The organism is Bradyrhizobium agreste (genome assembly GCF_016031625.1).
GTDB classification, from domain to species: Bacteria; Pseudomonadota; Alphaproteobacteria; order Rhizobiales; family Xanthobacteraceae; genus Bradyrhizobium; species Bradyrhizobium agreste.
In genome coordinates this window covers 173014-230684 of record NZ_JACCHP010000008.1, presented here as the reverse complement: position 1 = coordinate 230684, position 57671 = coordinate 173014, and the positions used below count along the sequence as shown (strand labels likewise).

Below are 57671 nucleotides of genomic sequence, written 5' to 3'. Positions count from 1 at the left end.
CCGCGTCTTGAAACGTTCCTCAAACGCCTTGTTCAAGGTTGCGGGCATGATCGCGCCTGCCGAGATGCAAAGGCGCACGGCTCCCAAGCGCTCGATGCCGGCCTCCTGCGCGCGGAGCAAAAGGTAATGGAACATTGTTGGCACCCCGGGCATGACCGAATATCTGCCGGTCTGGAGCAGTTCGAGAGCCTGCTGTGGTGAGAAGCGCTCCATGATGTGCTCACTGGCACCGACTGCAAGCACCCCGAGCACCGAGAGGTTCAGACCATAGGAATGAAAGAGTGGAAGCGGCGAAAGGATCACATCCTCGCTCGTCAATTCGGCAATCGGCGCCCAGCACGCTGCCGAAATCCACAGCATACCGCGGATCGACAGCAGCACGCCCTTTGCCCGTCCCGTCGTACCTGACGTGTAGATGATGAAGGAAGATCGATCGATGTCCGCCGGATCGAGCGAGGCCGCCTCATGTGCCTTGGCAAGATCCTCCAATGACACTTCGGCTCCATCGGCGTCAGGCCCAGCGAAGATCACCGTCGGTGAGATACTCGCGTCCCGACAAATCTTTTCCAGCAGATCCTTTCGCGCACCCGCAGTGATAACAAAACCGCAACCGGCGTCGGTCAGACGATAGCTGACCTCCCCCTCCGCTGCATCAAAGCTAATCGGCACCACGACGGCGCCGGCCCGCAATGCAGCGAAGCAGGCTTCGATCCAGTTCACCCCATTCGGCAAGTACACCGCGAGCCTGTCGCCCTCCTTCAACCCGGCCTTCGTCAGGTTCGCCGCGATGGAGGCGGTGCGGTCGGCGAGTTGCGCATAGGTAATTGACCGCGCCGAATCCCAATACGCTACCTGATCCGGTCGGCTCTTCGCCTGCCGCTCGAGGAGCGTCGCGATAGGTGCAATCAGATCGACGTTGAGCATCGCCGGCTCCCTCAGATCATCGAATATCCGCCGTTCACGCTGATTACCTGGCCGGTAATCCAGGCGCCGGCGTCCGAGGCGAGCAAACTTACGAGGGGAGCCACATCCGAGGGCAGACCCAGGCGACGAATAGCGTAGGCCTTGACCAGTTTGTCGCGATTGACTTCGACCCAAGCCTTGTCGTGCGCGGTCTCGATCAGACCAAGCGAGATCGAGTTCGCGGTAACGCCCGAACGGCCCCACTCGCGAGCCAGTGACTTCATGAGCGCGATGGTTCCAGCGCGCGCGGCTGCGGCGATCGCGAGCCCGGATTCCCCGACGCGCGAGGAGTCGCCCATAATCGAGATGATGCGCCCATGGCCCGACGCCTCGAGGAGTGGCCCTGCGCTATGTGAGCAGTTCAATGCACCGTAAAGACAGGTGTCGACCTGCTTCTTCCAGTCCTCCGGCGTGCTCTCACTGAACTTCTTTCGAAATACCAGGCCCGCGTTGTTGACGAGAATATCAAGGCCGCCGCACTCGTTCTTGATGTCGGCGATCATCTTCTTGACGGCATCCGCATCGGCGATGTCGGCCTGATAGGCTTTCGCTTTTCCGCCAGCCTTTTGAATCTCGGCGACAACGCCTTCTGCGTCCGCCTTCGAATTGTGGTAGTTCACGGCGACGGATGCGCCACGTTCCGCCAGCATCTTGCAGATCGCAGCGCCGACGTCGCGACCGCCTCCCGTGACCAGCGCGATACGTCCCTTAAGATCCGTCATGATTTTTCCTTTGCTCTGTGCTTGGCATTCTGGATAAGTCTGAAGATGCGTTCGGGCGTCATCGGCAGGACCGAGACGTCGATATCAAGGGGCGACAGCGCGTCGGCAATAGCGTTGGCGATCGCCGCCGGCGCTCCGATCGTGCCGCCTTCGCCCATACCGCGGAACCCACCCGATACCGCTGACTCGCTTTCGACATGGACGACCTCCATGATTGGCACCTCCGGTGCCGACGGAATTACGTAGTCGACAAGGCTTGCGCTGAGAAGTTGGCCATCGTCATCGTAGATCAGCTCCTCGAACAGCGCGGCACCGATTCCTTGGGCTACGCCGCCGTGGACCTGACCGTCCACAATCATGGGATTGATGATGCGGCCACAATCTTCGGCGACGACAAACTTGTGGATCTTTACGAAGCAGGTCGCCGGATCGACTTCGACCGCAGCAATGTGAGTTGCCGCGGCAGTCGTGCCGTTGATCGGATCGTAAGTGTAGCTCGCAGTTAGCTCTTCGCGCGCGTCGACCGGCAAGGTTTTCATGTCAGAATAGACGGCCTTGGCAATCTGCTTAAAAGACACTGTGCGGTCAGTGCCGAGTACAGCTACCTTTCCTTGGGAGACTTCGAGGTCATCCGCATTAGCTTCGAGAAGATGCGATGCAACCCGCTTGATCTTGCCCTTCAGGATCTCTGAGGCATGCTTGGCGGCACCACCGCCGAGCACCGCGCTGCGGCTGGCGTAGGTCCCGGTTGACATCGGGACCTCATCGCTATCGCCTTGGATGACGCGAATGTCCTCGAAGCACGCGCCGAGGTCGTCGGCGATGATCTGTGCCAAAGTCGTCTCGAGTCCCTGGCCATGGGAGGCAACGCCAAACGCTGCGGTGATGCCGCCTGTCGAGTCGATTGTGATCTTCGCGGTTTCTGATCCCGTATTGATCGGCATTCCTGGCGCCACCGCGATGCGTGAGCCGATGCCGGTCAGTTCGGCGTACGAAGCGATCCCGATCCCGAAAAGTCGCCCGCGTTTGCGGACCTCGGACTGCTGCTTTCGAAGCTGATCGTAGCCCGCAGCTTCCGCAGCAGCCTCCAGGCAATCGATAAAGCCAGTCCTATCCCAAATAATGCCGGACGCGATACGATATGGGAATTCCTCGGCACGGACCAGGTTGCGGCGCCTGATCTCGAGCGGATCGATCTTAAGGGCCCTGGCGCCCATGTCCATCAGACGCTCGCAGACGAAGGTCGAAATCGGGCGGCCAACGCCTCGGTAAGGTCCGGTCGGCGGCTTGCAAGTTGCGACGCCGCGAACCGCACCACGATACGATCGTATCTTGTATGGGCCGGGCAAGAAGCTGACGACCTGTACTGGCTCCAGCCCGCAGGTCCACGGATAAATGGAGAAGGCGCCGACGTCGCCAATCACGTCTGCTTGCAGCGAGGTAGCTATGCCGTGCTCGTCGAAGCCCATCTCGGCGTCAACAATCTCTGCAAACGCCTGGCTGCTGCTGCTGACGTCCTCGAGCCGGTCTGCCGTCCATTTGATTGATCGACGCAGCTTGCGTGCGGCGATGCAGATCAAGAGCTCCTCTGGATACAGTGATCCCTTCGAACCGAAGCTGCCACCGACATCGGGGGCGACCACCCTCAAGCGATGTCCTGGAAGCGATAGCGATTCCGAGATGGCATCACGTACTATTCCCGGAATGTTCGAGGAGGTGTAAAGCGTGAGCGCGTCTCTCCGCTTGTCGTACTCCGCAGAATAGCTGCGCGGCTCCATCGCAAGTGCCGCCTTGCGGGTCATTTCAAACCGCCCGCCTACCCTCACGGCAGCGGCAGCTAAATCCGCCGCAACGTTTCCCTGCTTGAACTCTCGAGCGACCAGGACGTTAGTCCCTGCTTCTTCGTGTAGCAGAGCTGCATCCTCTGTGACCGCCGCCTCTGCGTGCGCGACCGGCTGCAGTCGTTCGTAGTCGACCTCGATCAGTTCGAGCGCATCCTCGGCCAGGTAGCGCGAGGTGGCGATGACGGCAGCGATGGCCTCTCCAACATGACGGACTTTTCCGGACGCCAGCGGCAGAATCGGGGTCGCGTAGTAATTCGCCATTCGAGAGAACGGGATAACTGGCTTGAAGTCGCCGGCAATTCCCTCCGCCGTCAGGACCGCCACGACTCCAGGCGCTTCCAGAGCGGCAGATGTGTCGACCCGCGCAATTCTGGCGTGTGACTGCGCGCTGCGCAGGAAGGCCATATGCAACGCCTGATCCGGCTTTCGATCGGCCGTGTATTCACCGAAACCCGTCAGGAGGCGGGGATCCTCAGTGCGCTTCATCGCCGCACCGACGTTTTTCGGGCGCAGCACGTCGGATAAGTCGGTGCGATGATCTTTATTCATAGCCGTCGCCACCTTTACGCAAGCCCTGCCATTGCGCATCGTCGTGTCCGCAGATCACGGTAGCACCGGACTTCTCGATGCGGCGAACCTCCGCAAACGTATTCAGTTGCTGTTCGACGTTCCAAGTGTTGCGAGGAACCGCGTCAGCATCGAGGTTCCGGCGCAGGCTGACGGCGTCCGACGCAAGCAGAAACTGCCCGTCCCGATCTAGACTGACGAGCGCGCCCATGGTCCCGGGTGTGTGGCCCGGCAGCGGAAGCAGCACCAAGCTGGCGTCGCCGAAGAGATCTCTCTCTCCGTTTACGGGCTCGATCGCGGCTCCGTAATCCCAGTCGGCTTTAAGGTATCCTGCAGTGTCTGCGCCGGGCTCCTTGGCTGCTTCGATCTCCTTGGCATGGACTAAAATCGTCGCCTTGCGGAAGAACTGATTGCAGCCGCAATGGTCGGGATGAAAATGCGAGTTGACGACGATGTCGATGTCATCCGGCCCGAGGCCGGTGCAAGCCAGGTTCGGTAGGAGTGTCTCGTCCGTCCGCATCATCGGCTTCATGACTTTTGCGAGCGGGCCCCAACGTCCTTCCGCATCGGCGACTACCGATGGATGGCATCCGGTGTCGAACAGTACGTTGCCCTGTTTATGCCGGATCAGCGCACTGCTGACCGGAAGATCAATTGTCTCTTCGCGATCTGCGCCGGCCACGTAGATGCTCTTCTTCATCCGAAGGCGCCCGGCGGCGAGAAAATTCAACTTCATGATTCTTTTCCTGTGCGCATCGCGGCGGCGCTACGGATCGCGGCCACAATGTTCTGGTACCCCGTACAGCGGCAAAGATTTCCGGAAAGCCCCTCCCGGATTTCCTCGTCGGTCGCGAGGGGATATTTTCGAAGCAGGTCCTCTCCTGTCATCAGCATGCCGGGCGTGCAGTAGCCGCACTGAAGCCCGTGATGCTCGCGGAATTGCGATTGAAGGACGTTGAGCTCTTCGGGTGACCCCAGTCCTTCGACGGTCAGGATATCGGCGCCATCGGTCTGGACTGCCAGCATGAGGCAAGAGCGTGCGCTGTCGCCGTTTACAAGCACAGTACAGGCGCCGCAAACTCCATGCTCGCAGCCGACATGCGTTCCGGTGAGCCCTAGCCGATCGCGCAGGAAATCGGACAACAGCATGCGCGGCTCGACGTCTGGGACGTCGTAGCGCTTTCCGTTCACTTTCACTGAGATCTTTGTCATGCGGTTTGGTCCGTCGATGCGAGAGCCGTGCGCAATGCGCGCCTCGACAGATGTTTCAAGAGATGCATGCGGTACTCACCCGATGCATGAAGATCGTCGTTCGGCGAAACCTTTGAGGCTATAATCTCGGAACAAAGTTCCGGAGCCTGCTCGTCCAACGGTAATGCAACGAGCTCCCGCTCGGCCTGCTTCAAGCGCACCGGAGTGTCGGCCACCCCCATTACCGCGATGCGCGCACCCTCAAGTCCGCCCCCCGTGCGGCGAACGGAGAGAGCGATGCTCGCCAGCGCGAAGTCGCCAAAGCGGCGGGCGATCTCTTCGAATGCCCACCCGCCGTGGTCGAGGACCGGAAACTCTACTTCCACAACAATCTCGTCGGGTTTCAGACAACTCGTCAGAGCATCGACAAAGAACTCCTCCGCGGCGACCATCCTGAGCCCGTGCGGTCCGCGGATTAATACCGTCGCATCATAGAATACCGCTAGCATCGGCAGCTCGGCGGCGGGATCCGCATGGGATAGGCTGCCGCCGATGGTGCCGCGATTGCGGATAGCCAGGTGAGCCACATGCCGCATCGCGGCCGACATGACGGGAAGCTTCGAAGCGATGAGTGGCGAAAGTTCGATGTCACGATGACGGGTCAGCGCTCCGATCGCGATGCGGTCTCCCCGGTCCTTGATATAGGAAAGCCCTTCGATGCGGTTGAGGTCGATCAGAACCGAAGGTCGTGCCATCCGGAAGTTGAGGAGCGGCAATAAGCTCTGCCCCCCAGCGAGCAGCTTTCCATCTCCGTTCGAGGCAACTAAAGCCTCGATCACCGCCTCCACGGTCGATGGAGAGACATAGTCAAACTTGGTCGGCTTCATCGGCCCTCTCCAAATCCCAATCCTTCTTCATCCGACCTATTCTCCTCGAAACCGCGGCGGCCTCTTCTGCGCGAAGGCCTCACGGCCTTCCTTGAAGTCAATGCTGTCAGAAGCTTCGTCCACGAGCCGCTGTGCTGTTGCGAGGTCCAGTGCGCCGTTACCCATGGTGAGACCATTCAGCATGAATTTTGCGCCAGCAATCGACAGGGGCGCATTGACGGCGAGGAGTTGCAGGAACTCTTCCGCGGCCCCGACGACGTCGTCGTGAAGCTCGTCGATCAGGCCCATCCGCATGGCTTGTTCAGCTCGGAATCGGTCTGCTGAATAAAGTATCCTCTTGGCGTTCGACAGACCGGTGAGTGCAAGCAGGCGCTGCACACTGTTGACACCGTAAACGATTGAGAGCCTGGCCGACGGAATACCAATTGTTGTATTGCGATCGGCGAAACGGAAATCGCAGGCGAGCGCAAGGTGGCAGCCACCTCCGAGGCAGTAGCCAGTGATCGCGGCGACGACAGGCTTTCCCAGCGCGGCAATCGCGCCCGAGCAGGAATCGACCGCAACTTCGTACGCGGCGGCCTGATGGCGGTCTTCTCTGATACGATCGAATTCGGAGATGTCGGCGCCGACAGAAAAGTCCCAGTCCGAGCCGCGCAAAATGACGCCGCGGACGTCACGATCGGTGGCGTAGTCCGAGAAGATATCAGCAAGCTCGCGCCACATCGCGAGCGTTACGGCGTTCCTTACCGTTGGACGATTCAGAACGACGTGCGCAATTCCGTCTCGCCGTTCGACCCGAATTTCCTCCACAAATGCCTCTCTGGCTGGGACGGGCTTGAGCATATCGACAGAGGTCGGGCTCGCCTGTCACTTGCATAACTAGACTTATTGTTTCGAACGAGTCAACCCCTCTCTTGCAGCTTGATTTGATCTGCGGAACTATCGATCCACGCCCCCGCGAGTTACCAGCTCAGCGTCAGTCAACGGTTCGGCCATCGGACTATCTGGCGGCGTCCGCTCCAGGCCACGCAGCAGAATCGTCCGCGAACAAATGCTAGCTGGGATGAACCCCACTAGCCCTCTTTTGATCACGCCGGATCACGCACAAGAACGCTGAAACGCTGGGAAAATTGCGTATTTTTGGCATTGCGTAGTGGGGGCGGTATTGGCAAATTGGGGGCGGTTTAAGAGGTAGAAAACGGCTTGCCGCTCCCGGCAAATGATTCCCCGTTTCTCCCCGACCGATCCCGGTTGCGGAACAAGAAGCGCCATGCCAAGCCTGACCGACACCGCGATTCGACATGCTTTGAAGCGCGTCGAACTCAGCCAGAAGGGCCGCGGCACCGGCCGTCCGTCCTCGTCCTCAAACCGATGCCGAAGCGCGTGACCGCTGACTGGATGGCGCTGGCGGATGCTCGGGGAAGGTCTGACGCTCGGGGCGCTTACGTGTAAATCCGCGCACGGTCGTCATCATGGCCACGGCCCGTTCGGCCGCAAGCTCGTCCTCGGTGGCGTTTGCTTCCAGCTTTTAGCGCCTCTTGGGCGCAACCATCGTTCGAACTCTAGAGAAGTCTCGAAATTAGGCTCGCCGGATCGGCGATGAAGCTGCTCGAGGCGGGTCGGGCCACCGTGTGCACGTCCCGGCCCCGCCAAGAAGGCTGAATAGCGGTTTACAAACCTTCTCTTTTAGAGCCCGTTGGAGTTCAAAGCGAGATTAGATTGTAAACCGCAACTATTGATTTCATTCACGGAAATGCCAAGAGCACTTTTCTTTCAATTACGGGGTCCTGGGTTTGAGCCCCGGCGCGCTCACCATAAAATCAATCACTTAGCGCCATCCCGAACGTCATTTCCGACATTCGGTCACACGCTCATTCCGACAAATTGCCCGCTTTCCTTCTGCCGTCTCGGCGCTTAGGTTCGCCGCGCTAATTCACTTTAGGGGTGGTAGGCAATGGCGAGCAACTGGACCGATATCAAAATCGTTGAATTGGACGAAGCGGCAACAGGGCCATCGGGCCAAGGAGCACTGGTTCGGATCGTGCTCAAGTTGTCGCAGAGCGCTCCGTCCGAGTGGGCGGAGTATTTCAACAATGCCTGGAGCCAACACATTTACATGATGAAGCGGCGTGCGTCCGTGTCGGGTCGCACCTTGGAGATCGTATGCATGCCGAACGAACTCGAGGAGGACCACCTCCCTGAGCTCAAGAAGATTATCGCTGAGACAAACCAAGCCTACGGTGCATACGCGAACGAGCAGACCCGAAGACGACAGGAGCAAGAAGAAATCGCGCAACGGCAGAAAGACGAGCTTGCACAGCTCAAGGGGCGCTTAAAGCTCGACTGAGGCGCGAACTGTGCCAGCACCAGAGCTTAGGATATAATGACCCTCCCGCTTCCGTTGCGAACAATCTGAAGAAGCTCACCCGTCGGCCTATCTGCCATATTCGTTAGGATGATTTGGCTGTCGGAGCGAGCGTTGCGAACAATCTGGACCAATTGATCGGTCGGGCGAGTACTTCCGTTCATGATCAGGCTTCCGCCATTGCGCACTATGGCTAACAGGTCATCAGTAGCTTTGCGGTGCATGTGAATTCCCCTGAAAACGCAAGTGCGTTATCCCCTGGTAAGCCTAGCGAAGAAGCTCTTTCACAAATGTCTCTGAGAATTTCTCACTGGTGCGATATCCAATATCAGAACGCTGGAGACCAATTTTCTTCACGAGCGCATTAATGACGGCTTCTAGAGCTGCGATGCGATCTTCGGCGACGCCCAACGCCCTAGCGGCGGCAGTAAGATCGCTCTTGGTATTTGCGTCCTGCGTCTTGTTAGCAATTCGCTACTCAAGGCAGCTTTTAGCGCAACTCAACGTAGATTGGTAATGGAGTATCTCTGGCACGGGAATATTCCTTTTTGACCGACTCGGGTTTCCGGCGCACATTACCTATCTTTTGTCTATGCTGAAACGTAAACCTCTTGAAATCCCGCCGAAGTCGCCCGTCAGTTCGGGTGACGAAACCCCTTACCTCACCTGATCAAACTTAACGACCACCTCCGCCAAAGCGCAGACGAAGTGGATTGACCAAGCCATTGCGCTTTTGCGGTCCTGCTCACCCGATCGCTAGCGGCTTCACACTGTGTCCGATCGGCGCGATCGTCAGTTATGACGCACCGCAAAAAATCACGTTGGGCGAAATGCGATCGATGGCGTGCGCGGCGTGTTGGTCTATTGCGCGTGACCTGCCACTGAGTATTTCCTCCTGTCAATCGGCCCTTTAATTGCGGGTTGTTGTCAAGCTGCCATTCTTTCTCTCCAGGGGCACGCCGGTAGCGATTGCTCCGTCGGAGCTGGTCGGGGTTGTGGAGACGGAGCGATCGCGGATTGCGAGACGATCTCCTAGCGGCATCCGGTAGTCGATGTCGTTGCCGGCTTCAGCGTTATTGGGTTGATGTCGTAGCTGGGGTCATGGTCCTTTCCGAGGTCGCGAGCGCCTCATGATGATGTCCGGATCGGGCGCCTCAACGTTTGCAGCGGAGTGCGGACGAACCGCCACCAGCCGATTGACCGAGGTCACCACGACCACCGTCCCAGCGGGACATCGCCAGTCCGGTCGGACCGGACCAGGAACTTGCAAAATAAGATTAGGCCTCCTTCGCTTGCCCCCAGTCGAACGATGTGCCGTCGACCCAGATGCAGTGCAGGATTACGGCGATCTTCCGGGCAATGGCTACCTTTGCCTTCCTCATGCCAATCCGCTTTGCGAGCTTCATGCCCCAAGCCTTGAGGCAAGACCATTTCTTGGTTCGGTACAGCAGAACGGTTGCGGCCTCGAACAGGTAAGTCCGGAGAAGCCGATCGCCCCATCGGGATATCTTGCCGTTGGCGTCAGTTTCACCAGATTGGTTACGTCGAGACGACGCCAACACCCGGGACCGTCATCAGACGGCGCGTCGTCTCGTCCTGTTTTGCCAACCGGGCGCGCTTGGCTGGGTCAAGTACCGCAAGAACTACTGCCCATGCCGATCATTGCCGAGCCCCCCGGTACCGATCTCACCCGCCCCCCGCCAAGGGCTGTCTTTGGTCCGTCTGCGGCCATTTTGGTGAAGCGGACCAAGGCCGTGATGCTAGCGGCCCCGGTCCCGACGGCCGGGGAAAACCGTCTGCCACAGGGTTGAAGACATCGCCATCTGGGCAATTCCGTGCGTGGCGCTGTAACCGGCGACGGTGGCGGGCGCGACATAGAGGAGGATGATCAGGAGTCTAAGCCAAGGCCATGGCACGAAGGCGAGCGCGAGTCGCCCCAATGCAAATGGTTGCACCGCCTGCCACGAGCCCTGCCGCGGTGCCGCCGAGTACTCCGGCGCCGGTGTGGAAGGCCCAGATGCCGATCGTCAGGCCAACGAAGAGGGGCAGTGCGAGGACAGCGAGCGTGAACAGCAGCCAGCAGAAAAAGCCGACGCCAACAACAACAAGCAGTGGTCCAAAGATGATCATGGTGGTGGTCTCCGTGAGATAAAGGTCTGACGGTCGCGCCTTCCATCACCACCACGGCGCAACCGACAGCATAGCCATAAATCGCAGCAACGTGGAGCAGAAATCCGAAGGAACCTCCGCTCACCGGCCAGCGATCTGAAGCGTGCCTTCCTCATTGGAAAGGGATCGAATTCGTGGATGGCATCGGCTGGATCGCCGTCGTGTTCGGTGGCCGGCATGACGCCGTATCCGACCATGCCGGTGAAGACAACCACGTAGACCATGAGGGTAGTGGCGAGGTTCCATGCGTTGGCGAAGGCAAGGCTTTGAGACATCGGTCCGGCTCCTGTCTGAGGCGGGACCATCCCCGCGCGACAGGCGCCCGATGAATCCGCGCGTGGGCCGCAATCACCGCGCAGCGAAGACGAAGCGGCGGCACGCTTCAGCGTAAGCCGACCCCTTGTGGGTTGATGGCGTCAGGCCTGCGGCCGGATCAAGAAGCAGCGTCGAGGTAGCGGGAGGTTTCCGCCGAACAGGAGTCCGGTTGCCAGGGCTGCGGGGCTCTCGGCTGGAACGTCGTTGCGATGCTCGACGGACTTTCATCACCATCATCCGGGTTGGCCGAGCAACGACACGTGGTTCCGCTTGAACTGATCATGGCACCTCGCCGTCGCGATTTAGGTGCCCGACAACGAATCACAAGCGATTCATCTGGTTCAAGATTTTTCGATCGGACCATCACGGTCGAATCGAGCATTTGTGGGTAATTGAAAGTCACCGGACGCGTACGCGCGCCGCGGCGCTCTCCGAGGAGGTCTCGCTGGAGATGGCGGCGCACTGGGCAGCCGACAGGGCAAACTACCTTGGATCGGTGATACGGCGGTTATCGTCGATGCCGTCCGCGTAGGCGTGTCGGTCGCGCAACTCGTCTACTTGAAGAAGCCCGCGATGGCGGAAGCCGCCGAGCGGTTGCGGGACGACAAGCGGTGGCTTCCGAACGTGCTGCGCTTGCCGCAGCTGGCGAGCGAGAAGAACTCTCCGCCGACATTCGTGCCGAACGCGATCTACTTGGCCTTCAGACGATGAGGGCGCCGATGGCAGCCTCTTCAATATGGCGGGATCTTAGCCCGCTAGCTTTGCGCCCCCCGTCAACTGCCAGCGCTGGTGATTGATCGAGATGAGAGATAGGAGACAATCGGATAACGAATGCTGGGCTGATCAAGCTCAGGTAAAAGAATCTCGCAGCGACCAAAGTCGGCTCTCGCAATGGACATAATGAGCTGACGTCAGCGGCAGAAAGACAGCATGCTCAGGTCGGATCCAGCAGAGTAACGCCCTGCGGCTTCTCGAGCCGTGGCCGATCAGAGAAGCACGCATCTACGGCGACGCTGGGTCATGCCGCTGCCGTTCACCGCAGCGGAGTTCTCCTTTGGATGGGATTAGCCGCGCGCAGCAGGAAATGAAGATGCCAGCAAACGAGAGAGGCTTTGGGAGATCGGTGATCCTGATCGACAATTTCGACTCCTTTACATTCAACATTGCTCAAATGGTCGGCGAGGTGAATGGCAGGGAAGTCATTGTCTTGGATAACACAGTGCCATGGAGCGAAATCCGCAAAATACCTCATGACCGGATCATTCTCTCACCCGGCCCAGGAAGTCCTCAAAATTCCGAGGATGTCGGCTCGACGATGGATGTTTTGGCCGGGAGCGCCGTTCCGGTCTTGGGCGTGTGCTTGGGACATCAATGCATTGCCTATTTTCATGGTGCATCCGTTGCCCGCGCACCAGAGCCGCTCCATGGCCGGATCCGCAGCATCACAACCTCCGGGACGGGCCTATTCGAAGGGCTGCCGCGCTCTTTCAATGTGACCAGATACCATTCTCTGGCAGTGACAAGTGATCTTCCGGAATGCCTTGAATGTACTGCTATGTGTGAGGATGGCGTCATTATGGGGCTACGCCATCGGCAAGCGCCTCACTACGGTGTGCAGTTTCACCCGGAATCCATCTGCTCCCAATATGGACGAGAACTTTTTGCCAACTTCCTCTCTGATCTGTGCGCCTCGTCCGCGGCCCCATCCCCGCTCAGAGCAATGGCGGGGGCCTGAAATGGAGGACGTCCCGCGCGCCAGCAATCTTCTCTCTAAGACGGTGACGTATAGGGCGAGAAGTTCAACGACCTCATGCACGGCAAGCGCTGAGGATGTTTTCGTGCGTCTCTTTGGTGGTGCGCAGCCTGCTTTCTGGCTGGACAGCAGCATGCTGGTGCCCGGCGTGTCGCGGTGGTCCTTCATGGGAGGGCTTGGCGGGCCGGGCAGCTATCTGGCATGCTACGATGCATCTCGCCAGGAAATTGGGATCACTCGCGACGGCGAGGCATCACCAATGATCATCTGCAAATCGATTTTCGAATTTCTCGCCGTTAGACGTGCCGCGCACAAGCTGAAAGATCAGGCTGATGTGCGAGGCATTCCCTTCAAAGGTGGCCACGTGGGCTATTTCGGCTATGAACTGAAATCGCTCACCTGCGGCGTCAGCTCACGACAATCGAAATATCCGGATGCAGTCTTCATCTTCTGCACAAGATTCCTCGCCTTTGATCATGAGAATGGCCGTATCCACATCGTTGCGCTCTATCCCGACACCGAGACCGCATTGTCCGATGATGCTGCCCTTTGGGTCAGCAAGACCGAGCGGGAGATCCAAGGCATTGAACCTGCCGCTAGCGTCTGCCCGTCCTCCCTCCACGCAAATCGGGGTCCAATTCAGTTCAAGCTTCGTCAGGGACGCGTCCGATACTTGGAAAACATCGAAACATGCCTTTCCAAAATCCGAGCCGGCGAGACCTACGAGATCTGTTTGACCAACGAGATCACCGTCAAAACAGGGATCGACCCGCTCAACCTTTATCGGATCCTAAGGAGGAGAAATCCGGCCCCATACTCCGCTTTCCTCAGACTTGGAGATATTTGCGTTGCCAGCTCTTCCCCGGAAAGATTCCTGCGGATCGATCGCAACCTCGTTGTCGAGACCAAGCCTATCAAGGGCACCGCGCCTCGACACGAAGTCCCGGACGAAGATGAGCGGATCGCTGAAGAATTGCGCTTGGACGAGAAGAGCCGGGCCGAAAATCTCATGATCGTGGACCTCATGAGGAACGATCTTGGTCGCGTCTGCCGCATCGGAAGTATTCATGTGCCAAGCCTCATGCACATCGAAAGCTACAAGACCGTGCACCAACTGGTCAGCACCATCCGTGGCGAATTGTCGTCACCCGACGATGTCATCCGCTGTATTTCTGCGAGCTTTCCGGGCGGGTCGATGACGGGCGCACCTAAGATCCGTACCCTTAAGATTATCGATGAACTGGAGGAGGCGCCGAGAGGAATCTATTCGGGCGCGATCGGCTATCTGTCTGTGTGCGGCGAGCTAGACCTGAATATCGTCATTCGGACGATCATCTGCCGGGGGGGCCACCTGAGCATCGGCTGCGGCGGGGCCATCGTTGCGTTGTCCGACCCCGAGGCCGAGTTCGAAGAGATTCTCCTCAAGGCACGTCAGCCGATCCGTGCGATTGTCGAGGCCGTGACAGGCGACCCGGATCATAGCGTCGAGATCCATGGAGCGGATCACGGTGCTGGCGAGGAGGTTGTACCCGATTCCGCGCATCGTGTCCGCCTCGCGACATTCCAGGACCGGAACACGATCGCACAATGTGTCAATAAGCTTCTCACGGAGCTCCGAGGACCGGGACCGCAATTCGATCCGCAAGCGGCAGTCAGCGTCGCTGGGCAAATGGCGACGGATTCACGGCTTGGGTTCGCCTTGATCATGGAGAATGTGCTGAGAGGCGAAACGATCGGAATTGCGGTCGTCTCCCAGGTCACCGCGATCAGGGCTTCAGGCCACTATGGAATCCTGCAGGAGCTCTGGGTTGATTCGCGCTATCGCTCGGCTCAAAATGGCAGACGGCTTCTGGCTGCGGTGGACCGCGAGGCGCGGGCGCGGGGATGGCCCATGATCGAGGTGTCTCTTCCCTCGGCCGACCGTCCCGGCCCCGAGAGGCTGGTCGCATTTTATGAAAGCATGGGCTTCACATCGGCTGGAGAGCGGCGACGAAGGAGGCTTCCGTGACCTGGCTAACGGTTCACGTGACACCAGCCTCATCCAGCCTTGGGGGCCTTATTGCTAATGCGGCGGGAACTATCAAACCCTCAAGAGAAGTCGAGGATCGTCTCAACGAGATTCGGACCGGATTGGAGAGCTCACCTGGCGTGCAGTTTATCTCGCTCTCTGAAAACGCCCCAGACAAGGTGTTGTCAGTCCTCAGAACCCTTCATGATCCGGACTACCTTGATGCACTCCGGCTAGGGCCACATCCACAAGAGCCGGAAATCACCGAGCTTGCCAGAAGATATGCCGCGCCCGGTGTGCCGCAGAACACATCCGTCGACACAGGAAGCTATCAGCGTGCGCTTTTGTCCGCCGCTACAGCCTTCGCAGCCGCGACCACAATTGCCTCAAAGCGAAGCCCAGTAAGTTACGCACTATGTCGGCCGCCCGGTCACCATGCTGGGCATAGCTTCATGGGTGGGTATTGTTTCCTGAATAACGTCGGCGTCGCGGCGCTGCGCCTGCGCGAATCGTGCCTCCGGAAGCTGGCGATCCTTGACCCCGATTTCCACGCGGCCAATGGAACTAGCGATGTGCTGAGCGCACATCCAGATATCGCCTTCGCCAGCCTGCAGGCCCGGATCGCGCAACTTCGACCAGCACTCGACAGTCACAAGTATGTGGAATTTCCGGCCGCCCCTAGTCCGGCAGATTACATGTCGGCGCTTTTTGGGATTCTGCAATCCGATTGGGCCACCAGGCTGGATGTACTCGTTGTCAGTATGGGCTTCGATATCGTCGTCGGAGATCCGCATGGCGGTTGGACGCTTCCGCCGGAAATCTACCGAGAAATCGGTCTGGCCTTGGCTGCTACTGGCCAAGCCGATCTGCATCATACAGGAGGGCGGCTACCCCTCGACACGTTGTCGGCCTGCGCAAAGCATCTAGCCGCGGGCCTGCGACTTGGAATGGGAATAGACAGGAGTCATACATGACGGTCACCTCGAGCCCCAACGCCGGTCTTCTGCCATTTCGGGACCTTATCAACAAGCTGGACCACCAACTGGTTGAGATAATTAGCCAAAGACTCTCCGTCTGCGCTGAGGTCGCACGCTACAAGAAGGAACGTGGAATCGCCATGATGCCAGGTTGCGGGCGTTCCCGCCACAAGCTGGATCGCTGATGCTATCGGCTGGCGCTTCTCATTCGGTTTCGTCGTCATTGCTGGACTTCTCGCATTGATAATCTTCGCCCCAATGATGTCTGGAATACCTGACAAGGCGCCGGAGCGCGAAAACGGCCCTGTCTCAAAACGCTTCTCCAAGACCATCTACGGTCTCCTTTCCGTGACGCTGTTCATCGTCGTTTCCGAGTTCATCGTTTATTCCTATGTGAGCGTCTTCATCATTGGTTCTCTGTTTGTCGGAGTGCCGCTGCTCTCGGCCGCGCTCTTTGCCTACGGTTTCGGAGCCGTGACCGGAAACGCTGCGTGCGGCGTTCTGACCGACCGTTTTGGACCCTATAAAGTCCTCATCGCGGCCGTAGGTGCACAACTCATTCTGCTCGTAGGTTTGGTTGCGTTCGGACAGCATGGGACCCTCACCGTGCTCATCGCTTTCCTTTGGGGCAACGTGAGCTACATGTATCTGGTCCCGATCCAGCACCGGCTTCTCGGTCTGGCCGGAGATAGGTCGAAACTGGTCCTGGCAATCAACAGCTCGACCACCTTCGCAGGGATCGCCATCGGTGCTTTTCTTGGCGGCATCATTGTAGAGGTTAGCGGCATCACGTCCCTGGCTACGGCATCTATCCTGATTGGCCTCATCGGCATCGGGCTGGGTGTTGCATTCATGCGTGATGCAGCACCTTTTGAAGCCACGACTGCGGGACGTCTGAGATGATATCCCTTAAAGATCGAGTTGTCGCCGTCCCGGAGTTAAGAACGGTTGCATTTGCCTGCGATAAAGGTTGTGAAGGAGATTGGAAGTCTCAAACCTTATTTTCGATGCGTGCTAAGCATCTGGAACGGAGCTGCGACGCGTTTCGCCCTCGTGCGAAACGACCAAGAGGCCGTCCTTGGCGTCTGCAGGGGCGCGCTGGCATCAACTGAACCAGGTAAATGCTTCGCGATCCTCGCCAGATAAGTGCGCCGCTCGCCTCCCGGGGGAGACCCTCACCGAGAAAGTCGTAAAGTCAAAGAGATTGAAGGCGAGATCCTCGGCCGCGACCACGCGCGATCATCCATCGCCTACCGCCTCGGCAGGTGCGCTCACGTCCGCTGACCGGCATGTCGAAGGGGTGGTGGAGATGATACTGGAGACCACCGAAAACTGCGCGGACAGATTCACGGCGGAATGGCTCTTCGGTTGGCACACCGCGCACTTTCCTACCGGCCGAAGTGGCGTGATCAAAAATTCGTGCATAATCTGGATCGACGGCGAATGCGACGCACCCTGCTGCGCGATTAACGGAACTGGAGCAAATGATGACACGCTGGCATCCAAGTCGCGATCTGTCCCGCGTGCTCCAAGCGCTGAGCGAGGAAATCCTCGCTGCGACCGATGAGGAGGTACGGCAGACCTCCGGGTTGCAAAGATGCCCTAGACGTCAGAGACGTAATAAAGGCTGCGCGCAAGGACGAGAGTGGGAACCTTGCTCGAAACTGTGATCTGAACGAAGATCCGGGCGAACCCGGTGCCAGGCTGCGGCACACCCATGGGGGCCGCAGCCCGTCGCACAAACAGCGGCATTGAGCAAGTTGCGGGCTTTAGAATTACGGCAGCGCTCACGCGCCGCCGAATTTCCAGACCGGGATGCCTAGCTTCTTGGCCTTGTCGGCGAGGTTGTCCTGGATTCCTGTGCCCGGGAAATGCATCACGCCGATCGGCAACTCGTTGAGCATCGCATCGTTGCGTTTGAAGGGAGCGGCCTTGGCATGCTTTGTCCAATCGGGCTTAAAGGCGATCTGCGGGACCTTGCGGCTGTCGGCCCACTTGGCGGCGATCAACTCGGCGCCTTTCGGGCTGCCACCGTGCAGCAGCACCATGTCCGGATGCTTGGCGTGCACCTGGTCAAGTTTGGCCCAGATCAACCGGTGATCGTTGAAGTCAAGACCGCCGGTCAGAGCGACTTTCGGGCCGGGCGGCATGAGCACCTCGTTGTCGGCGCGCTTCTTCGCGGCCAGGAAATCGCGACTATCGATCATCGCTGAGGTCAGATTGCGGTGGTTGACCTTCGATCCGTTGCGTGGCCGCCAGGCAGAGTGGGTGTGGCGTTCGAATTCGTCGGCGGCCTGGTCGCGCATCAGCTCGAAGGCGCCTCGTCGCTCGATCAGCGTCTGCCCTTCCGCCGTCAGTCGCTCCAGCTCGACGGATTTGATCTCGCTGCCGTCCTGCTCCCGTTGCGACCGTTGCTGCGCCAGCTCGTTATCATCGAGCTCGCGCTCGATCCTGTCGATGGCACGATGGAAGACGTTCACGGTCGACCAGAGCAGGTCTTCAAGGTCGGGCTCGAGACGGGTATTGGACAGCGCCACCACCAAGGCCTCGAAGATGTCGGCGACGCTGCCGGCGAGGATGTGCGCTTCGGGGAGCGGCCTCGGATCAGGCTCGTCCTGAAAGGCACGGTAGCCATAGAGCTGGAGTTCCTGGAAGGACCTGGTCGGTCGGGGATGAGCTGTGGTGCAGCTCGAAATCGTTGTCGCGGTCGATAGTCATTGCGGCTTTCCTCGCCGGATCGACCGCGCCCATCGCGGCCTTCAAGGCGACGAAAGCGGCAGGCGGAACGGACTTGCACCCGCAGCGCAGCGAAGGGCCGAAGCGGAGCGGAGGACCGAAGGGGGCCGACTATTTTGCCTCGCGATGTAAAGGCGGCTCTGCCGCCGACAGAAAATAGTGGGCCCACGAGGTTGCCGGTCCGGGCCGCCTGCCGCCCGATCGCCCTCTGAAGAAGGCCGTGGGGCGGTCCTCTCCGACGCTGTGAGGAAGCACGATCACCGGCCCTCGCGATAACGATGCGGCCCGTCACCCTCCCGTTCCGGCTATGCGGCCAGCTCCATAAAGCGCGCGACGTCCTGCGCCGCGATCTGCACACGGCTCGCGGCCTGAAGGGCGTCAAATCCGAGCAGGCGAAGATCCTCGTTGAAGCCGCCAAGCCGTGGCGAGATCACGATTGCTTCGATACCGGCCTCCTGCGCCCGATCGATCAACGTCGCCATGGCCCTGTCACCGGCAGGATCGTCGTCGCGAGCGCTGTAGAGCCGGCGAAGCGTCTCCGGGAAAAGGATGGCAGAAAGATGCGCCGCCGAGAGGGCTGCGATCATCGGCATGGTCGGCAAGGCACAGCGGAGCGACAGCATCGTCTCGATGCCCTCGCCGGCCGCCATCACTTCGCCGGCTACGCCAAATCGAACGGCGTGACCAAGCAGGTCGCCCATCGCCCGCTTCGGCGTGTCGATCAGCGCTTTGCCGAGCGTCGTCTCGCTGAAGCCTCCGGGGTCAAGCCAGGCGCGATGCGCGCCGGTCAGGTGACCGGAGAGATCGGTGACGGCGGCGATCATCGCCGGCCAGGTCTCGGTCGGGCTGTGGTCATCGCCGGTAGTAGCAACGCGGGTGAAAACGCAGACATCCGGTTTCGTGCAAAGCCGTAATGCCGCGCTTGCGGAGATACGCCTCTACGAGTGTGCCTGCGATCGGCCGCGACATGCCGAAGAGCCGCCGCGCTGCCTCCGGTGATCCGAGCGGTGCGGGCGATTGTCTTGACCGAGGGCGACTTGGCTTTGGCTGCAGTTCTGGACGCGGCAGGCTCAGAAAGCGTCGTGCCTCATTGGCGACATCGCGAAACCTGGTGAAACCGCAGCTCTCACGAATCACGTCGAGGAGATCGCCATGTTCGGCCGAGGCGGCATCTCGCCAATGTCCGGCGGCTCCGGGTCCGCATTCCGGTCCGCTGAGCCGGACGAACATCGAGCGCCCCGGCGTATTGCGGACGTCGCCCACCATCCAGTAGCGGCCCTGGCGCCGCCCGTTGGACAGGTAATGGCGGCACACCGCCTCGGCGTCACGCGCGAGACGGCGGGCCAGTTCAGAGGCGCTGTCGCGGGCCATCAGGCGGCCTCCCGCTCACTGACGCGCGCGACCGGATAGTGGTCGAGCACCTTTGCCAACACCGCGGCACCAGTCGCATCTGATGGCACGAACATGCGCAGCTTCCACGAGATGATCTCGCTGAAGAGGCCGTAGGCCGCAGCCGGTCACGCATCGCATCGGTGAAGCCGGACAGCTCGATGCGATGGGCGCCCATCACGCGGACACGACGAAGCTGCAGGTCCTCGGCGAGGTCGAGGACGGTGCGCCCCTCCATCAGCGCCGAGAAAGCTTCGTATGGGGTCAGGCTGGTGGTAGTGGTCGCGCAAGCGTTTGCCGCCCAGGCTGGCGAGACCCTGCGACCGATGATGCGCTCGCCCTCGTCGGTCTGGAGCCGATAGACGCGGGTCGACTCGTTCGGCAGCCGTTTCCAAATCGGCAACAGCAAGCCAGCGACGATGTGGAGAGTGCTATCTGCGAACTCGGGGACGTCGACAACTTCGGCGTTCCAGGATGCGGCGAACGTCTCGCGATCAGCAGGCTGCCAGTGGCTCTCGTCCATCATCTTCAGCGAAGCATGATGGTGCTCCATGGGGCGGATCAGCCGCACGCGGCGTTCGATCTCACCGTCATCGAGCATGAGGCTTGGCGCCGGAATCTGTACCGCGGCGCGCCCCGAGCGCTCGTTGAGCAGGAGCACCGCCCGAGAATCGGCGAGATAATCGAGCGCTTGATGCAGCGTCATGGGGCGATTGCGCCGGCGTTCGGTGATCGTGAGCAGCCGAGTTTCCGCGCCGGTCGCGGGGTGCATGTAGATCGTGCGCCGATCGGTGACGGCGAAGCTATCGGCCTGCAATGTCTCAAGGCCGATGTCGTAGACGCCGCTGGCGATAGCACCCTCGACCTTGGCGTTCAGCAACTGCTCGAAGGCCGTAAACAGCAAACCTTGCAGGTCGATGGTGAGCGCGAGCAGGCGGTTCAGGAACGTCGTGATCGGCGGCAACTCGTCCTTGATGCCGTTCGCGTCCATGAGCTTCAGGCCCGTGGCGTCTTCGAAGATCTGGAGCGAGCAGCCTTCGACCTTGCCTCGGACGAGCAGCAGATAGAGCTGGCGGAGCGCATCTCGGGCGTAGTGGCTCTCAAGATTGTCCTCTGGCCGGAACAGGCCCTGGCCGCCGGTCTGGCGCTGGCCGCGCGTGATGGCACCCAGCGTGTCTAGCCGGCGGGCAATGGTCGAGAGCAAGCGCTTCTCCGCCTTCACATCGGTCGCGATGGGGCGGAACAGCGGCGGCTGCGCCTGGTTGGTGCGGTTCGTTCGACCGAGGCCCTGGATCGCGGCATCGGCCTTCCAGCCCGGCTCGAGCAGATAATGGACGCGAAGCCGGCGATTCCGCGCCGAGAGTTCGGCGTGGTAGCTGTGCCGCCGGCCTCCGAAAAGACAAGCACGCGCTTCAAGTCATCCATGAAGGCGGCGGTCTCTGCGAGATTGGCGGAGGCCGAGCGGTTCTCGACGGCAAGGCGGTCAGCCCGGCGCACCACGCGCCGCGAACGTCCCGTTACTTCCGCCACGAGGTCCGTGCCGAAACCCTGCACGATCTGGTCGAGCGCGCCGGGAACGGGCGGAAGCGACGTGAGGTGCTCGATCAGCTCATTGCGGCGGGCAACCGCCTCGCGGCTCTCGACCGGCTGGCCGTCGCGGAAGACGGGCCGGGACGAGAGATTGCCCTCAGCGTCGGTGAAAGGCTCATAGAGCTGCACCGGGAAGGAATGGGCGAGATAGTCGAGCACGTACTCGCGCGGCGGATGTCCACGCGCACGTCATTCCATTCCTCGGGTGGAATCTCGGCAAGCCGCCGTTCCATCAGCGCCTCGCCGGTCGACACGATCTGGATCACCGCGGCATGGCCATCAGCCAGGTCCCGCTCGATGGAGCGGACCAGGGTTGGCGTCTTCATGCTGGTGAGCAGATGGCCGAAGAAGCGCTGCTTGGCAGACTCGAACGCTGCGATTTGCGGCGAGCAAGAAGAACCCCGACTTCCTCTCGGAGGCCGGGGCTCTGGATGGCTTGCTATCGCAAGCATCGGTGGTTGCGGGGATAGGATTGAACCTATGACCTTCAGGTTATAAGACACACTTCCATCATTGATTTTTCGAAGGAATTTTCCCAACTGGGCCAAAATCCGACCATTACAGATCAATGGCTTACAGCGAGAAATCCAACCACGGCCAATAGGGGTTGCCGGGACTCCTGAGGATTGGCCTTTGGGCGGGGCTAAAAGGGTCCGAGTAATATGCGCTTGGCCGCTACCCTCCCCGCTATCCCGCTGAGCGGCTCACTGACCGCGTTGCCAGCGACATCAGGCGCCTGAACGGCCGTTGCGACCACAGTGTGGGTATTCGGCTCGACATCGGTCCTCGAGATCAATCTTGATCTCGCGTCGGCTGCAGGCTGGTTTGCTGGGCCTGGGATCTATGAACATCGTGCTTAAATCGTAGCGTCGCTGCGGTAGCGGCTGGTCGAGGTCTGGTAGTACTGCGCGCGGATGGCCGCCATGGCCTCGATCAACGGTCCCCAGGGCGCGGGAAAGCGTTCTTTCGCTATCACCCGATCCAGCATGCGCATATGGCCGGCCAGCTCGTCGTTGAGGAACTCCACCACAGGCATAGCCGGATAGCGCTGCAGCAGCAGGATCGCCGCGTTGTCGGCCTCGCCGGCCGACCTGTCCATGTCGCGTCCATGCAGATCGTTCTGCAGGCGCCCTATCGCGGAGATGAGCCGCAGGACCTGGCGAAACGCCGGACGCGCGCGCAAGGTCGCCATGTCCAGTCCCCACAGCAACGACAGGCAACAGAACACGTTCGCGTAGGCGATCGAATCGATGCCGTTGTGCAGGTACTCGGCGTAGGACCAGCGTCCCGCCCCTGCCGCCTGCGCGTGTCCGGCGCGCAGCGCCGCGCAGTAGCACCGGGTATCGTCGAGAAGCTGAGCATAGTCGCGAGGATCGTAGGCGAGGGCGGCCAGCGAGGCGCGCAGCACAGCGCAGCCCTCGAATCCGGGGAGTGCGCACGGCACGCCCTGCCCCAGTGCCTGCTCGACCGCGGCGAGCTGCTCCGGCGCGATCAGGCCAAGGTCGTTGCAATCGTCGAGCCAGAACAGCAGCGCCAGTTCGCGATAGAACGCCACGGTCAGCGTTTCGTCCTGCGGATCGCGGCCGGTGCGGGCGCTGATGTCGTGCAGGCTCGGGTCGATGCGCTGCAGGATGTACTGGCCGCCCCTGACCGCTTCCACGGCATGCTCATCGGCGAACCCGGTCAGGGAATGCCCCCATTCCAGCACCTCCTGCAGCGCGCGTTCGGTCTGAATCATGGCGCCGCTCCTGTTCCCTCGGCCAGGACGCGCCGGCCCCAACCAAGCGCGAGCCACAACCCGGCGAGTTCGGCCACGCGCACGACCCGGGTGGGGCAATACAGTTCCTTGCCGATCCACAGCGGAGTCTGCGGCAATGCATGCGCCGCATGGCGGGCGAGCATCCACTCCAGCGCGCGCGCCACCGCCTGCGCAATGCGCCGCCGCCCTGTCGGCTCTTCACTCCCGTCCATCACGTGCAACGCGAACAGCGCATAGGCAGTTTCCTCAAATGTGGACGCGCGACCGGCGCCCCAGCCGCCGTCGTCGCGCTGCGCCTGCAGCAGCGCCGCCAGCGCGCGCTCGTCGCGCCACCGGGGCTTGCCTTGCGCCAGCGCTGCGACCGCATGCGCGGTGGGATACAGCCACGAAACGTGCCATTTTTCGTTGTCCCAGAGACCGTGCGGGTTGCGATTGGCCTCGACGTAGGCGCTGGTGCCGGCGGCGGGCTTTCCCAACAGTCGCAACGCATGCAGGGCATGGATGTTGGTCGACACCGAGGCATTGCGCTCGCCGGGGAAGGTGACGAACAGCTCGCCGATTCCGAAATGGCGCAACGCGTCGACCGCCCGGTCGCGGCCTGCGAAGCGAAGGACGCACAACGCAACGGCGGTGTCGTCCGCATCGGCCGCGAAGTGCAAGGCCGGACCCAGACCGCGCACGCCCAGGCGGGCATCGAGCTGCGCGACGATCATGCGCACCGCCTCTGCTAGCGCGGGATGCGCGAACAGCCCGGCCAGATGCAGGGTGTACAGCGACCAGCATGGCTCGAACACATTGATTGGCCAGACGTTGGGAACGACACCTTCGATGCCGCTACGCGTCGCCCGCGATGCCGCCTGCAGATACGCGTCAGCACGCCCGACCTGCGGCGTGCTGCCCTGCGTCACGGCGTGCGCACGCCACGCGCCGGTGGCCGCCGGACTGATGCCGATGCTGCCGTCCTCATCCGGGCATACGGTGGTCGGCGACGTCCCCCATGCTTCCCAGGAGTGCAGCAACGGATGGCCGCTCGGCAACGTCGCCATCGCTCCCAGTTTGGCCAGGCACGCTTGCCGCAACGGCAATAGCGCCAGGTGGCGCGGAAACGCCACGCCGCCCGGCAAGGATGCGGCCTCGTAGCAAAGCCGCGGCAGGATCAGCTCCGCGCCGATCGGCGCGTCGTCCGGCACCGCATGCGCATAGGGATCGGGCTGGCGCTGGAGGAACCGCGTTGCAGCCTGGACAGCATCGGCGGCGCCGGGAAGAGAGTCGACACGCTGCAATGCCAGCAACGCCGCCCATGTCGGCGCATGACGGAACAGCGGGAAGTCGACGCTTCCCCATCCGCCATCGGCCTGTTGCTGCGCGATGAGCCACGCGTATGCGTCCTGCCGACCGGTGACGTTGCCGTGGAACTGCAGAGCTCGCGCCGTGTCGTAGACGGATGGACCGACGCTGCCGCCATCGCTCATCTGGCTCAGCAGGTGGCGCAATTCGGAAAGGATCTGTTCGGACAGCGCGTTCACGCGGGATGTTCCTTTTGCAGACGATTGACGAGAACCGGGATCGGGCAGACGCCGCGCATGTCGCCGCAGGCCCGGCATAGGCAGCGCCGGACGGCCGCCCTGCTCCGTCGCGGCGACGCGCCCTGATGCTGGCGCCGGTCCGCCGCATAGGCTTGCGCGCAGCGCGCCGCGCGCCGCGGCGGGCAACCGCTGCAATCGCGGACTCGGACACGGTGCAGCATGCACCGCTGCCGCCGGCCGATCGCAGCGGCACAGGGACGACGCCATGCGGATGGGCTCGCTCATGCGCATGGCGCGTGCTTGAACAGATACGCGTTGGCCCGCTGTAGGAGTTGCGACAACCGTTCCGCACGCGGCCCCAGCGGCGCGATGGCCTCCCCCGCATCGCGCAACAGATCCAGCGCGAACTGGCGTGCTGCCTGCAGTCCCATGATCGACGCGCAGGTCGGCTTCCCCGCCGCCGCGTCCTTGCCGGGGGTCTTGCCCAGCGTCGCGGTATCCGCTGTCGCGTCGAGAATGTCGTCGATCACCTGCAACGCCAGGCCGAAACAGGCGCTGTAGCGATCGAGCGCACAGTACAGCGCAGCGTGCGCGGCATCCTCCGCGATGCCGCATAGCGCGCCCATGCGAACGGATGCGCGCACTAGCGCTCCGCACTTCATCCGGTGCATCACCAGAATCCTGTCCAGCTCGACGTGCTTTCCGACCAGCGACAGATCCATGGCCTGCCCGCCCGCGGCACCCTCGGCGGACACCGCCTGCGCCAGTTCGCGCACGAGCGCGATACGGTTGTCGCCCGGCGCATCGAGGCTCGCCAGGGTCAGGAAAGCGTGCGCCTGCAGCGCATCGCCGACCAGGATCGCGGTGGCTTCGCCGAACTTGACGTGCACGGTCGGAAAGCCGCGGCGAAGCACATCGTCGTCCATCGCGGGCAGATCGTCGTGGACCAAGGTACAGGCGTGCATCATCTCGATGGCGGCACCGACGTCGTCGAGCATGTACGCCGGCGTGTCGGCCAGTGCGCCGGCACCCAAACAGAGCAAGGCGCGCGTGCGCTTGCCGCCATGCAAGGTGGCGTAGCGCATCGCCGCCATAAGCTCGGTCTCACCGTCGTCTTCGGCGCAGAGAAGACGCGCCAGCGTCTGTTCGACCCGTTTTGCGCCGTCCTGCATCCAGATCTCCGGCAGCAGCCTCCCGGATGCGCCGCGCGCCTGCGCGCCCAATCCGCCGTTCGCGGAAACGCCAGCTCGGTCGTCGTGTGGCGTGGAACCGGTCTGCATGTTGTTCATGTCCTTGTACCTGCCAGGAGACGGCCAGGGCCAGCGGCGAGCCGCCGCGGTGTTGCCGGCCTTGCGCCGAGCGCGCGCGCCGAGTGCAGCAATGCCGCGCGTCGCCGGCGCCGCGGCCTCACCACACGGGCATGCGATGCCAGCTCATGAGAATCCGATGCGGATAGTCATGGACGGATGTGCGGTCGGGTAATAGCGCCGGCCTTTTTCGACGCCACTCAGCAACCGCGGCCGCACCCCGGCCTCGTGCATGGTCAGCGCCAAGGCGATACAGAACTGCACCAGTTCCAGCCATGCCAGGTGGTAGCCCATGCAGACGTGTGGGCCGGTACCGAACTGCAGCATGTCGACCGGCCGGATCGGCTCGGTGCGTTGCAGCCACCGCGCCAGCCGAAACTGATCAGGCGCCTCGTGCAGCAGCGCCGAGGTCGAGAAATGTAGCAGCGGGATGCACAGATCGGTGCCCGCAGGAATGCGCCGTTGGCCGAGTCGCAATTCACGCAGTGCACGACGCACGAGGAGCGGCGTCGCCGGATGCACGCGCAGCGTCTCGCGGAACAGCGCCTCGGCGACCGGACACTGCGCCAGGTCCGCGTGCCGGGTCGGCACCGCGCCTACGCGTTGCGCCTCCTCGACCAGGGCGTCCCACAACCCAGGCTGCCGCGCTAGCTCGATCACCATCCAGGCCATCGTCGAGGCGGTGGTGTCGTGACCACCAAGCAGCAGTAAGCGGATATTGGCGACCAGGACGTCATCGGAAAGCGCATCGTCGCTGCGATCGAAGGCGCTCACCATGTCGTTGATCAACCCGGTGCGCGAGGCATGTTCGCGCGCGGCGCGGACGAACTCGCGCAACCGCGCATCGATCCAGTCGCGGGCGGCGCGGCCGCGCCGCAAGGGCAGTCCGGGCAGGTCGACCGGGGGCGCGACGATCAACTGCAGCAGCTGCCGGTACTTGCGATGCCATCCCGGCAGGTCCTGCGCGGGGATGCCCATGAGACTGAAGATGAGCTTGAGCATCAGATCGCCGGTTTCGCGCAGGATGGTGACGTCGCCCCGGTCGCGCCACCTCTGCACGCGGGCTCGGATGACGGGCGCGAACAGTTCGCCGATGCCGGCCTGGGTCAGCCCCTTGGGCAGAAGCGCCGCCTGGATCGCATCGCGCGCCTTCCGGTGCGCGATGCCGTCCTGGGCGACCAACGTTCCGCCAAACAATTCGGGCGCGATGTCTTCGATCAGCGCCGAGGACACATCCTTGTGCCGGAGCAGTGCGAGAGCATCCGGATCCAGACTGGTCATCAGGTGTCCGGCAGGGCCGAAATCTAGCCAGAAGTGGCTGCCCAGCGTCCGTTCCGCGCGCCGCAGCAGGCGCGGCAGGTCGCAGACGATGGCGGGAAGATGCCCGACCAAGGGAAAAGCGCCGGGCACGACCGGGATGTCGTGCCGCAGCCGATGCCGACGGTTCAGCGGGTTGAGCAGCATGTCCATCAGCAGCGCGGCGCCGCGTCCGCTTCGGCGGTCTCGCCGGCAGGCCGCGCGGCGCGGCTGTTGCCACCATCGGCGTATGTCGGCACATGCGCCAGCATGCCGCCGTCGATGCACACGACCTGGCCGGTGATGAACGCAGCATCGTCGGAGAGCAGGAACGCCACCAGCGCGGCCACGTCGTCGGGGCGGCCGACGCGCGGCAGGAGCTGGTGCCGGCGCAGATGGGTTTGCATGCACGCGTCCAGCTTGGCGAGAAGACGCTCGGTCATGATGAGACCGGGCGCAACCGCATTGCAGCGGATCTGCGCATGACCGTACTGGGTGGCGAGCGAGGCCGACAGCATGTTCATCGCCGCCTTCGACGCGGCGTAGGATGTCAGCGCGGTGTCACCGCTGAGCCCCTGGCACGACGACATGTTGACGATCGCGCCACCGCCGCGGGCGATCATCCGTGGAATGGCCTGCCGGCAGCAGAGCAGCGTGCCACGCAGATTAATCGCCATGGTCTGATCCCAGACCGCCAGGTCCAGCTCGAGGATCGCGCGGTCGCGCGGGGTCAGATGCATCGCGCTCGCGTTGTTCACCAACAGGTCGACCCCACCGAAGTGCCGCTCCGCCGTCTCGAACAGCGCTGCCACCGCCTGCGCATCGGCGATGTCGATCGCCAGGGCGAGCGCGTGGCCCGCCTCGGCCGCGATCTGCGCGGTGCAGGCGATAGCCGCCGAGCCATCAATGTCGGCCACCACCACTCTGCCGCCCTCGCGCGCGATGGCGAGGGCGCATGCCTTGCCGATCCCGGCGCCGGCGCCGGTCACCACGGCCACTTTGCCTTCAAACCGCCCCATCGTGTCATCCTAGATTGTGTTGGTCTTCGCGGCATGCCGCCGGCCTTCGCTGGAGAAGCCGCAGCGTCGGCGCCGGCGCGCTCGGCATCGCCAGCGTCGCTTTCGATGACCCGAATGGCGGCGACGGGGCACTGGCTTGCCGCGAGCCTCACGGCGGCGTGCAGCGCCTGCGGGACTGTCGCCACGCACACTTCGGCCACGCCGTCGGGTTCGCGCTGGCGAAAGGTGCCCGGCAGCGTCAGCACGCACTGCCCGCTGGTTCCGCACAGATCCTGGTCGACCATGACGCGCATCTCAGTTCCCTCGCGCATGCAGCCGCACCGGCAGTGCGCGGAACGTCCGAAGGAACGCCGAGGGCTCCCGGGTGGGCTGCTCGGCCAATTCCAGCGTGGGGAAGCGGGCCTGGATCTGCGGCAGGCTCTCGGCCAACTGCACCCGGGCCAGTTGCGCACCGAGGCAGAAGTGAATGCCGTGGCCGAAGCTCAGCATGATCTTCCCGTCGGTCGACATGCCTGGACTGGTGCCGTAGAACCGCGCGGGATCGAAACGATCGGGATCGGCGAAGGCGTCTGGGTCGCGATTGCCGGACGCGATCAGCACGCGCACGTCCGCGTTTTTCGGGATCACCACGCCGCCCAGTTCGATGTCGCGCTGGGCGATACGCGGAATGGAGCTGAACATCGCGGGCGCGTCGCAGCGCAGGACTTCTTCGACGAATGCCTTCACCACGGCGTCTCCCTGCAGCCAGTGCCGCTGTTGGGGATAAGCCAGCATCGCCAGGACCGCATGGTCGATGGTCGCAGCAGTGGTGGCGAAGCCGCCCAGCAGCATGCCCCACAACATGCTGATCAACTCGACATCCGACAGCGTGTCGACATCATCGTCATGTGCGCCGACCAGCATCGACACGATATCGTGGCGGGGATCGGTGCGCTTGCGCTGTATGAGGCAGCTGAAGTAGGCCTTCACTCTGGCACTGCCCGCGTCCGCCGCGGCGAGCTGGGGATCGCTGGCGTGCGGGCTCAGGCCTTCCAGAATGCCGCCGATGCCGGTGGCGAGCCCCAAAATGTCGTCCTGGGGCATGCCAAACAGTTCGGCGAAGACCAGCATGGGCAAGGTCAGCGCGAATTCCCGATGCAGGTCCACCGCCTCCCCGCGCTCCAGCGCGGGCGCCATGCCGTCCAGTCGCGCTGCGACGATGCGCGCGATGCTCGGCCGCAGGTTGTCGATCTGGCGCATGGTGAAATCGCGCGAGATCAGCCGGCGCAGACGCGTATGCGCCGGTGGGTCCTTCATCGCCAGTGTGGACGCCAGCAGATTGAGCGACAGGCTTCTCGCCGCACGCGGGAAATAGCGCGCCAGTTCGCCCGGCGCCGGCCCCCGAAACGCATCGCCCGTGGCCTTGAACGCCCAGGAGATGTCGGCGTGGCGGCTCAACAGAAAGAGGCCCGACGCCGCGCGATGCACCGGATCGTGCTCGCGCAACCACCGCATGAACGGATACGGGTCGTGGATGCAGGTTGGCGACGCCAGTTCGGCGAACGCGTCCCGGCATGCTGCCGTGGTTTCTTGCACGTCCATCCTCGTTACCTGTTGGCTGGCTGATCCGACCGGCGCGCGCCATGCCCGCCGGCAAATTGCGGAGAAGATCGCGATTCCCGGCGGCGTCCGCCACATCGCCAGAGCACCGGAAACTCCTCGAACCCGCCAGGACGATCGCCTTGCGCAACTTCAGTTCTTCGGGCGCCACGGCCAGGCGGAGCGCGGGAAAGCGCTGGAAGATCGAACCGAACACCGCCTTGAGCTCCAGCTTGGTCGGCGCCGTGCCCGTCCCGAAGACCATCGCACTGCGATTGGTGATGATGCGTGAACAGAGCAAATCGCGTGCCGAAGTGAATTCGCAGGCTCAGCAGGCACTCCGTAGCGGCGCGTAGTGTCAGGTTTCTGGCATTGAAGTCTCAATGCCGACAACCGGCGCAGCAAGTGCCCGACAAAGGCCCGCTCTCGCGCTGAATGTGCGGGGGAGCCCAAGCGATATTCGCATCCGGATTGGCTGCAACCGGTGTGGTTCGCAGGAAACACCCGATGTCGGCGGTAGCTATCCGGAAAACGAAGCTCGCCTCTCCGACATTCCGCTGAGTTGGATGGCGCATGCGGCCGAGAGCTTTCCCGACGGCAAGACGCCCGACGGCTTCGGCATCAAGGCAGACGATAGATTCCTAAAGCTGACTCCGGATCCGCTTGGTCCGTAGCACGACGAGTGCGACCCGGTCGCTTGCGGGGGCAAGCCAAGTGGACCCCAAGGGTTACGTCAAGTGCAGAGCTAGGCAGTCCTTCATCCGGCGATACTTGAGCAATTCGCCGCGAAGCGGGGCGTGCAGCATTACTAGGAATACGGTGCCTATACGTCAAACACCCTCATGGTTTGGCTTCGCGCGCTGCGCACTCTGCGCATTGCGTTCGTTGTAGTGCCGATCATCTTCGGCGTGCTTCCCAAGCTGGGAAATCTTAACAGGCGACAACAAGTACGAACACCTCACGGCCACCATGGCGCTGGTCGCCGGCATCGTGCCGGCGGTTTACGCGGCGTTGAAACTAGATGAGCATCTGCCGACGGCCATGCGGCTCGCTGGTGAATACAAGAACCTATCCGTTTCGGGGACCTCGCCGCAAAGGCCCTTACAAGCCATTCGACGTGTTCGAGGCCGAACACAAGGAAGCCCGGGCTCGATTGGAGAATGCCAACAAGGAGGCGTATACTCGGCCGGGGTGGTGCTTCAAGCGCGCCAGGGCGAAATCCGAGCCGGGCACTAACGTTCGGGGACGATCCGCCGAGATAAGGAAAGGCGTCCTCACGGTCTGCGCCGCGAGATCGATTGATTTCACCAGCGACAAGCTGACTGACAACAATCCGCCACAAACCGATCAACGATTCTAAGTTCCGTAAAGGAGGCTCCACGAACCACGATTCGATGACTGGGTGAGGAACTCCCGGCCTGATCCGCGGTAGATCCTTGGTGTCGATCGAAAGGAGAGCGTGTCCCCACGAGTGACTATTTGGTCGTCGTGCCAACGGTAGTCGTGCAGCATCTACTTGTGAAAACGGATGGTCGGTGCTTCTTCGCAGACTGAATGGGTAATCCACGGACGGAATTGGCCGAGCGCCTGCTGCTTGCTGAGAAGACAATCTTTACTCAGCTTGGTCGCCGGCGACCCCTGAGGCGACTACGGCGGCGCCAAGCGTCCTATGCTGCTCGGTCGAGGCGTTATCGATCACATAGGACGAGCGGGATCCGGTGCGCGAGACCGTCACGGAGGGAAATCAGGTTCGCCGACCAGTCCTTGTTGCCGTCTCGGAACGCCTTGAACTCGGCACTAAACAAGTTGCGGACGTAGGGCTTGCCAGATCCAGGCGAGGTTTTTCGAGGCAACCGAAAGCGTTCATGACGAAGCTTTGGATATCGAATACGTCCGACCAGCGAGATGAGCCTCATTCTCAAGACTCTGTCGGGAGACCAGCCCTGTGCTTCGGACCAGCCCTCAGCGAACACTCGGAGCAACCGAGCCTGTATTCGTGTCGCCGCGACAACTTCTGCGCGTCGAAGTCGAGCCTCCCGCCGCCATCCGCAGCCTCGTTTCGCAATGAGGTTGATCAACCGGCTCGAACTTGAACACGATCTGGCCATCGGGCGAAGTCATCATCGCTCCTGCGGCGACCGTCGCCAGCAGATTATATTGAGGTCGTGCGCGACGCCGGCTGTGCTACTAGGGCACAAGGTTAACTCTACCCATAATGAAGGAAATGCGTTTTTTTGATCTCATCGGGCGTTTGGCGGCCGCAATGCACTTTCTAACGCGCGGAGTGTTGATTCTTTCTCCCAAAATTTGTCATTTTCATTCCGTTTGCAATGCAGATCAGCATGTTAGCACTCATCGGCCTGCTCCGGTCCTCCATCTTCGAAAGTGAGTACAGATGAACTTCGTCTCGATGAATCAGGTGGGACAACAAATCAATGGCGTGGACGCGCAAGATGCTTCTCCGGCTGACTCATCGGCAGAGGCGGCGGCCTTTCAGCGGCAGCTGGGCGAGATCGTTGTCCCGTCGGCTCCCGTGCTCATCCAGGCCCGCGCCCATCAAGCGGATGCATCGCGATCTGAGGCCCATGCCGGAGAGGATGAGGCGGTGCTGGGCGCCTCAGCGCTCCAGACCGCTCAGTCAAATTGGGTCTTGGTAGGCCGCAGCAAGGAGCCGCTTTATGCTACGGATGCGCGCCTTATTTCCGGTCTTAAGCAGGCGCTCCTTGGAGCCGCCGAGAGCACCGCCACGAGCTACGTCGGTTATCTGCTCAGCTTGAGCCGCTGGCTCTTTGCAAAGGACAAGCCGGGCATCGCTGATCGGCTTCATGACGAGTCGATGGACAAGGATGTCGAGGAGTTCATAACCAAAGGTGGGACGGCGAACGTCCGTTGGGCACTAGCTCATCTGCGGACCTCTCAATTGACGGGGGGAGTCGTACCGATCGCAGGCCGCCCTGACCTCACTCCTTATCCCAAGGACGGAACTCTCATCAAAGAATACAGACAGCAAGCAGTGGCGGCCGGAACTTCAAGTACCGCCAAAACCTATGCATCCATTCTCACGGATTTCAGCCACTACCTTCGTGCAAACAACAAGCCTGGCATTGCTGCTCGGCTTCAGGACGAGACATGGAACGAGGACGAACCGCTGAATGAAGAGATCAAGCGCTACAAGGACGCCGGGGGTAACAAAAGTATCGGCGCGGCACTTGATCATCTCCGTAATGGAGCGAGAAAACTCAACGGTCCGCCTTTTCATCCCGAAGACGCGACCTTGATTTCCGGACTTCAAGAAGCACTCGTTAGGGCTGGGTACGAGGAGATCACCGCTAAGACGAATTATGTTCGTCCTCTTCGCAGATTCAGCCGGTGGCTCTTCGAACAAAACAAGCCGGGAGTGGCTGCTCGGCTTAACGACGAATCGCTCAGCAGCGACGCTGCGATCTTCGATCAAAGTCCCAGGCACCTCGTTCTTACCGCACTAGATCGTCTCCGCGCCTCTCAGTCGCCGGGCGGAGTCGCGTCAATCACTGTCCGGGCAGGGGGCATTGAGGCCGCGGCCAAGCAGGGCTGGTCGCAGCCCGCCTTCAGTTGGCCAGCGGCACTCGCTGAGGGGGATGATCGAGATTTATTCTTTGGGACGGTCGACGAAGCCGGTGCATCGTCGTGTCTTCAGCCACCGCGGCACGGCCTGGCATTGAATCCTACAGAGTCCCCTCATCCCGTGAACTGGCGCCACCAGGAGGACGAGCTGACGGATGAACGTTACCGCAACATCCTCATGCCAGGCGAGCAGATTCCCATCATGCGGGCGAGTGGGCACCCATCTACGCCGCCTCCGCACGGTCAAGGCGGCGGAACGATCCTGAATGCCTCGGGCCATGCAAAATTGGTTTTCGCAGGTAGCAGCCTAGATCCTGTTTATTGCAAAGATGCCTCTCTTATTGAGGGGCTGAGGCCCGCACTCATCAAAGCTGGGGCCTCCGAGAGCACGGTCGGTCGCAATCTACGTGGTCTTCTCAGCTTGGGGCATTGGCTCGTGAAGAACGACAAGCCGGGCATTGCTTCCCGGCTTTTCGAGAAGTCGCTGGACAAGGATGTCCAGGAGTTCGCCGAGCAGGAGGGGCAGGCCATCGCTACCCCACTGGATCATCTTCGAGCCTCCCAATCGCCGGGCGGCATCATGCCGTTTGCAAGCCGGGTTGAGCGGAATCCCTATCCCCAGGATGCGGATCTCATCAAAAGGTACAAGGAAGAAGCACCCCCGAGCACCGCCAACACCGCCAGGAGCTATGCAACTCTTCTTATCGATTTCAGTGATTACCTCCGTGAAAACGATAAGCCCGGCATTGCTGCTCGGCTTGGCCACGGCTCGCTGGATGAAGATGTCAATCGGTATAAGGAGGCGGACCCCCATGGCCGCAGTAAAGCCGGAGCCGCACTGGCTCATCTCCTGAAGTCGCCGGCGGGTGCTACAGCGATCGAACTCCTGCGTCATATTTGCCCCCTGCCTGATCTCGAAGACGCGGTTCGCGCCGAGATGAAGCCGACCCTCTCCGCGACTGCGCAGCACAGCGGGTCGAACGGAGCTGTCAGCTGGCCGGAGATTCTGCCTGCGAACCAGCAGGATCTGCCTTTAGAGACGATGGACGGACCCAGCTCCTCGCCGCTTCCGCAGGGCGACGCGGTTGAGCGGCCGCTGATGCAGATCCCATCTCATCAACTGGCGACGTCACCAGCGCAGAGACAAGCTCCGGTGTCGTCGCCAGACGAGCTGATCGGCGAGCAGCTTCCGGCCGAAGACGCGGAGCTCTTGACGAGGTTTCGCGTGCACGCCGAGCGGCGCAAGCTTACCCCAGGGGCCATCAACAACAATGTTTCCGGACTTGGGACTTTTGTCCGCTGGGTCAACGCAAGTCATCGGGGCCCTGTAGCTTCTCGGCTGCGAGACGGTTCATCGCTCGATGAGGAAATAGCGAAGTACAGGAGCTTGGGCCGTGACCCCCAGAACCGCATTAGATCGGCTGTGGACGTTCTCCGGCGGCTGCTGCGTGGGGGGGGAAGAAGTCGAAGCACCCGAACCCCGCGTCCTCGGTGCCCCCCGTCGCCTAGTTCCTCATCCAGAAGATGCGCCCCTCATCGAGGGCGCGCTGAGCCAAGCTCTGAAAGATCTTAAAAATCCGACTGTGAAGCTGAGGCAGTCTGCGCAACAGCGGGCGAGGCGTCTTCGTGCGCTGAGTGCGTGGCTTAGAGAGAAAGGCAAAGGGAGCATCATCGGGCGGCTAAACGGCTCCAGCAGGGAGCAGGTATCCCTCGACAATGACGTGGTAGCATTCCAACGGACTGGAGGCAGAGTACACGGTCCCGATTTGTCGCATCTTCGCAGCTACTTGAAACTCGGCGAGGCGAACCGAGAGCTGGGGCTGCCAGGCCCTGAGCAGCCGCGCTCGCCGGCCGCGCAGGGCGATCGGTTTTCCGGCTCTTCGCGCGATCTTCCCTCAACGCCGGCCAGCCTAAGCGCTGGAGCTTGGGTTTGGTTGAGTGAACAGCTGCAAGAACCAGGATCACCATCCAGGCCCGCGTCAAATGCTAAGGGCAGGCTTGAGCCATTTGTTGATCTGAATGCGCCAACGCCGTCCGAGTTGCGGGACGATGCTCACTTTGCGCCAGCCGATCCTGCCGGGGATCGCTCAAACACCTACGCTGGTCTTGAGCCATTTGTTGATCTGAATGCGCCAACGCCCTCCGACTTGCGGGACGATGCTCACTTTGCGCCAGCCGATCCTGCCGGGGATCGCTCAAACACCTACGCTGGTCTTGAGCCATTTGTTGATCTGAATGCGCCAACGCCCTCCGACTTGCGGGATGATGCTCAGTTTGCGCCAGCCGATCCTGCCAGGGTTCGCTCAGACACCTACGCTGGTCTTGAGCCATTTGTTGATCTGAATGCGCCAACGCCCTCCGACTTGCGGGACGATGCTCAGTTTGCGCCAGCCGATCCTGCCAGGGTTCGCTCAGACACCTACGCTGGTCTTGAGCCATTTGTTGATCTGAATGCGCCAACGCCGTCCGAGTTGCGGGACGATGCTCACTTTGCGCCAGCCGATCCTGCCAGGGCTCGCTCAGACACCTACGCTGGTCTTGAGCCATTTGTTGATCTGAATGCGCCAACGCCGTCCGAGTTGCGGGACGATGCTCACTTTGCGCCAGCCGATCCTGCCAGGGCTCGCTCAGACACCTACGCTGGTTCTGTATCATTTGTTGGTCGGGATGCGCCCAGACCGCAGGTGATTGATCTAAATCCGCCAACGCTGCAGGAGCTGCGTGATGATGCTCGTTCTGCGCCCTTCCCGCGCACATCCGACGATGCTCAAATCGGGGCTATGGATCCGACAGCCTCCTCCTACGGCCGCAGCAAACTAGAGCTCGGTGCCAAGGAATGGCTGGGCGACAAGCATATCAACAGGGATTACGAGCTCCTGGCGGAGGAGTTGCGGCGGAGCCGTCCGGAACTCGCCGCCCTGACGCAGCTGGTGGACCCCCTAATAGCTCACTATCAACTGCGCTTCGGCGCCGAGCCCGACATGCTCCGCGCGTTCCAGCGCATCGTCTACGACTCAAATGGTAATGATACGGCCGACTTCCTGTTCCTGCCAGTGAACGACGCTATGGATCCTAATCGCCTCGGCACGCACTGGTCGCTGCTGCTCCTTGATCGCCACACGCGAGGAGAGCCAGTTGCCTATCACTACGACTCTGTCCGGGGACACAACCACGAGGCGGCAGCGCAGCTCGCACGACGGCTGCGCGCCCGCCTGGAGTCACCCAACATGGCCCAGCAGCGGAACAGCTATGATTGTGGCGTCTTTGTGGTGGACGGCACGCGGGCGCTGGTTCGACGATTGGCCCAAGGAGAGCGGCCAGGGCACGAGTTGCTGCACCTTGACAACCTCGTCGCCAATCGGCGGTCCCTCCAGGACCGGCTTCGAACTCATCCCGGCTTAGGCTAATGGAGCGCGAAGCGGCCGCGAGACTGAGGACTTTCTCCGCAATGCCCGCCTCGACATTCCAGCGACCGTCGAGGCGCTGCGCCAATACTGAATGCCGATCCGCTCCCGGGCCAGAAGTCGGATTCGATCGCATGCGCGCGTGTTTATCGGTGGTACTTACTTCGACCGTGCACACAGCCTCGCTACAGGGGGCATGGCGGTTCCGGCCCAGCAAATCATCGGCACTCAACATGCCAATTGGGATGCGCTGCGCATCGGGCTTAAAGCCGAGACTATGCTGTTTGAGGACTGGCGCGTGAGCGCAGATGTTGCTTACCTGCCTGGACCGACTTCACGGTTGCGATAACCATCTCCTCCGTCCTGAAACAACTTTCTACGATCAGCGCAGGCAAGGTGGGGGAGGAACGCTGTCGTACCTCCTCGGCAGAAATATCAGTATCGGCGTCGGCGCTCGGTACTGGGCAATGTGGACCAAGGCTCGGTACTGGGCAATGTGGACCAAGAACGACAGCGATTTCATATTCAACTGCAGCGGCTGCAGCGGCCGAGCCACGTTCATTCAGATCCCTGCACTCGCGAAGTACAGCATGGAGCGATGGGGTACCTTCTTAGAGGCGTCCTACAAGTTTCAGTGAATTGGTCTGCAAGCGCATAAGTCTTATAGCTAACCTAATCGATGCGCGATGAAGCCTGCAACGCGTAGGCTGCGCGGCGCCGCAGCCCCCGGGCGAACCGCCCACGGAGGGCCGTTGCCGAGTTTCGAGCAGCCTTCATGCCTTCTCTTTGTGGAAAGATGAGTCCGGATGAGTCTCAGCAGCCAATTCAGAAGCAGAGATGCTTCGTACCTTTGTAGCGCCGCAATCATCCTCTTTTCGTCTTCGCCCGCATTGGCAGCCGATGTACGGCGGGCCAGTATGCCAATAACGGACTGCGCGACAGTGAAGAACAAAAAGCAACGCTTGCTGTGCGTCGATAAAGCGGCCGCAGCCCTAAAGACAACTCGCCTTCTTAGGAAATTGGACCAGCTCATCTTAAAGAGATCCTTGCCAACCCCGGCCAGACCGCTTCCGAAATCCATGATCCAGATCACCTTGATGTCGCCCCTGGAACGTTCATTGAGAGGCTTGTCGAGATCCGAAACGTGAGGTGCCTCTACTCGACTGATGGCTACCGCTGCATTGCACATCGGCGCGGAATGGCTCCTGTTGTTCGCCCAGGCTGTCGAACCAGCGGCAGAACAAGAAAGTCTGAAAACCGGCTGCGCCCTGCTCGATAGTCTCCTGTCTGCCGCCTGCAAAAGAAATATTCGGATAGTCACGACTCACTACAGGGGAGATTTCTGGCGCGATTTTGCAAAGAGCCTTATCCTAAAAGTGCCAAATTGAAATATTAGCGGCGTCGCCACCGAAGCGATAGCTGAAAGTAGGAGAGGTCCTGTTCAGGACGCTTTCCGCTTGGGGGAGCGGCTCAGTGCCAGAACCAGACTTGATAAGTAGCGTCATCAATGGCTAAAGGTCGTATCCTGCGGGCTTGCCGCCCGTGATCATGACATGCCGAGCCCTAACCCCCTGCACGGCGAGCATTTCCTCCGGCGACATCATAGCCCCAGGTGTTGGCGTCCTCGATCTTGGCGGTGATCTCGGTTATCGGCACTTGGCGTGCTGGATCTGCGATCCATGTGCGCTTGCTGTCACACCCCGGGGCAACCAACTGGGCCAGCCTGTAGCCGCAAGAACACGGACGGCGTGCCGCTCTTGCAGGTTTCGCCCTGGATACTTTCAAAGATCTCGTTGACCGGCAGCACGGCTCGTTCCCCGATAGATCGCGCTGTTCGCACCGTGCTCTTTGACTTCGACAGATGCAAGCCGGCAACGCGGAGCAAGTCGCTCTGTCAGCAGCCACTTGCTCGCGATGCCGTAGACGTGCTCGGCAAACTTTTCGCAGCCGACAGCAGGTAGCACAACGATATCCGCGACGCCACGCCGCGCCGCTTCGTGGAACCATTCAAGCTCTGGATCGTCCGCAGCTACGACGGTCTTATGGTCAAACGTGTGTTCGAGGATCGCTTTCAGCTCTTTGAGGCCACCAAAATCAACGACCCAATTCTTGTCGTCTAGAGTGTCGGCCTCGAACTCGAAGCGAAATGACAACGAGTAACCGTGCAGCAGACGACAGTGTGACAGCGCGCGCCACTGGCGAAATGTAGCGGATAGTCCGATTTCATGACCGTATGTCTTCGTCGATAGGTAGGTCACGGTTGATCCTTGATCAGTGCCATAAATTCGCTGCGCAATGTCCTGTCGTCGCGGAAAGCACCGCGCATGATGTTGGTTATCATGATGGTGTCAGTCTCGCGAACACCCCGCCAGATCATGCATTGGTGCTGCGCCCTAACGATGACGGCCAATCCCTTCGGCTGGATGCGGCGTTCCAGCTCGTCCGCCAACATAACAGCGGCCTCCTCCTGGATGTGCGGGCGCGACATGATCCAGTTGGCAACGCGCACCAGTTTGCTGATACCGATCACTTTTTCGCCGGGCACCACGCCAACCCACATGCGGCCGGTCATGGGTACGAGGTGATGCGAGCACGTCGAGCGCACGGCAATGGGACCCAACGTGTAGAGTTCGTTCAGGCCGCTCGCGTTCGGGAAGCCCGTAATCTCGGGCGCGGACTCAAAGCGGCCGGCAAAAACCTCGCGCACGTACATCCTGGCAACGCGCTTTGCGGTCGCTTTGGTGTTGTGGTCGCGGCTGGTGTCGATAACCAGGGCTTCAAGCACAGCCTGCACGTGCTGCTCGACTTCGGCTTGGATCACATCAATGTCGCCAGGCAGCAGATATTCTGCGATATTGTCGTTTGCCGCAAACGACGCGCCGGCGTCGTGCAGGCGTTCACGAATTGCTTGCGTAGAGCTCATCAGAAATCCTGTGCCGACACTTCGCTTTTAGTTTGCGTGAACGACATGATCTGCGGTCGTCGTGAAGAACGACGGAGGGACCCGCGACGGACAAAGCTTCAATTGGGGAGGTGCCTTACCGGGGCCAGTGTCTGGTATCAATTTGTGACGATCGAGAACTTTCATCTCTCCTGCGTCGTTGACCGAGAGACCACTATTGCCGAAACGGTCCTTTATCGCCTCCCTGCAATCAGCATGCCGCAAAAGTATCTGTGCGACATTTGCTTGGGGAAGAAAAAATCAATGCACTGTGCCGCGCGGGCCGATCATCTGCGCCTTCGTGTCGGGATTCAGACATACACGCCGACAAGCGAACACGATTGAAGCTCCAGCAAAAGCAGCCAAATCTTACCCGCCCCGGAGCCATCAGACAGTTAATCGACCCAGTGATTGGCGTCGACCTCAAGGAGCTGACGCTTCTGGTGATCACGCTGGGCGGCTACCTGGCGGGGCGCCTTTGCGGCGAGCGCGAGATCCGGCGGAGACTGATGATGATCGAGTCCGCGGTGATGGCGGCCGGCGCACTGGCGACGTGGTTGCCTTAATCCAGCAATGGTTGGCGCCGCATGGCAAGTCAAGGGTGTTTGCCAATTCGCCCCCGCGCCGGCCGCAGTTCGCGAGTTTGATGGATTTCTGCCTGCTGGCTTGGCTGACGAGCCCGTCCCGTGCCTCTGGTGTAATCGCGCGCGGCGTTCTTGCTATGGTGCCGCCTGCGATCTTCGCCGCCTCGATGGTGCGGTTTAGCTTTGTGGCGCTGGCGCTGCTCGTCCCTGCAGTGCTCGGCCCGCGCGTGCAGAGCCGCAAGGTGATTGCGGCCGTGACCGCCCTGGCGCTCTTCGCGATCGTCGGCGCGCTGGCGCTGCGCTCGCAGACCACGCGGGTATTTGTCGACCTTGCCTTTTATGCAGCCGCCGGCGCCTGGTCGACCGCCTGCGATGCGGTCGATCGCGACATCCGGATTGCGATCCGCGGCCAGATTTTTCCGATGCTATGCGTCTCTTGCTGGCGGCAGGTCCGTCTGGAATCAGCCTCGATGGCTTTGAGGCGACGGGCTGCATCGAGAGCATCGGCGTGCATGTACGTCTTCCTGCGGGCGGCGCTCGAGTTCGGCTCGCTCGCCGGGCTCGCGCTCGTGGCGCTCGTCATTGGAGGCTGGCGCGTAGTCCGCGAGCTCGCGCCGATCGCGCCCGAATACTGCTTCGTTGCCGCCGCCCTGGTCTACGTAGCGACAGTTTCGCTGATGCATGGGCGCATCAGCCGCGAGCTTGTGCTGTTCTTGCTGCTCGGCTATGCCTCGAGATTGTGGAGCGAGGGGCGAGAGGTCGCGGCCAAACTAATGGTGCGGATCGCCGGAGGTGGAGGCGAGCAAGTCCGTCCTGGTCGGCGGGCGCGACACCGGTGTCGACGACTGGCCTCCCGCGGGTGATGATCCAGCCCGCCAGCCCGCCCACGGCGCTTGCCTTCTCCAGTTTCCTTCGCGGGACTCAATCGAGCAGCGTCCGGGCGAGATTGAGATCGACTTGGATTCGCCAAGATGAGTCTTCGTTACAGCGCCAGCGATCGCCGGAGATCGTCGTGCTCAAAGGCGGTGACCGTACGGTTGATCTCGCCCGACCGCGCCCCGACTGCCTTGGCGATGTTGCGACTCTCGCCACCTGTTGCGCCTCCCTCCCTGGCCAGGACACCTTTAGCCTAAAGAACGCGTCTCAAGTCGTCGTGAAATGCGCGAATAGGGAGTTATCGTTTCGATCCCATCGCTGTCGACGACCGAGAGGATCCTGTTATCGGCTGTCGAATCCTACCCCAGCGGTCCTTCTGGCCGGGGATTCATGGCTACCATTCCAGAGAGCTGGCCTCCAAACATTGTGACTGGTAAAGGATTCAGCACCGAGGAAGGAGATGGCCAATATCTATAGACTGCGGTCACGGAGCAATTGAGCTCGGTTTCCGAGAGTCAAAATGCGGTGGAGCGCATACACCTTTGGACGTTCCTTCTACGTACCGACATACATCGGCTTTTTGACCTGGAATACGTGATCGTCTCATCGGATTGTCGGCTCAAGATCAGCAGCCGCTTGAAGGACCGTTTCGACAAATGAGGTTCGCGATGATCATGATCCTATCTTGGAGAGGCGAGCTTTACTTCGTGTACCCTGCGACGTGAAAGCGATCGGTTGGATCGAAATTTGGTTGTGGACGCTGATTGACAGCCGAAATCGCGGGTCATCAGGCGTTTTCACTCAACCAAGACCCGCAGCAGAGATCAGCTAATTGGAAAGTGCTCCAATCGGCTGTGGTTCGAGGTGTTCGGGATTCTCAGCTAGGCTTGTCTCTGTCTAGCAGATCACAAATGTCACGCTGACGCTCGTGGCGCAGAGTGATTCCATTCCGATTCGGAGCAGACAGGAAAGAAAGATGCCGGTCATATCCACACGCCGCGCTGAAGTCACAGATGCCGGAACCGTCGCCCGCTTCGTTCATGCTCTCCAAGTCGAGCTCTTGGGCCGGATGGCCCCCGGGATCGAAATCGTCACGCGAAGCGCGACGGCAGTTCTTGCGGATGTCAGCGTCGTCGCGGTGATCGCCTGCGGAGACAACGAGCCGGCTGGCGTCATGCTTCTAAACGAATGCACTGCGATCTACGCGGGCGGCAAGTTCGGAGAAATCTCGGAGCTCTATGTTCGCCCCGACATGAGATCGCAGGGCATTGCGCCTCATCTGATCGCGGTCGCTCTGTCCGAAGGACGCGTGCGAGGATGGAAGCGGTTGGAGGTCGGAGCACCGTGGCAGCCGAAATGGAAGCGTACCCTCGACTTCTATCTGCGCAACGGCTTCGAGGAAGTCGGCCCCCGACTTTGCCGCATGATATGAGCCGGTGGGGTCCACTTTAAATAGTCGTCCCTGGATGACTAAGAAGCTGAGTCGGATCAATCATCCAACCGGCTCCCGCGTCGGGAAGCGAATCGGCGCGCTAGCTTGGAAGAGTTCATCATCTCGTCGGTCATCGGCGGCTCCTCGAATCAGGTTGGGGTTAGCAACCCGACCCCTACCGACGAATCATCGATGACCACCGCAAAACCGCCCGCCCGCTACAGCGCTGTTTGCGAGCTACACCATCACTGGGGCCACGACCTTGGACCCTAATTGAATCAGACGTTCTTGGTCGTTGATGGATGCTGACACTAATGACGGAAGTAAGCGATTGAATGGCCAAGCCAGAGGGAGATCCTTGAGAGCGTCGTCGCCGCTTTCAGCGGGCGCCCACAACGGTTGAATGCCGGAAGGAGCTGGCGCTCGTTGGCTCTACCGTTTCCGTGCGACCAACCGTCAGAGTAGTAGCTTCACAATATGGAAAAGCCACAGCAGAAAAACGTCTAATAGCAAACTCCAACAAGGTGAGCCGCCTATCAAGTCTCAGCCCAATCTATGTGAGTAAGTTGTCGCTGTACAATCTCGCCAAATTGTAAGGCTCCCTGCGCCATGTCGTGTTCACGACATGGCGACAGCGGCCTTTCGACAGGATAGGCGTTGGTTCTGCTTTATATCCAGGTGGCGCACGCCCTTGCGCATCCCATGCCAAATGGCCCAGCCTTTGCTTCATTGCAGTTCGGACGGTGAGCGGCTGCCAAGCCTTGTTCTGCTCCGCCACAGTCGATGCATATGTATGGAACGAAAGGCGTTACCATGAGCGATCGGAGTTCGGTCACCGCCAACACGAAGGAGATCGCCGCACGTGCCTTCCCGATGACACGGACGACACTAGTCGAAGAGAGAACGAGGGATAGCACTACTCCTAACCAATACGGTTCTCACGAGGGCGGCGTTCTTGCTCAGGCCAGGTGGGATCGACCAGCCATCTTTTCGCTTCAGAATGGGCTCGAGGTTGTGGTGATACCGGATCATCGGACGCCCGTCGTAACTCAGATGATCTGGTATAAGGTCGGCTCCGCGGACGAGCCACCCGGAAGATCGGGGCTGGCGCATTTCCTCGAACATCTGATGTTCAAGGGCACATCCAAACATCCGCCGGGTGAATTTACCCAGGCCGTGCAGCGCGTCGGCGGTTACCAAAACGCTTTCACCGGCACCGACTATACAAGCTATTTTCAGCATGTTCCGCGCGATCAGCTCGGCAAGATGCTGGAATTTGAAGCTGATCGCATGACCAATCTTGTTCTTAAAGATGAGGACGTGCTGTCCGAGCGCGACGTCGTGCTCGAAGAATTAAATATGGGCGTCGCCAACAATCCAGGTGCGCGGCTCATCGAGCAGATGTTGGCGGCACTTTACCTCAACCACCCCTACGGTCGGCTCATCATCGGCTGGCGGCAGGAGATCGAAAAGCTTGGCCGTGAAGACGCGCTCGGCTTTTACAAGCGGTTCTATGCACCGAACAACGCTATCCTAATCATCGCCGGTGACGTAGAGGCGGGCGCGCTCCGCCCGCTGGTGGAGACGAGTTTTGGCGGCATTCCCCTGCAACCACGGATCCCGGCGGAACGCTTGCGACCTCAGGAGCCGCCTCCGGCCGCAGAACGCACGGTGACACTGGCCGATCCCCGCGTTGAGCAGCCAGTGCTGCACCGCTACTATCTGGTGCCGTCGGCGCGCACTGCGGTCGCAGGCGAGAGTCCGGTGCTTGACGTGCTCGCGCAATTGATGGGCGGCGGCATCAACTCATATCTCTATCGCGCGCTGGTGATCGACAAGAAGCTCGCGAGTAGTGCCTCGGCGAGGTACGAGCCCACCGCCCTTGATTCGTCGCTACTCACAATTTCTGTTACACCAGAACCCGGCATCGAGTTCGGGCAGATTGAATACGCCATCGACGGCGTGATTGCCGGTATTGCGCAGCATCCTGCGCGCACAGAAGATATCGAGCTGGCCAAGACGCGGCTGCTCGCTCAAGCAATCTATGCCCAGGACGACCAAGCAAAGCTTGCGGCCTGGTACGGCCGCCGGCTCACGACAGGACTGACCATCGACGAGATCCGAGGCTGGCCGGACAGCATCCGCGAAGTCAGTGCCGCGCAAGTGCTCGCGGCCGCGCGCAAATGGCTCGACAAAAAGCGCTCGGTGACAGGCTATCTCGTCAAGGAACCCACCCAAAGACACGCGGAGAGGCGATAATGACCCAGTCTTGCACACGACGTGACGTCCTCCTCGCCGGGGCATCGGGTTCAATCGCAATCCTCGCATCACCAAGTTTGCTTGCTGCCACCAGCACGCTTGCCGCGACCAAGATCAAGCACCTGGTCTCGCCTTGCGGTATAAAGGCAACGTTAGTGCAGGATGCGACTGTCCCACTGATCGCCGTAGAATATGCCTTCGGCGGCGGCGCGACGCAGGATCCCAGCGAGAAACCCGGTGTTGGACACATGGTGGCTAGCCTACTCGACGAAGGCGCCGGCGATCTTGACGCCAAGACGTTTCATGAGCGGCTCGATGGCCGCGCAATTGAGTTGAGCTTTGCATCGCATCGCGACTACTTCCGCGGCAGTTTGCACACGCTGAAGGACTGCAAGGAGGACGCCTTTGACCTCTTACGGTTGGCGCTAACCTCACCACGTTTCGACCCGGCCGATGTCGAACGAATTCGTGCCGGCGTGCTTGCGAAGCTTCGGCATGACTCGACCAATCCGGCGTCGCTCGCAAATCGCAAATTCTTCGAGGTGGCCTTCAAGGATCATCCTTATGCTCGGCAGGCCGAAGGCACCCTCGAGAGCGTGCCGAAGATCGATGTAGCAGATCTCAAGGGGTATCTCCGAAGCGTAATCGCAAAAGACGCACTCAAGATCGCGGTGGTCGGCGACATCGATCCAGAGGTCCTCTGCAAATTGCTCGACATGACTTTTGGGGGCCTGCCGGCCAGCTCGAATTCGACGCCGGTTGCGGACGTGGTCGCAGCAAAGCCGCCGCAGCGCATCTTCATTCCGCTCGATGTACCTCAGACGTTTGTGACATTCGGGGGTCCCGGCGTCCGGCGCACCGAACCGGATTTCATGGCAGCCTGTGTCGTCAACCACATCCTTGGCGGCGGCGGTTTGACCTCGCGGCTCTTCCGCGAAGTCCGCGAGAAGCGCGGGTTGGCCTATTTCGTCAGCGAGCGGCTGGTCTGGATGGATCATTCAGCCGTGTTCGTCGGCGATAGCGGCACGCGGGCTGACCGCGCCGGCAGGACAGTCGAAGAGATCGAGAGGCAGGTCCGCCACCTTGCCGAGAAAGGACCGACCCAGCAGGAACTCGATGATGCAAAGTCTTACCTCAAGGGCTCGCAGATAGTAGCTCTCAACACAACATCGAAGCTTGCGCGAACGATGTTGCAGCATCAGCTTGATAGGCTGCCGATCGACTATCTCGAAAAACACGACTCCGTCGTCGATGCGGTAACGTTGGAGGATGCCAAGAGAGCAGCGGCGCGCCTGTGGGGTGGCGGCTTGCTCACCGTTCTCGTCGGTCGTTCCCCAGTGCCATGACTACATCCCGGTCAGGGGCCGAATTGGACGTCAGACCACAATACGCAGGAAACCCAATTGTCTTGTAGATAGTGGGCCTCCACGCCCAAAGCGAGGACCGGCAGGGTGTGCTAGGGCAAAAGTGCTTCTCACATCGATAGAATGCGCCGCTGTGCAGTGCGTGAGGGTGAGCCGCTAAGGAAATGGGAAGATGTTCAGACGACAAGTCACGCCACTAAGTGCTAATCCCTTAGCGCACCTGCAAGGTGGGAAAACGGAAACCGACAGCGCAGCGCCTCGCCGTTGTTTTGCGACGCGTGCGTTTGATTACATCAACCCGACGATGCGCGAATGGTTCGAAATACGGGATCGTATGGCCAGAACAGACGATGGGTGCTTTTATCTTGTCGAAAGGAGCAGGCACTAGCCCTAGTGACGGGAAGGCCGTAACGCCTTACAGTCTAGGGGACGCTGCAACCGCACACCTGTTCAGAAAGTTCGCCTCGACGTGACACCCTTCTTCATTGCTCGCGCACAAGCAAGCATCGTTGGCATGGAATCCTGCGCCGGTTCAAGGTGGCTCGCCGGAAAATGCAAGCACTTGGTCACCAGGCACGCTTGATCCCCGCGCAATTCGTGAAGCCCTAGGTGAAGCCAAACGAGAACGATATCATCGACGGCGAGGCCCGCAACGCAACCGACGATTCGCTTCGTCGCCGTCAAGGAGGAGGACTAGGCCGATCTTCAAGCGCTGCATCGAGTCCGTGACCAGATGGTTGGCTCGAGGACACGCCTGATGAATCAGATGCGGGCTTTCTCCTCGAGTACGGTGTACCTTTGCGTCAGGGTGCCGGAATATTCAAGCTCGAGTTGCGGCGCGCTTTGAATGACGAAGGAAACGATTTATCACCAGTGATGCATCGCCTGGTCGGCGATCTCTTCGCCGATCTCCGCCGCCTCGAAGAACGGATCCGCGAAAGTGAGAGGAGATCGAATCGGTAGCCGATCGTGAGCACGTCACATGCCGGCTGATGCCGGATCCCCGGCATCGGCGCATTGGGTGCGACCGCTCTACTTGCCGCGATCGGTGATGGGCTGCAGTTTCGCAAGGCCGGCGGCCTTGCGATCAACAGTCCCGGCGATCAAGCGTTCCGCCAAATATGCGACGCAAACCCTGGCCGCGCAATGCGCCCACTTTAGTTCGTTGTCGTTGGTTTAGCTAAAGCAACAAATCTCGAATTTTTGGATTGCTGCGGAGAACACCCTTAGTCCGCCCCGTGGGGTCGATAAACTTCGGAACGTCTGGTTGGGAGAATCCTTCCATCGGATCGTTCAAAGGCCGAAATTCGGACAACCATAGATACTGCTCGGCAATAGCAGAGATTTCGCGTTTGGTGGTCTCGTCTGTTATCGAACTGTACGAAATAACACCCGCGGCAATACCGGGAGATCAAGTTGAGCCATTGGAGAAAGTCCGCCAATCCAAGTTCATGTTTATTTCCTCGCGCGTTGGCAGTGAATCAATTTGTCACGGTTCGATGCAGCTCCCCAATTCAGGTAGTTTGACGCCACGAGGCAGGATTCTAAATCTCTCCACCGGAAATGGGGAGTCCTGCAATGACCAGCGGAAGCATCGGCTCGCGCACCGCGCCAACGGCGAGTGACGCGCCTGCAAAGCCTATCAGCTCGTCGGAGCGGCTCGACGCGATTGACGTGCTGCGGGGCTTGGCCCTGTTCGGCGTGCTCGCCATGAACATCGTGACCATATTTCGGGTCTCCTTCTTCGCGCCGTCCTTGCTGAACGCGGAGCCGGCGGGGCCGCTCGACCGGGCGGTCGCGGCTGTGCTGACGGTCGCCGTCCAGTCGAAGGCGGTTGCGCTGTTCTCGCTGCTGTTCGGCGTCGGCCTCGCCATCCAATTCGAGCGGCTTGCCGGCAATCCACGGCGCATGATCTTGCTCGTGCGCAGGCTGGTGGTGCTGCTGGGGATTGGCCTGGTGCATCTCTATTTGATCTGGAGCGGCGACATTCTCGTCCATTATGCGCTGGCGGGCTTCGTGGTGCTGCCCTTCCTCGGCGGCGCGCGGTGGCTCATGGCTGGTGCAGCCCTGCTGCTCCTGGGGCTCGACGTGACCATGCCGGTGCTACCGCCGATCGTGCCGCTGCCGGATGCGGCCGGGATGGCCGCTCTTGCCGCGGACGCGACGCGTGCCTACGGCACGGGCGGATTTTTCGATGTGCTCGCGTTCCGGATCCGCGAGGTGACGGTGATTTTTCCGCTGGAGGTCATGGCCTTGCCGGCCACTGTCGCGCTGTTCCTGGTCGGCGCCTTCACGTGGCGTAGCGGGGTTTTGCGTCGCGCTTCGGCCAACCGGCGCTCGCTGTTCGTCGTCGCAACCTTTGGCATTCTTCTCGGCGGCGGATTAAGTCTCGCGGCAGCAGGACAAGAGCTCTTCGATTGGCCGTCGCTCGGGCGCGCGCATCCTCCGGTGGAACAGCTGGGGGCGGTCGTGTTGGCCGTGGGTTATGCGGCCGCGGTCATCGCCGCTGTGAACCTCTCGGGCGGGCGGAGGATGCTGGGCTGGGCCGCGCCGCTTGGCCGCATGGCGTTCAGCAACTATCTGGCGCAATCTGTGATCTGCGGCTGGATCTTCTACGGTTATGGTCTAAGCCAATTTGGCCGCTTCGGCGTGGCCGCGACACTGGCGATCGGGATTTTCGTGTATGTCGCCCAGGTGGTGTTCAGCGCGTGGTGGCTGCGCCGCTATCGGTTCGGTCCTGTCGAGTGGCTCTGGCGCTCGTGCATGTATGGGGCACCGCAGTCGATGCGGGCAACGGTCAATTTAGCCGTCACGCGCGCGACGATCGCAGTTTGATGCGGGCCCCAGATACTCAAGCTGCGTTCTGCTTCAAGCGGAAGCCGTCCAAGCGGGTACGGCTGGCTTTGGTCCGTGGCTGAACTTAGCTTATGTCGCCACGTGTCTGCTTTGTTCGGGTCAGTCACCTTCGGAAAGGCCGGGTTTGACCACTCTAAAGCCGTCCTGCCAAAGTGAACCGCGTCCTTTCGGTGACCGCCGCGGGCTCCCACCTCTTCGTTTTGATGAAGGCGAGAGCAGCGCGCTGAACGAGGTCGTGCAAGTCCGCGGTGGGTGAATCTCGTCGGTAAGATCAATCTTCGGCTCGCACATTGCCATCAGGGGCGCCATCGATCGGCTCACCCAGCAATCGCGACAGATAATGATATTCGATCTGGTTCGTCTGCGCGTTAAACAGATTAGATCGAGCCGCACGCGCCGGCGACCGGAGGCGGCAGTCAGAGAGATTCGCCAGCTGCCACCGGTGGTCAGGGTGCCTGGTTCGTCAAGGACCCCCGAATTCGGCAAATCCCGGCGCGACCATGAACGAGCCAAAATCGAGAACGGCTAATGCCGTCTCGGCTCCGCAAAGGATGAAGTAATTCCTCTGTCGCCTGCCAGTCTGCCGCTCGTCCTCCAACTACTTCGGCTTGTGAGGCCGCATCGACGCTGCTGGGGTTGGCTGACACAACTAAGGGCCCCAACGGTTGCGTCTGCTTCATTCATCAGGGAGCCGAAAAGGACCACACGCGGGGCTTCTCCGCTTTGAAATCGGGGCGATCGCAGAAGAACCAGGACAGCCTCTGACAAGGAACTAAGGCCGCCTCCAAGGGCGGCCTTAATTGTCTCTGGACCATCCTTGCCCGCTTAGTCGCGGCCCTGATGGTGGTGGTGTTCATGGTGCTCGTGCCGGACGCCCAAGCCTCCGGAGTGGGCAAACAAAATGAATAACAGGAAGTTACTAGGTTCCAAACCATAAGAAATAATGGATGGTCATTGCACCGCCGCCGTTCTCATTGGGCTTCCCGCAATGGTAGTTTAGCGTGCAAAATCGTACGGTTGGCAGCCGGGGAGTGCTACTGCCTTTCCCCACAAAGTCAAATCTACGATATTTCATCCAGGCCTTCGCATGAGGCAGTTCTTGAGCCTGGGGCAAGCGCAATTCTAAACTCGTACGAAGCAATATTGAAGGAGGGTCTTGGCGCCGCTAGCGTCGAAGCGACCTTTTTCGCGAAACATCAAAGGCGCGCTATTTCGGTCTCGCTATCCGTTACGGCCAGGACGCAGCGGACACGATTACGTCACGATGAGCGGCCTAGCCTAGCTAGCAGCGGGATCAACTTTGCGAGCTTGCGGAGATTTTGCGCCGTTGCGGCGACGAGCAACCGTTACGAGCGCTGAAGGAGTCTTGTTGCGGATGAAGTCGCCTGAAAAGAAGCGAGGGCCTGAGAGGCCCTCGCAGTCAGGGAGGAACCGGTATGCAGAGACTTGGTCGCAGTTGTGCTACGACATTGTCGGCATGACGAATTCCGCACCAGCTCGTATTCCGGTGGGCCAGCGGCTGGTGACCGTCTTCATTCGCGTATTAAAGCGGACGCCTTCAAGGCCGTGCATGTGGTGGTCGCCGAAGATCGATGCTTTCCATCCACCAAAGGAGTGAAAGGCCATCGGCACCGGAATCGGAACGTTGATGCCGACCATCCCTACCTTGATCTGATGGGCGAATTCACGCGCGGCATCGCCATCACGCGTGAAGATGGCGGTACCATTGCCAAATTCGTGTTCATTGATCATGCGCGCGGCCGTCGCGTAGTCCGGCGATCGAACGACTGACAGCACCGGTCCGAAGATCTCTTCCTTGTAGATCTTCATGTTCGGTTTGACATGGTCGAACAGGCTTCCGCCCACGAAGAAGCCATTTTCATAGCCCTGCATCCTGAACCTGCGTCCGTCGACCAGCAACTTTGCACCCTCGGCGACACCGGCATCGATATAGCTCCTTACCTTCTCCAGGTGCTGCTTCGTGACGAGGGGACCCATCTCCGCTTCGCGGTCGGTACCCGGTCCGACCTTCAGGCCTCGAACCTTGGGTTCGAGCGCGGATATCAGCCTGTCCGCGGTCCCCTCGCCGACCGGCACGGCAACCGAGATCGCCATGCAGCGTTCGCCGGCGGAACCGTAGGCGGCCCCCATCAACGCATCGACCGCCTGATCCATGTCGGCATCGGGCATCACGATCATGTGGTTCTTGGCGCCACCGAGCGCCTGGCAGCGCTTCCCGGTGTTCGCGGCCGTCGAATAGATGTACTGCGCGATCGGTGTGGAGCCCACGAAGCTGATCGCCGAAATATCCGGGTGATGCAGCAGCGCATCGACCGCTTCCTTGTCGCCTTGCACCACGTTGAACACACCGTCCGGCAGACCGGCTTCCTTGAGCCACTCCGCCATGATCAGCGACGCCGATGGGTCGCGCTCAGATGGCTTCAGAATGAACGCATTTCCGCAGGCGAGAGCGACCGGGAACATCCACATCGGAACCATGACCGGGAAATTGAAGGGCGTGATGCCGGCGACGACACCGAGCGGCTGGCGCGTAGAATAGCTGTCGACGCGGGTACCGACATTCTCGGTGAGTTCGCCCTTGAGGAGCTGCGGAGCGGCTGTGGCAAACTCGACCACCTCCATTCCGCGCTGAACTTCGCCGAGAGCGTCGGAGTGAACCTTGCCGTGCTCGGAGACGATCACGTCGGCAAGCTGACCTGCGCGATCCTCGAGGATCCGCAGAAAGCGATTGAGGATGCGTGCACGCCGTAAAGGCGTCGTGTCGGCCCAACCCTGTGCCGCCCTGTTCGCGGCGGATACCGCGTCCGCCACCACAGCCGCGTTGGCGGCCACAACACGGCCCGTCTGCTCGCCCTTTGCCGGGTTGAAGACGGGCAAGCTGCGTTCGGTGCCCCCCGAGACCTGCTTGCCATCGATGAAATGATTGATCTGCGTGACCACGAACGTCTCCCCTCTTGTTTCTGATCAGACCCGCGCCCTCAAATCAGGCCGCTTTCATTCCCGCCATGTATTTGCCGATCACGCGCTTGTCGGCGCCCTCGGCTGACACTTCATGGACGATGCGACCCCCGCTCATGACGAGGAGCCTGTCGACCAAGCCAAGCAACTCGTCGAGATCCTCCGAGATGAGCAGCACTGCGGCTCCGCCGTTCCGGGCCTCGAGGATCCGACGGTACGTTTCTTCGCACGCGACGAAATCGAGACCGAACGTCGGATTCGACGCGACCAGCAACCGAACGTCCTGCGTGAGCTCTCGGGCCAGCACAGCGCGTTGAACATTGCCACCGGACAGCGCGCTCATGCTTGCATTCAGGCCAGGAGCTTTTACACGAAATTGTGCGACCAACCTCTCGGCCTGCTCTGCGAGTGCCCGGTAGTTCATTGCGATACCACGGCAGAGCGGCACCCGATCGAAATTGCGCAGGGCGAGATTCTCGGCCAGCGACATGCGATCGATGCAGGCGTTCTTGAGGGGCTCTTGCGGCAAGCCATAGACGCCGAGGCGGGCGATTTCCTTTCGTGTACCGTTGAAGGACGAGCCGGATACGGCAATCGTACCGTTGCGATCGCGCTGCCCCATCATGGCCTCGACCAACTCCAACTGTCCATTTCCGGATACCCCGGCAATCCCGACGATCTCGCCTGCTCGCACCTCGAGCGAGAGATCCTTCACAGCCGGAAGACCATTGTCCCCGTTCGCGCAGAGGTCCCTGATGGAAAGGACAACGTTGGGCTTTGGAGGTAATTTCGGCGCATGCTGCACCATCTTGCTGACGGGCTCTCCGATCATAGCTTCCGCCAGAGCATCGTCCGTCAAATCAGCAACGGCCCCAGTTCGCACCGACGCACCTCTGCGCAACACCGTCACGTCGTCGGCAAATCGGCGCACTTCACGAAACTTGTGGCTGATCAGGATCGCGCTGAGCGCGCCCGTCCGTGTCAGGCTGCGAACATGGCCGAGCACTTCGTCGGCTTCTGCCGGCGTGAGCACCGACGTCGGTTCGTCCAAGATGAGGAGCTTGCGCCCGAGATAGAGCTGCTTGACGATTTCGGCCTTCTGCTTCTCGCCCGCAGAGAGCTGCGAGACGCGCACGTCGAGTGGCACGTGAAACGGAAGCTTCCTGGTGACTCTGGCCAGCCGCTTCAGCTCGCTTTGCCAATTGATATAGGCCGGCAATGTCGCACTGCTGACGACGAGATTCTGCGCCACCGTCATCGACGGCACGAGAGTAAAATGCTGATACACCATGCCGATGCCGAGCGCATCGGCATCCTTCGGCGAGTTCAGCCGGTGCTCGCGCCCATCGACCTGGATGTGCCCCTCGTCCGGATGATAAAAGCCCACGAGGCATTTGACCAACGTGCTCTTGCCGGCACCGTTCTCCCCGAGCAGCGCGTGGACGGTGCCCGAGCGGATCGGCAGCGATACGTTGTTCAGTGCGAGGTTCGCCCCGAAACGCTTCGTCATGTTCTTGAGCTCGACTTGCGGAACGCTCATCGGACTTTCCTCCGAGGATGAATTCTCGTCACGGCGCTTCTCACCGGTGGAGCTTGAGCTCGCCCGGCGCATCGGCGAACGGAGCAGCCCGCGACGTCGAGGCCACCATGATTGCAAGGGTCAGAACGTAGGGAGCCGCGTTGAAAAGGTAGTAGTAGCCGGTCACGCCAATGCCCTGGAGCGCAGGACCGAGAGCGCCCGCCCCGCCGAACAGCAGCGATGCGCCGAGGGCATTGATCGAACGCCAGCGCGCAAAGATGACGAGCGCGACCGCCATGATGCCTTGGCCACTCGACAGGCCTTCGCTCCAGCTCCCCGGATATGAAAGCGACAGGAAGCTGCCGCCGACGCCGGCGAGAAAGCCGCCCGCCATGGTCGCGATGATGCGCACCCGCAATACGGGAAAGCCAAGCGCCCGTGCCGCCTCCTCGCTATCTCCCACCGTGCGCAGCATCAACCCCCAGCCCGTCCTGTTCAGGAAGACGTAGACCGCAAAAGCCAATGCAATCCCGACGAAGAACAGTGCGTTAACGTCCAGCGCAGCTCGCACCTGCGGTACGCTCGACCAGAATCCGAGTGCGATCGAGGGAAGCGGCGGCGCCTTGGGCTCGATCAAGGGTTTGCCCAGGAAGAACGCGAGGCCCGTACCCAGCACGATCAAGCTGATGCCGATCGCGGTGTCATTGACGCGCTTCACACTGCACAGCAGGCCATGCAGAAGCCCGAAGGCCATGCCGGCGAGTCCCGCGGAAAGCACGCCGAGCCAGGGCGAGCCGGAGAGGTAGGAGATCCCGTATCCCGCCATGGCACCGAGCATCAGCGTGCCTTCGAGCCCTAGATTGATACGGCCCGATTTCTCGGTAATCAGCTCGCCGATGCTGACGAAAATGAAGGGTGTCGACACCCGGATGGCGCCACCCAGGATCGCGAGCGGCAGCGCAAGCCAGCCGATTGATGCAGCGTCCATGTCTTACCTCCGCGTCGTTTCTCGGAGTTGTTGCGCAATTGCATCCGCGACGAGAACGCAGACGAAAATCAGGCCCTGAAACACCAGCATTGTCGCATCCGGAAGTCCGAGACGCCGTTGCAGCAAACTGGCGCTCGCCTGCATGCCGCCGATCAACAGTGCGACGGCGACAATCGCAAGCGGCTGGTGCCGCGCCAGGAAGGCGACGAGGATTCCGCTATAGCCATAGCCGACGATGAGCGAGGAGTTGGCCGTCCCCTGCACTGCCGCCACCTCGATCGCGCCGGCAATGCCCGCCATGCCGCCTGCCACGACCGAGGCGCCGATGATCCAGCGATTCACGGCAAGACCGATCATCCTCGCGACCCGGGCACTTCCGCCAACCACTCGCAGCGCAAACCCCCAGCGGGTGTAGCGGAGCACGACATGTACGGCGATCGCCAGCAATAGACTGACGGCAAGGCCGGCGTGAACGCTCACACCTGGCAGCGTCGGCAGCATGTAGGAGGGATCGATAGGGTGGGTCGACGGCTTGTCGAAACTTGCCGGATCGCGCAACATGCCTTCGGTCAGGTGATGGAAGACGGCGATACCGATGTAGGACAGCAGCAGGCTCGAGATCGTTTCGTTGACGCCGCGATATTGGCGGAGCACACCCGCCAGACCGAACCAGAGCCCTCCGATCAAGGCGCCGGCCACCAACATGAGGAATTGCATGGGAAGCGCGTGCGTTCCCGCGAACGGCAACGTCGCAACGGCACCCGCGAGCCCGCCGAGCACCAAGGCCCCCTCGCCACCGATAATCACCAGTCCCGCTTGCGCGGGGATCGCAACGGCGAGGCCCACGAGGACCAAAGGAGCGGCGCGCGACAAGGTATCCTGCCAGGCGAAGCTGCTACCGAAGCCGCCCTGGACGATCAGACCGAACACCGTGGCGGGGTTCTGTCCGTACAAGGCCACGAACGCCGCAAAGATGGCGGAGGCGAGCAGCACCGCCAGGACAGGCAAGGCCACACTCAGTCGAGCTGCGGTTACCAGCGGCTTCGGAGGCACGGGTTCGATTCCGGAGATCGAAGACAAGAGCGCCTCCTAGACTTGGCCGATGATGCCTTCGACGAGATAATTGATGCCATCGAGCGCACGGTCGTTGCTGCTCTGCATGACGCCAGCAGGGATGACGACGTTGCCCTTATTGTCCTTGAGCGGGCCGCTGTAGATCACGCGCGTGCCGCCCATGAGGTCTGCCCGTGCCGTCTCGGCCGCTGCGCGCGCCTCAGGCGTAACGAGTTTTCCAAAAGGACTGTTCTTTACGAAATGGTCACCAAGCCCTGCACGGAGATAGTGCTCCGGCTTCTTGCCGCCACGCACGCTGCCGGCATAGACAAGATAGGGCGTGATCCAGTTCCACTCGGCTCCGGTGAGATAGCCGTTGGGAGCCACATCGGCCTGACTCGAATGGTAGCCGCATGACATGACGCCGCGCTTCTCCGCCGTCTCGACCACGACTTTCGGGCTGTCGACCTGGGCGGCAATGACGTCGGCCCCCTGGTCGACCAGCGTGTTCGTCGCCTCCGCTTCACGGACTGGAAGAACCCAGTCGCCCGTGAAGATGACCTGCACCTGAATCGCCGGATCGACTGATCGCGCGCCGATTGCAAACGCGTTGATGCTGCGCAGAAGATTGGGCGTCGGCTTTGCAGCGACAAGGCCGAGCTTCTTGCTCTTCGTCATGTGGCCAGCGATGATTCCCGAAATGTACTGCGCCTCGAAGATGTAGGCGTAGAACGTCCCGATGTTCTCGGGCATGCCCGCCGTCCACATGCCGCCGGTGTGAGCGAAGGTGACATCCGGATACTTGGCCGCCATCTCCAGAACGTGTGGCTTGAAATAGCCAAAGGACGTCGCCAGGATGAGTTGAGCGCCATCCTGACGGATCATTCCTTCCATGCTGCGCTGGGCCGCGATCGTTTCCGGAACGCGCTCCTCCTCGATTACCTTGATGCCGGCTTGTTTCTTGAGCGCCGCGGCGGCCTGCGCGTGGGACTGGTTGAAGCCGTAATCCTGCTTGGAGCCGGAGTAGAGAACTCCGACGGTGAGCGGCGTCTCCGCACGGGCAACGGTACTCTTGAGAACGAATGGTGCGGATCCGGCAGCGGCCAGCATCTGGAGCACCGAGCGACGGTTAACAGGCTTCAATGTCATGTTCCCCTCCGTTGAAGATTGCAATCAGCAAGTCACGACGAAATTCGTTCGGCAGCAGACAGCAGGCCGGGCGCACCACATGCAGTGAGATCGGATTCCAGCTCTCGTCTTTCAGCAGCGGACAGCGGCGTGACCGGCGAGCGCACGGCGCCGCCGGCAAGGCCGATCAGATCGCACCAATGCTTGACCGCCGCGTTCGGCATGTGACCGCGCTTCAGCGGGTCCATGATCCACTTGTTGAAGATGATCCGCTGTGGCGCGAGTGAAGCACAGATGCGTGCTGCTTCTTCCGTCCGTCCAGCCGCCAACAGAGCCACGTATTCCGCGATCGGGCGAAACTCGCCGCGTTGATAGAGGTAAGGCTCGGGGTCGGCATAGAGGATCGACTGACCCTCGGCCTGCATGTTGGCGAAGAAGTTCTCTTCCAGCGGGTCCGACACCAGCACGCCGTTTCGCGCAGCCTGCCGAAGCGCCGCGTTCTCGGCTGCATTGCCTGTCGTCTTCAGGAGCTTGAGATTGGGAAGCGAACAGAGCTGCGTGAAAACGCCGGGATCCAATGGACTGCCCGCGGCGGTTCGCGCGTTGAATATGACGATCGGCATCTCCAAGCGGACGCAGACGTGATGCAGATACGCGAACTGCTGTGCGGGGGATCGCGGCCCGGCGGTTGGGACCATCAGCACGGCGTGGCTGACGCCAAGCC

42 protein-coding genes and 6 pseudogenes (2 of these 48 only partly in view) are annotated in these 57671 nt (G+C 61.0%); 18 read left to right on the top strand and 30 right to left on the bottom strand.

Annotated features, from left to right (window positions below):
• The 7 genes in view from HZZ13_RS14780 to HZZ13_RS14750 are tightly spaced (at most 36 nt apart) and all read right to left on the bottom strand, a layout consistent with a single transcriptional unit that may run on beyond the window.
• Positions 1–924, bottom strand: partial view of a class I adenylate-forming enzyme family protein gene (locus HZZ13_RS14780; RefSeq protein WP_197960287.1) — the 5' portion only. It extends 621 nt beyond the left edge of the window; 924 of the gene's 1545 nt are visible here — the first part of the coding sequence; the start codon lies at positions 922–924; its stop codon lies beyond the left edge, outside the window.
• Between the two features lie 11 nt (positions 925–935).
• Entirely contained in the window at positions 936–1685 is a 750-nt protein-coding gene (locus HZZ13_RS14775; RefSeq protein ID WP_210349336.1) for an SDR family NAD(P)-dependent oxidoreductase, read from the bottom strand.
• Positions 1682–4078, bottom strand: coding sequence for a xanthine dehydrogenase family protein molybdopterin-binding subunit (locus HZZ13_RS14770; protein WP_197960286.1), 2397 nt, complete (start codon positions 4076–4078; stop codon positions 1682–1684). Before HZZ13_RS14770 ends, HZZ13_RS14775 begins: the two co-directional genes overlap by 4 nt.
• Entirely contained in the window at positions 4071–4832 is a 762-nt protein-coding gene (locus HZZ13_RS14765) for an N-acyl homoserine lactonase family protein (RefSeq protein ID WP_197960285.1), read from the bottom strand. The genes HZZ13_RS14770 and HZZ13_RS14765 overlap by 8 nt, the downstream gene beginning before the upstream one ends.
• Positions 4829–5308, bottom strand: a complete 480-nt coding sequence (locus tag HZZ13_RS14760) for a (2Fe-2S)-binding protein (RefSeq protein ID WP_197960284.1) — start codon at positions 5306–5308, stop codon at positions 4829–4831. Before HZZ13_RS14760 ends, HZZ13_RS14765 begins: the two co-directional genes overlap by 4 nt.
• On the bottom strand, positions 5305–6174 hold the full coding sequence (locus tag HZZ13_RS14755; RefSeq protein WP_197960283.1) for an FAD binding domain-containing protein: 870 nt from the start codon (positions 6172–6174) through the stop codon (positions 5305–5307). The genes HZZ13_RS14760 and HZZ13_RS14755 overlap by 4 nt, the downstream gene beginning before the upstream one ends.
• Positions 6175–6210: 36 nt before the next feature.
• Entirely contained in the window at positions 6211–7017 is an 807-nt protein-coding gene (locus tag HZZ13_RS14750) for an enoyl-CoA hydratase-related protein (protein WP_210349335.1), read from the bottom strand.
• 427 nt (positions 7018–7444) lie between these two features.
• Here HZZ13_RS14750 and HZZ13_RS37830 point away from each other — a divergent pair.
• Positions 7445–7620 (top strand): annotated as a pseudogene (locus HZZ13_RS37830) (site-specific integrase); the annotation flags it as partial.
• A gap of 508 nt (positions 7621–8128) precedes the next feature.
• Positions 8129–8521: a hypothetical protein gene (locus HZZ13_RS14745; protein ID WP_197960282.1), complete on the top strand. Its 393-nt coding sequence runs from the start codon at positions 8129–8131 to the stop codon at positions 8519–8521.
• A gap of 1295 nt (positions 8522–9816) precedes the next feature.
• Here HZZ13_RS14745 and HZZ13_RS14740 read toward each other — a convergent pair.
• The 3 genes and pseudogenes from HZZ13_RS14740 to HZZ13_RS14730 all read right to left on the bottom strand — a co-directional run.
• Positions 9817–10083, bottom strand: a pseudogene (locus tag HZZ13_RS14740) (transposase); the annotation flags it as partial.
• 352 nt (positions 10084–10435) lie between these two features.
• Positions 10436–10669, bottom strand: a complete 234-nt coding sequence (locus HZZ13_RS37370; protein WP_311972646.1) for a hypothetical protein — start codon at positions 10667–10669, stop codon at positions 10436–10438.
• Positions 10666–10983: a hypothetical protein gene (locus tag HZZ13_RS14730; protein ID WP_197960318.1), complete on the bottom strand. Its 318-nt coding sequence runs from the start codon at positions 10981–10983 to the stop codon at positions 10666–10668. Before HZZ13_RS14730 ends, HZZ13_RS37370 begins: the two co-directional genes overlap by 4 nt.
• Before the next feature lie 574 nt (positions 10984–11557).
• Here HZZ13_RS14730 and HZZ13_RS14725 point away from each other — a divergent pair.
• The 6 genes from HZZ13_RS14725 to HZZ13_RS14700 all read left to right on the top strand — a co-directional run bounded on the left by HZZ13_RS14725 (position 11558) and on the right by HZZ13_RS14700 (position 16664).
• Positions 11558–11734 carry a hypothetical protein gene (locus HZZ13_RS14725; RefSeq protein ID WP_197960281.1) on the top strand — a complete coding sequence of 59 codons (177 nt, stop codon included), beginning with the start codon at positions 11558–11560 and terminating at the stop codon, positions 11732–11734.
• 412 nt (positions 11735–12146) lie between these two features.
• A complete protein-coding gene (locus HZZ13_RS14720; RefSeq protein ID WP_197960280.1) occupies positions 12147–12758 on the top strand; it encodes an anthranilate synthase component II in 612 nt (203 codons plus the stop codon).
• A 103-nt stretch (positions 12759–12861) separates the two neighbouring features.
• On the top strand, positions 12862–14784 hold the full coding sequence (pabB, locus tag HZZ13_RS14715) for an aminodeoxychorismate synthase component I (RefSeq protein ID WP_197960279.1): 1923 nt from the start codon (positions 12862–12864) through the stop codon (positions 14782–14784).
• Positions 14781–15758: an arginase family protein gene (locus HZZ13_RS14710; protein ID WP_197960278.1), complete on the top strand. Its 978-nt coding sequence runs from the start codon at positions 14781–14783 to the stop codon at positions 15756–15758. Before pabB ends, HZZ13_RS14710 begins: the two co-directional genes overlap by 4 nt.
• Positions 15755–15946 carry a chorismate mutase gene (locus tag HZZ13_RS37640; RefSeq protein WP_197960277.1) on the top strand — a complete coding sequence of 64 codons (192 nt, stop codon included), beginning with the start codon at positions 15755–15757 and terminating at the stop codon, positions 15944–15946. Before HZZ13_RS14710 ends, HZZ13_RS37640 begins: the two co-directional genes overlap by 4 nt.
• The gene (locus tag HZZ13_RS14700) at positions 15939–16664 is read left to right on the top strand and encodes an MFS transporter (RefSeq protein WP_376707044.1); all 726 of its coding nucleotides are present in this window, start codon (positions 15939–15941) and stop codon (positions 16662–16664) included. The genes HZZ13_RS37640 and HZZ13_RS14700 overlap by 8 nt, the downstream gene beginning before the upstream one ends.
• Positions 16665–17548: 884 nt before the next feature.
• On the opposite strand, the pseudogene HZZ13_RS14695 reads toward HZZ13_RS14700, so the two are convergent.
• From HZZ13_RS14695 to HZZ13_RS14645, 11 genes and pseudogenes are all read right to left on the bottom strand, one after another.
• Positions 17549–18479: pseudogene (locus tag HZZ13_RS14695) on the bottom strand (DUF2493 domain-containing protein).
• A gap of 323 nt (positions 18480–18802) precedes the next feature.
• Positions 18803–19868: pseudogene (locus HZZ13_RS37825) on the bottom strand (DUF7146 domain-containing protein).
• Positions 19868–21853 (bottom strand): annotated as a pseudogene (locus HZZ13_RS14685) (strawberry notch C-terminal domain-containing protein); the annotation flags it as partial. The pseudogenes HZZ13_RS14685 and HZZ13_RS37825, both read right to left, overlap by 1 nt.
• Before the next feature lie 479 nt (positions 21854–22332).
• Positions 22333–23214 carry a terpene synthase family protein gene (locus HZZ13_RS14680; protein ID WP_197960276.1) on the bottom strand — a complete coding sequence of 294 codons (882 nt, stop codon included), beginning with the start codon at positions 23212–23214 and terminating at the stop codon, positions 22333–22335.
• The gene (locus HZZ13_RS14675; RefSeq protein ID WP_197960275.1) at positions 23211–24761 is read right to left on the bottom strand and encodes a hypothetical protein; all 1551 of its coding nucleotides are present in this window, start codon (positions 24759–24761) and stop codon (positions 23211–23213) included. Before HZZ13_RS14675 ends, HZZ13_RS14680 begins: the two co-directional genes overlap by 4 nt.
• Positions 24762–25042: 281 nt before the next feature.
• On the bottom strand, positions 25043–26041 hold the full coding sequence (locus tag HZZ13_RS14670) for a polyprenyl synthetase family protein (protein ID WP_197960313.1): 999 nt from the start codon (positions 26039–26041) through the stop codon (positions 25043–25045).
• A gap of 153 nt (positions 26042–26194) precedes the next feature.
• On the bottom strand, positions 26195–27538 hold the full coding sequence (locus tag HZZ13_RS14665; RefSeq protein ID WP_197960274.1) for a cytochrome P450: 1344 nt from the start codon (positions 27536–27538) through the stop codon (positions 26195–26197).
• Entirely contained in the window at positions 27538–28383 is an 846-nt protein-coding gene (locus HZZ13_RS14660; protein WP_197960273.1) for an SDR family oxidoreductase, read from the bottom strand. The genes HZZ13_RS14665 and HZZ13_RS14660 overlap by 1 nt, the downstream gene beginning before the upstream one ends.
• Positions 28350–28676, bottom strand: a complete 327-nt coding sequence (locus HZZ13_RS14655) for a ferredoxin (protein WP_376707041.1) — start codon at positions 28674–28676, stop codon at positions 28350–28352. The genes HZZ13_RS14660 and HZZ13_RS14655 overlap by 34 nt, the downstream gene beginning before the upstream one ends.
• A 1-nt stretch (position 28677) precedes the next feature.
• Positions 28678–29964 (bottom strand): cytochrome P450, encoded by a 1287-nt coding sequence (locus HZZ13_RS14650; protein ID WP_197960272.1) that lies wholly within the window; start codon positions 29962–29964, stop codon positions 28678–28680.
• Between the two features lie 5 nt (positions 29965–29969).
• Positions 29970–30196: pseudogene (locus tag HZZ13_RS14645) on the bottom strand (cytochrome P450); the annotation flags it as partial.
• On the opposite strand from HZZ13_RS14645, the gene HZZ13_RS14640 reads away from it, so the two are divergent.
• The 4 genes from HZZ13_RS14640 (at position 30105) to HZZ13_RS36810 (ending at position 36971) form a co-directional block, all read left to right on the top strand.
• Complete coding sequence (locus HZZ13_RS14640; RefSeq protein WP_197960317.1) at positions 30105–30317, top strand: hypothetical protein; 213 nt, start codon at positions 30105–30107, stop codon at positions 30315–30317. The pseudogene HZZ13_RS14645 and the gene HZZ13_RS14640 overlap by 92 nt on opposite strands.
• Positions 30318–30344: 27 nt before the next feature.
• On the top strand, positions 30345–30635 hold the full coding sequence (locus tag HZZ13_RS37365) for a hypothetical protein (protein ID WP_311972645.1): 291 nt from the start codon (positions 30345–30347) through the stop codon (positions 30633–30635).
• Between the two features lie 1721 nt (positions 30636–32356).
• Positions 32357–35137: a hypothetical protein gene (locus HZZ13_RS36815; protein ID WP_246504426.1), complete on the top strand. Its 2781-nt coding sequence runs from the start codon at positions 32357–32359 to the stop codon at positions 35135–35137.
• Between the two features lie 361 nt (positions 35138–35498).
• A complete protein-coding gene (locus HZZ13_RS36810) occupies positions 35499–36971 on the top strand; it encodes a Ulp1 family isopeptidase (RefSeq protein WP_246504425.1) in 1473 nt (490 codons plus the stop codon).
• Between the two features lie 664 nt (positions 36972–37635).
• On the opposite strand, the gene HZZ13_RS14625 is transcribed toward HZZ13_RS36810, so the two are convergent.
• The 3 genes from HZZ13_RS14625 to folE form a co-directional block, all read right to left on the bottom strand.
• Complete coding sequence (locus tag HZZ13_RS14625) at positions 37636–38157, bottom strand: hypothetical protein (protein WP_197960271.1); 522 nt, start codon at positions 38155–38157, stop codon at positions 37636–37638.
• 592 nt (positions 38158–38749) lie between these two features.
• The gene (locus tag HZZ13_RS14620; protein WP_197960270.1) at positions 38750–39226 is read right to left on the bottom strand and encodes a 6-pyruvoyl trahydropterin synthase family protein; all 477 of its coding nucleotides are present in this window, start codon (positions 39224–39226) and stop codon (positions 38750–38752) included.
• The gene (folE, locus tag HZZ13_RS14615) at positions 39223–39891 is read right to left on the bottom strand and encodes a GTP cyclohydrolase I (protein WP_197960269.1); all 669 of its coding nucleotides are present in this window, start codon (positions 39889–39891) and stop codon (positions 39223–39225) included. Before folE ends, HZZ13_RS14620 begins: the two co-directional genes overlap by 4 nt.
• Before the next feature lie 359 nt (positions 39892–40250).
• Here folE and HZZ13_RS14610 point away from each other — a divergent pair, with 359 nt between their 5' ends.
• The 6 genes from HZZ13_RS14610 (at position 40251) to HZZ13_RS14585 (ending at position 49259) form a co-directional block, all read left to right on the top strand.
• Positions 40251–40475: a hypothetical protein gene (locus tag HZZ13_RS14610; protein ID WP_197960268.1), complete on the top strand. Its 225-nt coding sequence runs from the start codon at positions 40251–40253 to the stop codon at positions 40473–40475.
• A gap of 203 nt (positions 40476–40678) precedes the next feature.
• Positions 40679–41356 carry a hypothetical protein gene (locus HZZ13_RS14605; RefSeq protein WP_197960267.1) on the top strand — a complete coding sequence of 226 codons (678 nt, stop codon included), beginning with the start codon at positions 40679–40681 and terminating at the stop codon, positions 41354–41356.
• A gap of 989 nt (positions 41357–42345) precedes the next feature.
• Positions 42346–42801: a GNAT family N-acetyltransferase gene (locus tag HZZ13_RS14600; protein WP_027577708.1), complete on the top strand. Its 456-nt coding sequence runs from the start codon at positions 42346–42348 to the stop codon at positions 42799–42801.
• 873 nt (positions 42802–43674) lie between these two features.
• Positions 43675–45060, top strand: a complete 1386-nt coding sequence (locus tag HZZ13_RS14595; protein ID WP_197960312.1) for a M16 family metallopeptidase — start codon at positions 43675–43677, stop codon at positions 45058–45060.
• Positions 45060–46406 carry a M16 family metallopeptidase gene (locus tag HZZ13_RS14590; protein WP_197960266.1) on the top strand — a complete coding sequence of 449 codons (1347 nt, stop codon included), beginning with the start codon at positions 45060–45062 and terminating at the stop codon, positions 46404–46406. Before HZZ13_RS14595 ends, HZZ13_RS14590 begins: the two co-directional genes overlap by 1 nt.
• A 1596-nt stretch (positions 46407–48002) precedes the next feature.
• On the top strand, positions 48003–49259 hold the full coding sequence (locus HZZ13_RS14585; RefSeq protein ID WP_197960265.1) for a DUF418 domain-containing protein: 1257 nt from the start codon (positions 48003–48005) through the stop codon (positions 49257–49259).
• Positions 49260–50741: 1482 nt separating this feature from the next.
• Here the strand turns inward: HZZ13_RS14585 and HZZ13_RS14580 are convergent.
• The 6 genes in view from HZZ13_RS14580 to HZZ13_RS14555 are tightly spaced (at most 43 nt apart) and all read right to left on the bottom strand, a layout consistent with a single transcriptional unit that may run on beyond the window.
• Entirely contained in the window at positions 50742–52241 is a 1500-nt protein-coding gene (locus HZZ13_RS14580; protein WP_197960264.1) for a CoA-acylating methylmalonate-semialdehyde dehydrogenase, read from the bottom strand.
• 43 nt (positions 52242–52284) lie between these two features.
• Positions 52285–53799 (bottom strand): ABC transporter ATP-binding protein, encoded by a 1515-nt coding sequence (locus HZZ13_RS14575; RefSeq protein ID WP_197960263.1) that lies wholly within the window; start codon positions 53797–53799, stop codon positions 52285–52287.
• A gap of 40 nt (positions 53800–53839) precedes the next feature.
• Positions 53840–54766, bottom strand: a complete 927-nt coding sequence (locus HZZ13_RS14570) for an ABC transporter permease (protein WP_197960262.1) — start codon at positions 54764–54766, stop codon at positions 53840–53842.
• Positions 54767–54769: 3 nt separating this feature from the next.
• Positions 54770–55846, bottom strand: a complete 1077-nt coding sequence (locus HZZ13_RS14565) for an ABC transporter permease (protein ID WP_197960261.1) — start codon at positions 55844–55846, stop codon at positions 54770–54772.
• 9 nt (positions 55847–55855) lie between these two features.
• Positions 55856–56968, bottom strand: a complete 1113-nt coding sequence (locus HZZ13_RS14560; protein ID WP_197960260.1) for a BMP family ABC transporter substrate-binding protein — start codon at positions 56966–56968, stop codon at positions 55856–55858.
• Positions 56969–57000: 32 nt separating this feature from the next.
• On the bottom strand, positions 57001–57671 hold the 3' portion of the coding sequence (locus tag HZZ13_RS14555; RefSeq protein WP_197960259.1) for a dihydrodipicolinate synthase family protein. 295 nt of this gene lie beyond the right edge of the window; the window shows 671 of its 966 coding nt (coding positions 296–966); the start codon falls outside the window, past its right edge — the gene reads right to left on this strand; it ends in the stop codon at positions 57001–57003.

Bases quoted from the DNA above. Each gene is read 5' to 3' on its own strand.
- HZZ13_RS14775 (WP_210349336.1), bottom strand. From the start codon at position 1,685: ATGACGGATCTTAAGGGACGTATCGCGCTGGTCACGGGAGGCGGTCGC.
- HZZ13_RS14770 (WP_197960286.1), bottom strand. From the start codon at position 4,078: ATGAATAAAGATCATCGCACCGACTTATCCGACGTGCTGCGCCCGAAA.
- HZZ13_RS14765 (WP_197960285.1), bottom strand. From the start codon at position 4,832: ATGAAGTTGAATTTTCTCGCCGCCGGGCGCCTTCGGATGAAGAAGAGC.
- HZZ13_RS14760 (WP_197960284.1), bottom strand. From the start codon at position 5,308: ATGACAAAGATCTCAGTGAAAGTGAACGGAAAGCGCTACGACGTCCCA.
- HZZ13_RS14755 (WP_197960283.1), bottom strand. From the start codon at position 6,174: ATGAAGCCGACCAAGTTTGACTATGTCTCTCCATCGACCGTGGAGGCG.
- HZZ13_RS14750 (WP_210349335.1), bottom strand. From the start codon at position 7,017: ATGCTCAAGCCCGTCCCAGCCAGAGAGGCATTTGTGGAGGAAATTCGG.
- HZZ13_RS14745 (WP_197960282.1), top strand. From the start codon at position 8,129: ATGGCGAGCAACTGGACCGATATCAAAATCGTTGAATTGGACGAAGCG.
- HZZ13_RS37370 (WP_311972646.1), bottom strand. From the start codon at position 10,669: ATGATCATCTTTGGACCACTGCTTGTTGTTGTTGGCGTCGGCTTTTTC.
- HZZ13_RS14730 (WP_197960318.1), bottom strand. From the start codon at position 10,983: ATGTCTCAAAGCCTTGCCTTCGCCAACGCATGGAACCTCGCCACTACC.
- HZZ13_RS37640 (WP_197960277.1), top strand. From the start codon at position 15,755: ATGACGGTCACCTCGAGCCCCAACGCCGGTCTTCTGCCATTTCGGGAC.
- HZZ13_RS14680 (WP_197960276.1), bottom strand. From the start codon at position 23,214: ATGATTCAGACCGAACGCGCGCTGCAGGAGGTGCTGGAATGGGGGCAT.
- HZZ13_RS14670 (WP_197960313.1), bottom strand. From the start codon at position 26,041: ATGCAGACCGGTTCCACGCCACACGACGACCGAGCTGGCGTTTCCGCG.
- HZZ13_RS14665 (WP_197960274.1), bottom strand. From the start codon at position 27,538: ATGGACATGCTGCTCAACCCGCTGAACCGTCGGCATCGGCTGCGGCAC.
- HZZ13_RS14660 (WP_197960273.1), bottom strand. From the start codon at position 28,383: ATGGGGCGGTTTGAAGGCAAAGTGGCCGTGGTGACCGGCGCCGGCGCC.
- HZZ13_RS14655 (WP_376707041.1), bottom strand. From the start codon at position 28,676: ATGCGCGTCATGGTCGACCAGGATCTGTGCGGAACCAGCGGGCAGTGC.
- HZZ13_RS14650 (WP_197960272.1), bottom strand. From the start codon at position 29,964: ATGGACGTGCAAGAAACCACGGCAGCATGCCGGGACGCGTTCGCCGAA.
- HZZ13_RS37365 (WP_311972645.1), top strand. From the start codon at position 30,345: ATGCCGACAACCGGCGCAGCAAGTGCCCGACAAAGGCCCGCTCTCGCG.
- HZZ13_RS36815 (WP_246504426.1), top strand. From the start codon at position 32,357: ATGAACTTCGTCTCGATGAATCAGGTGGGACAACAAATCAATGGCGTG.
- HZZ13_RS14625 (WP_197960271.1), bottom strand. From the start codon at position 38,157: ATGTGCAATGCAGCGGTAGCCATCAGTCGAGTAGAGGCACCTCACGTT.
- folE (WP_197960269.1), bottom strand. From the start codon at position 39,891: ATGAGCTCTACGCAAGCAATTCGTGAACGCCTGCACGACGCCGGCGCG.
- HZZ13_RS14600 (WP_027577708.1), top strand. From the start codon at position 42,346: ATGCCGGTCATATCCACACGCCGCGCTGAAGTCACAGATGCCGGAACC.
- HZZ13_RS14595 (WP_197960312.1), top strand. From the start codon at position 43,675: ATGACACGGACGACACTAGTCGAAGAGAGAACGAGGGATAGCACTACT.
- HZZ13_RS14590 (WP_197960266.1), top strand. From the start codon at position 45,060: ATGACCCAGTCTTGCACACGACGTGACGTCCTCCTCGCCGGGGCATCG.
- HZZ13_RS14585 (WP_197960265.1), top strand. From the start codon at position 48,003: ATGACCAGCGGAAGCATCGGCTCGCGCACCGCGCCAACGGCGAGTGAC.
- HZZ13_RS14575 (WP_197960263.1), bottom strand. From the start codon at position 53,799: ATGAGCGTTCCGCAAGTCGAGCTCAAGAACATGACGAAGCGTTTCGGG.
- HZZ13_RS14570 (WP_197960262.1), bottom strand. From the start codon at position 54,766: ATGGACGCTGCATCAATCGGCTGGCTTGCGCTGCCGCTCGCGATCCTG.
- HZZ13_RS14560 (WP_197960260.1), bottom strand. From the start codon at position 56,968: ATGACATTGAAGCCTGTTAACCGTCGCTCGGTGCTCCAGATGCTGGCC.